The sequence below is a fragment of the Muricoccus roseus genome (assembly GCF_900141905.1).
GTDB lineage: Bacteria > Pseudomonadota > Alphaproteobacteria > Acetobacterales > Acetobacteraceae > Roseomonas > Roseomonas rosea.
In genome coordinates this window covers 112,659-166,961 of the sequence record NZ_FQZF01000008.1, presented here as the reverse complement: position 1 = coordinate 166,961, position 54,303 = coordinate 112,659, and the positions used below count along the sequence as shown (strand labels likewise).

Below are 54,303 nucleotides of genomic sequence, written 5' to 3'. Positions count from 1 at the left end.
CCCCGGAACTTCAACTACTTCTGGAATTTCGGCGCGCTGGCGATGGTCACCCTGGTGATCATGATCGCGACCGGCGTGGTGCTGTCCATGCAGTACGCCGCCAACACGCATCTCGCCTTCGACAGCGTCGAGCGCATCATGCGCGACGTGAACTACGGCTGGCTGCTTCGCTACGCGCATGCGAACGGCGCCAGCATGTTCTTCATTGTCGTCTACATCCACATGTGGCGATCGCTCTACTACGGCTCCTACAAGTCGCCGCGAGAGCTGCTGTGGATGCTCGGCGTCGTGCTGTTCATCCTGATGATGGCCACGGCGTTCATGGGCTACGTGCTGCCCTGGGGCCAGATGTCCTTCTGGGGCGCGACCGTCATCACCAACCTGTTCTCGGCCCTGCCCGTGGTCGGCGAGCACATCGTCACCTGGCTGTGGGGCGGCTTCTCGGTGGACAACCCCACCCTCAACCGCTTCTTCTCGCTGCACTTCCTCCTGCCCTTCGTCATCGTGGGCGTGACCTTCCTGCACGTCGTCGCGCTGCACATCACGGGCAGCAACAACCCGCTGGGCATCGAGCCGAAGACGAAGAAGGACACCATCCCCTTCCATCCGTACTACACGATCAAGGACAGCTTCGGGATCGTGGTGTACCTGGTGGTCTTCGCGATCCTCGTCTTCTTCATGCCGAACTATCTCGGCCACCCCGACAACTACATCCCGGCGAACCCGCTGGTGACGCCCGCGCATATCGTGCCGGAATGGTACTTCCTGCCCTTCTACGCGATCCTCCGCGCGGTGCCGAACAAGCTGGGCGGCGTGGTGCTGATGGGCGGCGCGCTGCTCATCCTCTTCGTCCTGCCCTGGCTGGACAGCTCGCCGGTGCGCTCCATGCGCTTCCGCCCGATCGCCAAGTGGCTGTTCCTGGTCTGGACGGTGAATTTCGGCGTGCTGATGTGGGTGGGCGGCAAGCCGGCCGAGCAGCCCTACATCCTCATCGCCCAGATCTGCACCGCCTACTACTTCGCCTACTTCCTGGTGATCCTGCCCTTCCTGGCGAAGTTCGAGCGTCCCCTGCCGCTGCCTGAAAGCATCGCCCGTGCGGTGCTGACCCGGAAGGGCGGTGGTCCCCTGCCTGCCGGCGCAACTGCCAAGCCGATGGAGAAGGCGTGATGCGCCGCCCCCTGCTGATGCTGGTTCCCACCCTGAAGGCGGCCGCCCTCGCGGCCGTCCTCGCCCCCGTCCTCGCCCTGGCGCCGGCGGCCCTCGGTTCGGGCGCGCGCGCGGCCGAAGGGCATGACGTGATCCATATCCCGGACACGCGCTTCTCCTTCGACGGCATCTTCGGCACCTTCGACCGGGCCTCCGCGCAGCGCGGCTTCCAGGTCTATAAGGAGGTCTGCTCGGCCTGCCATTCGATGCGGCAGCTCTCCTACCGCCACCTGACCGGCATCGGGCTGAACCCGGCCCAGATCGCGGCCCTGGCCTCGCAGTTCCAGGTGCAGGACGGGCCGAACGACAATGGCGAGATGTTCGAGCGGCCGGCGCGCCCCTCCGACCATTTCCGCCGGCCCTTCGCCAATGACGCCGCGGCCCGCGCCGCGAACAACGGCGCGCTGCCGCCCGACCTGTCGGTGATGGTGAAGGCGCGCGAGGGCGGGGCGGACTACCTGCACGCCCTCCTCGTCGGCTACGAGGAGCCGCCGCCCGGCATCACCGTGATGGAAGGGATGCACTACAACAAGTACTTCCCGGGCCATCAGATCGCCATGGCGCCCCCGCTGAACACCGAGGGCCAGGTGACCTATGCCGATGGCACCAAGGCGACCGTGGACCAGATGGCGACCGACGTCGCCACCTTCCTCGCCTGGGCCGCGGAGCCGGAGCTGGAGCAGCGCCGCGCCATGGGCGTGCGGATGATCATCTTCCTGACCATCCTTGGCGGCCTGGCCTATGCGGTGAAGCGGAAGGTCTGGGCGGATCTGCACTGACCGCCCGCTGAGGCCCTGAGACAGGGAAAGGCCCCGCTCCGGTGACGGAGCGGGGCCTTTCCTTTTTTGCGCGGGGGAATGGCCGGGCTCAGGCCCGGAGCTCAGGCCCGGAGCTCAGGCCGGGGCGGGCGCGCCCTCTTTCGCCAGGGCGGCGCGGATGCGCTCCGGCACCATCGCCGCCACCTCTTCCAGCCGCTCCCAGGCGACGGGGCGGGAGACGAGGAAGCCCTGGGCCCGCTCCACGCCGAAGCGGGCCAGCACCGCGAGCTGGGCGGCGTTCTCCACCCCCTCCGCCACGACCGGAACCGAAAGGGCATGGGCCATGCCCGCCACTGCCTCCATCAGCGCGGTCCCCTGAGTGTCGCGAGCGCAATCGGTGACGAGGGAGCGGTCGATCTTGATCGCGTCGAAGGGGTAGCCGCGCAGCCGCGCCAGCGTGCCGTGCCCGCCGCCGAAGTCGTCGAGCACCACGCGCACGCCGATCTCCGCCAGCCCGTGCATGTTCTTCAGCGCCGCCTCCGGGTCCCCGGCCAGCGAGCCCTCGGTCATCTCGATCACCAGCCGGTCGCCCCCGATGCCGTGCTGCTGCAGGATGGCCTGCACCTGCCCGTCGAAGCCCGGCACCCCGAAGGTGCTGGCCGAGGCATTGACCGAGATGGTGTGGGGCGGGCGGCCGATGGCGATGAGCCGGCAGGCCTCGCCCACGACCCAGCGGTCGAGCGCGCTGGAATAGCCCATGCCCTCGATCACCGGCAGCACATCGGCGGGGCGGAGGGAGAGGCCAGTGTCGGTGCGCCAGCGCAGCAGGGCCTCCACCGAGCGCACCTCGCCCGTCGGCAGGTCCGCAATCGGCTGGAAGACGAGGTGGAAGGGCACCGTGCCGCCCGGCGAGAACGCCTCCCGCAGCCAAGCCTCGAGCGCGGTCCGGCCCACCGATTCGCCGCCGGGCGAGGTATCCGCCACGCGCGTCACGCCCCGCCCGGCCCGCTTGGCGGCATAGAGAGCCGCGTCCGCCCGCTCCATCAGCGTTCGCACGTCGCTGGCGTGCCACGGGCTGGCGGCGAAGCCGATCGAGGCGCGCAGCGGCACGGCGGCGCCGTTCAGCAGGAAGGTGTCGGCGAAGGCGGCGTGGATTCGGGCGGCGAGGCTCAGCCCCGCCTCGGGCCGCTCCACCTCCCGCACCAGCACGACGAACTCGTCCCCGCCCAGCCGCACCACCGTGTCCTTGGCGCGCACGGTCTCGCGAAGGCGGCGCGCCACCTCCACCAGCGCCTTGTCGCCGCCCGCATGGCCATAGGTGTCGTTGATCGGCTTGAAGCCATCCAGGTCGATCATCAGCAGCCCGAGATGCTGCGGATCGATGCTGGCGAAGATCTCCTCCATGCCCTTGCGGTTGCACACGCCCGTCAGCGCATCCGTGCGGGCCGCACGATGCACCTCATGGATCGCCTGCCGGAGGGAAAGCGCGGCGGAAACGCCGCGGGCCAGGTCCTGCAGCCGGTCGATCAGGGCTGGGGTGAGCTGCCGCGGCACATGGTCCATCACGCAGAGCGTGCCCACGGCGTGCCCACGGCCGCCCCGCAGCGGCGCCCCGGCGTAGAAGCGCAGGTTGGGGTAGCTGTTGACGAACTCGCTGGAGCGGAACCGGGGATCCTCCGCCAGGTCCGGCACCACCATCACCTCATCCGGGTTCAGGATGGCATGGGCGCAGAAGGCGTTGTCGCGCGGGGTGGCGCCGGCATGGAGGCCCTTGATGGCCTTGAAGAACTGCTCGTGCTCGCCGACCAGGGAGACACCGGAGATCGGCACGCCCAGGAGGTCGCTCGCGACCCGCACGAACGCGCCGAGGAGATCCTCCGTCACCTTGTCGAAGGAGGCGATGTCGGCCACATCGAGGAGCCGATCAGCCTCTTCGGCGGGCCTCGGGACGGGCGCCATGCCGGGTCTTCCTTTTCGCGATAATGATTAACGCGAGAGTGCAACTGACGGTTGCCCGGCGCAACTATCGGTTGCTCCTGTCATTTCGCGCCCTGGTGCGCCTCCGCACGCTCCGCTAGAGCGTTCGCCGCCTGCAGACCCTGGCTGAGAGCGAAGCACGATGTCCGACCAGATCACCCCCGTCATCGGCCTCATCGGCGGCTCCGGCCTCTATGACATCGAGGGGCTGGAGGACCGGCGCTGGGAGAGGGTGGAAAGCCCCTGGGGCGAGCCCTCGGACGAGCTGCTGTTCGGCACGCTGGCCGGCGTGCGCTGCGTGTTCCTGCCGCGCCACGGCCGTGGCCATCGCGTGCCGCCGAGCGAGCTGAACTACCGCGCCAACATCGATGCGATGAAGCGTGCCGGCTGCACCGAGATCCTCTCCCTCTCCGCGGTGGGCAGCCTCAATGGCGACCTGCCGCCCGGCACCTTCGTGATCGTCGACCAGTTCATCGACCGCACCTTCGCGCGTAAGAAGAGCTTCTTCGAGACGGGCTGCGTGGCCCATGTCTCCATGGCGCACCCGCTCTGCCCCCGGCTGGGCGACGCGCTGGAGGCGGCGGCGCGCGACGTCGGGCTGAAGTACAAGCGCGGCGGCACCTACCTCGTCATGGAAGGCCCGCAATTCAGCACGAAGGCGGAAAGCGAGCTGTACCGCGCCTGGGGCTGCGACGTGATCGGCATGACGAACATGCCAGAGGCGAAGCTCGCGCGCGAGGCGGAGCTTTGCTACGCGACCGTCGCCATGGTCACCGACTACGACTGCTGGCATCCGGACCATGACCACGTGACGGTCGATGCGGTGGTGAAGGTGCTGCTGGAGAATGCCGGCCGCGCGAAGGACTTGGTGCGGGCCGTGGTGCCCATGCTGGGCCAGCCGCGCGGCGCCTGCCCCGCGGGCTGCGACCGCGCGCTGGACGCGGCCATCGTCACCCCGCCGGAAAAGCGCGACCCGGCGCTGGTGGCGAAGCTGGATGCAGTGGCCGGGCGCGTGCTTCGCGCGGCTTAAGGGGAGGGCTCCGCCCTCCACCCGCCAAGGGCCTGAGGCCCTTGGAACCCCGTCTGACTGCCGTGGATACCGTTGACCGGCGGGTCTCGGGTTGCTGGGCGCTTTTCCTGGCCTTGCAGTCGCCTCGGGTCCCGGACCCGAGGCGCACCGTCAGCCCCGTGATTCCAAACTTCCAAAAAAAGATGATGGTGAGGGGTCCGGGAAGAGGAAGAATTCTTTCTTCCTCTTCCCGGGGACAAACCAACAGCCCAGAATCGGTCCCCGGCGAACCCGTCAGGCGCTGGAGCTGGTGCCCCAGCCGCGCGCCCGCCGCTTGCGCCCGGCCACGGCGGCCACCAGGGCCGCGACGGCGAGAAGGACGATCATCGCCACCGGCGGTTCGGAGAAGCCGTTCGGCCAGATGTAGGGAATGACCGCCAGCAGGGCGAGGAAGATGACGATTCCGACGATGGTCCGGAGCATGGTCCGCTCTCCTCAGCCAAGATGTGCCGAGAGGAAGGCGAGCGCCCGCTCCTCGGCCAGCGCGGTCGCGGCCGGATCATAGCTCGACCGGTCCTCGCAGGCGAAGCCATGGCCCGCGCCGGGATAGACATGGACCTCCACGCCGGGTTGCGCCTGGCGCACCAGCTCCACATCCGCCAGGGGAATGCCCTTGTCCAGCTCGCCGAAATGCAGCTGGACCGGGCAATGCGGCGTCTCGGTCCGCGTGGCGGCGATGCCGCCGCCGTAATAGCCGACCGCCGCGCCGAAGCTGGTGGAGCGGGTGGCGCCCCACCAGGCGATGGTGCCGCCCCAGCAATAGCCGATGATGCCGTGCGCCGCGCCGGCCGGCAGCGCCTGTGCCGCCGCCTCGATGTCCAGCATCACCGCCTCGTTCGAGACCTTGCTGCGCAGCGCCATGCCGCGCTCCCGGTCGGCGGCCTCATAGCCCAGCTCGGCATCGCGCTCGGCACGGTCGAACAGCGCGGGCGTGACCACGGCCCAGCCGAGGCTGCCCAGATGGTCGGAGAGGCGGCGCATATGCGCGTTCACCCCGAAGATCTCCTGCACCACCACCAGGGCGCGCCGGGCATCCGCGGGGCCGCTGCGCCAGGCGGAGAGGCGATGGCCGTCCGCGGCGGTCAACTCGATCTGCATGGCTGGCTCCGCTGAATGCCGGGCTCTATCCTGGGGCGATGGCCGAGATCGTCAACCTGAACCGGGCCCGCAAGGCACGCGCGCGGGCGGAAGCCGAGGCGCGCGCGGCGGCGAACCGCGCGGCGCATGGCCGCACCAGGGCGGAAAAGGCGAAGGACGCCGCGGCCCGGGAAAAGCGCGACGCCCTGCTGGACGGCGCGCTGCTCGACAGCGCGCCGCCGGACGAGCCGAAAGGCTGAGGCCGCGCCTCAGCCGTCCTTCTTGGCCACCAGGCCGCGCACCTCGTCCATCGCCTCCGAGAAGCGCTTGTTCAGCACCGTCAGTGCCTCGGCATTGGACTTCTGGATGAGGTCCGCCAGCTCCTTCATGTTGGTCACGGCCTTCTCATAGGTGGCCTTCACCAGATCGGCCTGCTTGGCGGCGCGGTCCTGCGGGTCGGCGCTGGTGGAGGCGCCGCGCACCGCATCGGTCATCTCCGACATGGATTGCTGCAGGATCTCCATGTGGCGGCGGGCCACGGCCTGCGCGCCTTCCAGCGCCACGCGGTTCGCGGCGGAGAGCGCCTCCAGGTTGCGGCGCTGTGCGGCGGCCAGGGCCTCTACATCCAGCATGGGCATTCGCATCTCGGACAGGAGGCGCATCGGGTCCATCTCCGGCGGGAGGGTGGGGCGGTCGGACATGGGCGTTCCTCCGTTATGACTTCGTCGGCATCCTGGCGCTTCCCGGCGGGGCGCCGCAAGCGCGGTCCTGTTTCAGGACGGCAGCATGTCTCCGGGGCCGCCGGGCTTGCGTGGCTCGGAGGGCGTGGGCGGCTCCTGCGCCGTGCTCCCTCCGGCCGAGGCGACCATGATTCCCGTATCGGCGAGCGGCGGGTCCACCACGTCGGGCGGCACGGAATCGGCGCCCTCCACCGGGCCGGGCGGGGGCGGAGCCTCCGCTTCGGCCAGGCGCAGGGTGCGGGCCACCTTCTCGGCCCGGTCCAGCGCGCGGTCGAGCGCGGCCATGGTGGGGCCGAGATCCATGCTGTCATCCGATTCCCACGCGCGGGCGGCGGAGAGCCAGACGCCGGTCAGTCCCTGCACGCGCAGCGCGCCCGCGACGCCCGCGGTGGAGACGCCCGCGCCTTCCAGCGTCCAGGCCATGGAGGCCATCAGCAAGGGGGAGAGCAGCAGGGCCGAGAGCGGGTCCCGCTTCAGGTCGCTCTGCAGGCGCAGCACGCCCTCCCGATGCGGGGCGAGGGCGTCGAAGCGGCGCATCAGCAGGTCGAACACCCGGTCCCGCGCCGTGCCGAAGCCGGCCTGGCCCGGCACCGTGCCCTCCAGCACCGCCTGGTCCACCGCGCGGTGATAGGCGCGCAGCAGGTCCACCGGCGCGGCATAGCGGCCCCGCAGGTCGGAGAGCGTCTCGCCGCTCTCCTCCGCGACGCGGGCGAAGGTGGTGCCGTGCCAGCCATGGCGGGCGACCACGCGCCAGAAGGCGTCGAGAAGGGCCGGGGAGGGGGCGTCACGCGTGTCCATCGCGTTGCAAGATGGCCCATCCGGCGGGCGGATCAACTGCGCCGCACCCGGCGGCGCCCGGCCAGCCCCGCGGCGATGGCCAGGAGCTGGATGGCGCCGGCCGTCAGGAAGAGCGCCGGGCCGCCCCCGGCCTCCCGCAACAGCCCGAACAGGGCCGGGGCGAAAGCGTAGCTGGCCTGGCTGGTAGCCGTGACCAGGGCCACCACACGCCCCGTGTCGCCGGGCCGGAACTCCGCCTGGGCGATCAGCGGGGGCAGGGAGGTGGCATTGCCGATTCCCAGGCCGAACAGCGCGATCCCGATCAGCATCGGCACCGCCTCCCCGCCCACGAGGAACAGGACGAGCGAGCCCGCGACCTGCACTCCGTAGCTTCCCGCCGCGGCCAAGCGGCGATCGACGCCGGGGGCGAGCAGCCAGCCCATCAGCGTGCGGCCGAGCACCGCGCAGGCCGTCGCCATGCCCATCGCCAGCCCCGCCCCCTCGGCCCCCAGCACCGGGACGAGCAGGGAGAAGAGGTGCGCGATGAGCCCGATCTGCGCGACGAGGCCGAGCGACATCAGCGCGGCGAGCGTCCCGAAGCGGAATTCCCGCCAGGGGCGGAGGAGCGGGGCCGCGTCGCGCGCCTCCGGGCGGCCCGCGGGGGCCGGCGCGGCATCCTCCGCGCCGCCATCGGGGTTTTGGCCCATGCTGGCCGGACTGCGGCCGATCACCCGCCCCGCCAGCAACCAGAGAGCGACCGCCATGGCCCCGCCGACCAGCGCCGCGGCACCCGGCAGGCCCAGCAGGGCAATCAGCGCCACCCAGAGCGGGGAGAGGATGACGCCGCCCATGCTCGCGCCATTATAGGCGGCCGACAGGGCGGCGGGCCGCCGCCGGACGAACCAGGGGGCCACGAAGGCGTTGATGGCCGCCGCGCCCGTGGTTGCCCAGCCCGCGCCGCTGACCAGCGTGGCGAGGAAGAGTTGCCAGGGCTCGGCCGCCAGGGTCCAGCCCAGCACGCCCAGGCCCGAGGCCAGCCCGCCCGCCCGCGTGACCGCCACCAGCCCGAAGCGGGCATGCAGCGCCGGCAACCGCGCCACCACCAGCGCACCCAGAAGGAAATGGCAGGTCACCGCCGCCGAGATGGTCGCCACGGGCCAGCCCCGGGCCTCGTGCAGCGCCTGCAGCAGCACGGGCGGGCCATAGAAACCCACGCCCCAACTGAACACCGCCACGGTGAAAGCGGCCCAGACCACGCGCCACCCGAAGAACCCCGCCCTGTGTCCCATTCACCCCACCCCTTCGTCGTCCCGGCACGCAGTCTGCCGGCCGATCTCGCGCCGGTGCTGCGATGCGGCCCGAAGCTTCGGGGTTGCGTTTAGGCCGGAAGGCGAGGGGGCGCCTTCGGCTTGTTGCCCTGGCTTCGTTCTGGGCTGACGGTCTGTCCCGGGGAGAGGAAGAAGGAATTCTTTCTTTCCCCGGACCCGTCGAAGGCAGTGCCTTAGACCCATCACCTTTTTCTTCGAGTTTGGGATCACGGGGCTGATCGTGCGCCTCGGGGCCATGACCCGAGGCGACTGCAAAGGCAGGATCAGCACCCCCAACGAGAGCCCCCTCGATCCGGGGTATCCACGGCAGTCAGACGGGGTTCCAAGGGCCTCAGGCCCTTGGCGGGTGAGGGCGGAGCCCTCTGAAGGAAGCCAAAGCCTGTTGCGAGGCAAGGCGAGGGCCTTAGCGGCCCGTCCTGGCCTCCCGCGCTCGGGCGCGGAAGAGGAGCATCAGCCCGCCAAGGGTGAGAACGCCGCCGGCGAGATCCGCCCAGCCCAGCACCTCCCCCAGCGCCGCCCAGCCGATGACGGCGGCCACGGGGGGCGCGAGGAGCTGCAGGGCGGCGGCGGTGGAGGGGGGGAAGCGCCTGAGCATGATGAAGAGCAGCGCATAGCCGCCGATGCCCACCACTGTGACGCTGTAAAGGAGCCCCAGCCAGACCTGGCCGCTGCCGCTGGTGGGGGGTGCGCCTTCCAGCACCAGGGCCAAGGCGAGAAGCAGCGCGGCGCTGACGAGGCTCTGCCCCGCGCTGGCCGACCAGAGGTCCACGCGCCCGCGCGCCGGGGCGAAGATGAGCAGCCCCGCCGCCTGGGAAACCGCGCCGAGAAGGGCGAGGCAGACGCCCAGCGCCTCGGTCATCCCCTCCGCCATGCCGACATGCCCGGCGAGCCGCGCCCCCCCGAGCACCGCCACCCCGGCCCAGCCGAGCGCCAGGCCGGCCCAGGCCATCGCCGAGGGGCGGCGGCCCAGGAACAACGTCTCGCCCAGGGCGACCACCAGCGGCGTCGCGGCGGTGATGAGCGCGACCAGCCCCGAGGGGATGATGGACATGGCCCACCAGGAGAAGGCGAGATAGCCGCCGGTGCCGAGCAGCCCCATCAGCACCACCCGCCCGGCATCCCCCCGGGCGGGCCAGCGGGAGCGCGTGGCCCAGGCGATGGCCAGCAGCAGCGGCGCGGTGAGCAGGAAGCGCAGGGCCAGCGCCCAGAAGGGCGGCCATTCCAGCACCACGAGCCGCGCGGCGTTGAAGGCCGAGCCCCAGATGAGGATGAAGGCGATGGCGAGGAGAAGGTCGGCGGGCTTCATTCCCCGCCCTTCCGTCCTTCGATGCGGGAGAGGAGGGCGGCCTGCGCCGTCTCCATGCGCCGGAGCATCAGGCCGATCCGCCCCATGGCGAGGAGGCTGAGGGCGGAGACGGCGCCTGCCCCGGCATAGAGGATGCGCGCCCGCGACCATTCCGGCCCGAGCAGCGGCGTGCCCTGCAAGGCCAGGACGGCGCAGCCGAGCAGCGCGGCGATGCCCACGCCCTGGAGGATGCGGAACAGCATCGGCTCAGGCCAGGCCCGGCCCGTGACCGTAGGACTGCTCCGGGGTCGCCTGCACCTCGGCCACGCCGCCATTCGGCTGCAGCTCGTCCTTGCCGCGGCGGGCCAGGGCGGCTTCCAGCGTGTTCTCCAGCAGGCAGGCGATCGTCATCGGGCCGACGCCGCCGGGCACGGGGGTGATCCATCCCGCGCGCTCCCGCGCCGCGCCGAACTCCACGTCGCCGGTCAGCTTGCCGTCCGGCAGGCGGTTGATGCCGACATCCACCACCACGGCGCCCGGGGCGACCCAGTCGCCCTTCACCATGCCGGCGCGGCCCACCGCGGCCACCAGAATCTCCGCCCGGCGGCACTCCTCCGCGATGTCGCGGGAGCGGGAGTGCAGCATGGTCACGGTCGCATCGGCGGCCAGCAGCAGCGCGGCCATGGGCCGCCCGACGATGGCGCTGCGCCCCAGCACCACGGCGCGGGCGCCGGAGAGCTTCACCCCGGCCTCGGCCAGCAGGTGCATCACGCCCTTGGGCGTGCAGGGCACCAGCCCGGGCAGGCCCGCTGCGAGGCGCCCGGCATTCACTGGGTGGAAGCCGTCCACATCCTTGGCGGGGTCCACCGCCTCCAGCACCTTCTGCGGGTCGATATGCTTCGGCAGGGGGAGCTGGACGAGGATGCCGTCCACCGCCGGATCGGCGTTCAGCCGCCGGACTACCGCCAGCAGCTCCGACTCGGCCACGGTCTCCGGCAGGAGGATGGTCTCGCTGTCATAGCCCGCCTCCTTCGCCGCCCTGTCCTTGGAGCGGACATAGACGACGCTGGCCGGGTCATCCCCCACCCGCACGACGCGCAGGCCCGGGCGGAAGGAGAGGGTGGCGATGCGTTCGGCGAGCCCCGCGCGCAACCGGGCGCCGATCGCCTTTCCGTCGAGGAGCCGGGCCATCATCCCAGGCCGCCCCTCAAGCCGCGAGCCGCCAGAGGGCGGGAAAGACGGTGACGTTGAGGAAGATCCGCAGCGCCTGGAGCAGCAGGATCAGCACCAGCGGGGAGAGGTCCACCCCGCCCAGGTCGGGCAGGAAGCGCCGGATCGGCCGCAGCATCGGCTCCGTGATCTTCCAGAGGAAGTCGCCGATGGACCAGACCAGCCGGTTCCGCGTGTCCAGCACGTTGAAGGCGGTGAGCAGGCTGAACACCGCCGCGATGATCAGCACCCAGACATAGAGGCCGATCACCTGATCGATCAGCCAGAAGATCGCCGTCATCGCTGCCCCCGCACCTGTCTCTCGCCCTGATGGCGTCCCATGGCTTCCCCATGGGCGCGGGCTGTGTATGGCCCGCGCCCGGGGTCCGTCCAGCACGTCCCGCCCGGCCCGATTGCATCGAGGTGCTTGACGCGGGACGGAGGGCGGGGAATAAGCCGCCCGCGCGCCGGTCCCCAAACCTGCGCGGACGATGGTTAAGGGGCTGTAGCTCAGTTGGGAGAGCGCGTCGTTCGCAATGACGAGGCCAGGGGTTCGATTCCCCTCAGCTCCACCATCCCCTCTCCAGATCTCCAAGCATCCAGGACGCGCTGCGAAGCGCGGCAGTCCTGACGCGCGCCCCTCCGGTCGGATTCAGCCCGGTGGCCGCTCGAGCTCCGGAAAGCCCATGCGGCGGACGGCACGCCGCAGCCGGTCCACCCGGGCCCGCATCATCCCCTCCGCGATCGCATCGGCATAGGAACGGGACACCGCCTCGTAGGAGGGGTCCTCCACCTCCTGGGCCACGGCAAGCGGGCTGCGCTCGGCGCAGCCGGCGAGGAGGGCCGCGGCAAGCAGCGCCGGGGCGGCGAAATGGCGCATCGGGCGGGCCCTTCCATTCTGGCTGGCGCTGGCGGGGAACACAGCATTCCCGGCGCCGGCCGGGAAGTCACCTTCCCGCCGCCTGGCCCCTGGCGCTCAGCGCCACACGGTCGGGGCGGCCGCTTCCTCGGATCGGGGAGGCGTCTCGGGCCGCTGGGTCGTGGCCGTAGCCTGGCCGCCGCCGCGCCGCCCCTCGGCGCTCCGCCGCGTGGGGGGACGCCGGTAGGCCCGCGAGGAACGTTCCCGGCTGGCGCAGCCGGTGAGGGCGATCAACCCGAATGCAAGAAAAGACCGGCGCATCGCCACCTCCGTCGCGCGCCGCAACGCCCGGTTTTCCCCGGGGGTTGCGTGGGCGGCGGCCGGCCCGGACGTTTGTTGCTTCCGGCGTGGCCCTATCGACACGCCTTCCCGCCGCGGCGCGGTTCCACCCGGCATCGGGCGGCTTTGTCGCAGTGCCCGGCCGATTTGCAACGGTATGAAACCCGCATGCCCGGCTTGACGCTCCGATGGGCACAACCAACTGGAGCGCCCCGTCCATGGGTATCATCGTGACCATCATCATCGGCCTGCTGGCCGGTGCCGTCGCCAAGCTGCTCATGCCGGGCCGTGACCCCGGCGGCTTCATCATCACCACCGTCCTCGGCATCATCGGCGCCCTCGTCGCCACCTATCTCGGCCAGGCGGTTGGCTGGTACCGGGCCGGCGAAGGCGCGGGCTTCATCGGCGCCGTGGTCGGCGCGATCATCGTGCTGGTGATCTACCGCATGGTCGTCGGCCGCCGGACGGTCTGATTCAGGGCCGGGCGGCGTCCCCTGATACGCCGCCGTCCGGTTCTCACGTTCGGTTCTCCGAAACTTTTGCGCTGCACAATCGTCTACTCTCAATCGGCGGTGGTGGACCCGGAGGCGGGTTCGGCAAGCCCGTCCCCATGGGGGTCACGCCCCTTACGACGCGGCCACCGTCCTTCCTCTCCGCCCTTCCAAGCCCCTGCCGGTCCGCGATAAGCGGGGTCTGGTAGACATACTCGCGGCCGCACTGCCGCGATGCAGGGCGGAGCAGGACATTGTCATCGGCTGGTGAGACCAAACCCGCGAAGCCGCCGGTTCCCGACACCGCGGAACTGCTGGCCGAAATCCGTAGCCTGCGCGCGTTGCTCCGGGTCCAATCGCACAAGACCCTCCTGATGCACCGGGCACTGGCCGCCCACGGCATCCTCGGCCCGACCGAAATGGATTCACCGACGGCCGAAGCCGCGGCGGAAGTGCTGCACCGGACCGGATCCTCCGATGCCATCCTCGCCTTCGGCTCGAAGGGCCAGGGCATCTTCTCGCCCCGGCCGGAAATGGCCGGGACGCTTGAGACGCTGGACGTGGACTGCCTTTTCTACCGCGACTTCCTGCAGGCCTGGTGGTGCCGGGGCCTGCTGGGGCTAAGCCACGACATTCCCTCCACGGCCGAGTACCTGCGCCGCCGGGTGGCGGCGCTGGGCTATCGCCGCATTACTACCACCGGCATTTCCATGTGCGCCTATGCCGCCATTCTGTTTGGAGTGTTGATCGGCGCCGGACGCATCGTCGCCTTCGGCCCGCAGACTCGCGTTGGGCGTTCCAGCTTCGACCGCTTCGACGGCACGGACCCGCAGGCCGTGAAGTTCGACTTCCGCTCGAAATACGCGGACCTCGCGCAGATTCTGGACGAGGTGCCCTATGAAGGCCGGATCGAGATCCATTTCAGCCGGCACAGCGGGTTCGACGAGGCGCATGCGAAGCACCTCGCCCGCTTCCCTCAGGTTTCCCTTCATCCCGTCGACAGCGAGGAGCACAATGCCGCGGCCGTGCTGAAGGAGCAGGGGCGGCTGGCCGGTTTGTTCCGTTTCGACTGAGCCGCAACCTTCCGCCCCCGCCGCCGCTCCACGGACACAACCGGAGGAGGTTCCCCGCCATGTCCGCTACCACCCTGCCGACCCATGCCGACGGGCGCTTCCGCGTGATCCGTGCCCTGGCAAGCGGCTGGTGGCTGCTGCTGCTGCGCGGGATCGTCTCCATTCTCTTTGGCATTTTCGCCTTCATGGCGCCCGGGCTGGGGCTCGCTGTCATCCTGGGCGTGCTGGCGGCCTGGCTGGCGCTGGATGGCGCCTTTACCCTCTGGCAGGCGGTCACGGGCCGCCCTGCCATGCTTGGCGCCGCCCGGCCCGGCACGGGCTGGCTCTGGTTGGACGGCCTGCTCTCGCTCCTGGCGGCGGTGCTGCTGCTGGTGATGCCGGTCGCCTCCGCGCTCGCCCTGGTCCTGCTGGTCGCGGCCTGGTCCGTGGCCACGGGCATCTTCCGTATCGTCCTCGCCTGGCGCAGCGGCAGCTGGCTGCTGGGGCTCTGGGGTGTGATCGGCGTGCTGGTCGGCCTTTGGCTGGCCATCGCCCCTGGCGCGGGGCTGCTGGCGCTGATCTGGGTGGTGGCCATCCAGGCGGTGGCGGGGGGCATCCTGCTGATCAGCCTCGCGCTCCGCCTGCGCCGCGTGCATCACGACCCGACGCCGGGCTGAGCCGCTCCCCGGTTGCGCGAGCCCTGGCGTGGCGCTTCGATGCGCGCCGCGCCGGCCCATGATTCGCCGGGCCAAAGGGGGACCGGGTGCTTTTCGCCATCGTCAGCTATGACAAGCCGGACGCGCTGGAGCGCCGTCTCTCTGCCCGGCCGAGGCATCTCGTCTGGCTCGATGCCGCCGGTCCCTCCCTCCGCTATGTCGGCCCGCTGCTGGATGAGGAAGGCAAGCAGCGCGGCAGCATCGTCGTGACCGAGCAGCCCGATCTCGAGACGGCCAGGGCCTTCGCCAAGGCCGATCCCTTCTGGGAGGCGGATGTCTTCGCGACCCAGACGGTCCACGCCTTCCGCGAGATCTTCCGCGACGGCGCCCGCGTCGCATGACCGCCTACTGGCTGGTGAAGAGCGAGCCGGACGCCTTCTCCTGGGACCAGCAGGTGAAGAACGGCGTCGAGCCCTGGACGGGGGTTCGCAACGCCCAGGCCGCGAAGAACCTGCGCGAGATGAAGAAGGGCGACCTGTCCTTCTTCTATCACTCGAATGAGGGCCGGGAGGTGGTCGGCATTGTCGAGGTGGTGCGCGAGGCCTATCCCGACCCTACCGACGGGACGGGGCGCTGGTGCTGCGTGGACATGCGCGCGGTGAAGCCCGTGCCCCGGCCCGTGACGCTCGCCGCGATGAAGGCGGAGCCGCGGCTGGAAGGCCTGGCGCTCATCCGCCAGTCCCGCCTGTCCGTCGTGCCGGTCTCGCCCGAGCATTGGGCGGTCATCTCCTCCATGGCGGGGCTTTGACGCCGGCCCGCCGCCTCTGCCGGCTGGACGACATCCCGGACGGAGAGGCGCGCGGCTTTCCGCCCGCGCCCGGCGGCTATGGGCTGGTCGCCGTGCGGCGCGGCGAGGCGGCCCATGTCTATGTGAATTCCTGCCCGCATATCGGCATCCCGCTGGAAAGCCTGCCCGACCGCTTCCTGGATGGGGTGCGTCGCCATCTCGTCTGCACGGCCCATGGTGCCCGCTTCCGGGTGGAGGACGGGTTCTGCGTCTCGGGCCCGTGTGCCGGGGATGCGCTGGAGGGGGTGGAGGCCTGGATCGAGGATGGGGCGGTGATGGTGCCGGGGGATGCGGGGCTCTAGCACCGGTGTCGCGGGAGGATGGGGTGGCCGGACCGGTCCGTGCCTCCTCACCGGCTTGTCACTCGCGGCAACGCGCCGCCACCGGCCTGCCGCATTCCGGTCGCGACCACGCCCCCATCCCGGCGTTCTATCGCTGTGTGAAAGGGCCCTCCCGGCCCACCGCGAAGAGAGAGGACGCCACCATGCGGGGATCCCTCGCCAAACTTGGTTCCTGGGGCCGGAAGGCCCTCATCCTCGGCGCGCTGGTCGGGGCGCCTGTCCTGGCCCTCGCGCCGGCGGCCGAGGCCCAGCCGGCCGTCACCATCACGGTGGGGCAGCCGGCGCAGCTGGTGCCCGTGCAGTGGGGGCCGCCCCCGCGGCCGCGCCCCTATTACGGGCCCCGCCATTACCACCGGCCGCCCCCGCCGCACTGGCGCCGCCACTACGCCTATCGGGGCTATCCGCCGCCGCCGCCGCGCTACTACCGCCGGCACCACCGGCCGCACTACTACTACCGCTGATGCGCCGGACGGGGGCGGGATCGCCCCCGTCCTTCGTGCCGCCCGGCCGCCATCTCAGCCCTGCGACAGGGAGGGGAGCAAAATTGTGGCCCGGCCGGGCCGATGCGCCTCCCCGGCCTTGACGCCTCCGGGCCAGCGGCGACGATGCGGCCAGAGAAGGGCCCAGCCCCGGAGGACGCCGCCGATGACCGACCACACCGTGATTGCCGTGAAGCCCGAGATCGCCGCCGGCAGCCATGCCGATGCCGAGCGGCGCGAGGCCATGGTGGCCGAGGCCAAGCGTGACCCGGATGGCTTCTGGAAGGGCGAGATGAACCGCCTCGCCTGGATGCGGGCGCCGACCAGGATCAAGAACACGAGCTTCGAGGGCGACGTCTCCATCAAGTGGTTCGAGGACGGCGTCCTCAACCTCACCGAATCCTGCCTGGACCGGCATGTGGAGGGCGGGCGCGGCGACCAGGTGGCGATCATCTGGGAAGGCGACGACCCCAAGAGCGATTCCCACGTCACCTATCGCCAGCTGCTGGAGCGCGTCTGCCGCCTGGCGAACGCTCTGAAGCATCTCGGCGTGCGCCGCGGCGACCGGGTGACGATCTACCTGCCGATGATCGTCGAATCCGCGGTCGCCATGCTGGCCTGCGCGCGCATCGGCGCGGTGCATTCCGTCGTGTTCGGCGGCTTCTCGCCGGACAGCCTGGCCAGCCGCATCCAGGACTGCGAGAGCACCCTCCTCATCACCGCCGATGAGGGCCGCCGCGGCGGCCGCACCGTGCCGCTGAAGGCGAATGCGGACGAGGCGCTGAAGTCCTGCCCGACGGTCAGGAACGTCATCGTCACCAGGAACACGGGCGGCAAGGTCGCGATGCAGGATGGGCGCGACCATGACTGGACGGCGCTCTGCGACGCGCAATCCGCCGAATGCCCGGCCGAGCCGATGGGCGCGGAGGATCCGCTCTTCATCCTCTACACCTCCGGCTCTACAGGGAAGCCGAAGGGCGTGCTGCACACCACGGGCGGCTACGGCGTCTGGTCCGCCTTCACGCATGAGCTGGTCTTCGACTACCGCCCGGGCGAGGTCTACTGGTGCACCGCCGATGTGGGCTGGGTGACGGGCCACACCTATATCGTCTACGGCCCGCTCGCGAACGGCGCGACGACGCTGATGTTCGAGGGCGTGCCGAACTGGCCGGATTCCAGCCGCTTCTGGCAGGTGATCGACAAGCACAAGGTCAACATCTTCTACACCGCGCCCACCGCCATCCGCGCGCTGATGCGCGAGGGCGAGGCGCCCGTGCGGAAGGCCTCCCGCCAGTCGCTGCGCATCCTCGGCTCGGTCGGAGAGCCGATCAACCCGGAAGCCTGGCTCTGGTACTACCGCGTGGTGGGGGAGGAGCGGTGCCCGATCGTGGACACCTGGTGGCAGACCGAGACGGGCGGCATCCTCATCTCTCCGCTGCCCGGCGCGGTGGCCCAGAAGCCCGGCTCCGCGACGCTGCCGCTGCCCGGCGTGTTCCCGGCGCTGGTGGACAATGACGGCAACACGCTGGAGGGCGCGACCGAGGGCAACCTCGTCATCACCGACAGCTGGCCCGGCCAGATGCGCACGGTCTTCCGTGACCACGAGCGCTTCATCCAGACCTACTTCTCCACCTTCCCCGGCAAGTACTTCACCGGCGACGGCGCGCGGCGGGACGAGGATGGCTACTGGTGGATCACGGGCCGCGTGGACGACGTGCTGAACGTCTCCGGCCATCGCATGGGCACGGCGGAGATCGAGAGCGCGCTGGTGGCCCACCCGAAGGTGGCCGAGGCCGCCGTCGTCGGCATGCCGCATGAGATCAAGGGCCAGGGCATCTACGCCTATGTCACCCTGAAGCTCGATGAGGAGCCGAGCGAGGAGCTGCGCAAGGAGCTGGTCGCCTGGGTGCGCAAGGAGATCGGCCCGATCGCCAGCCCCGATGCCATCCAGTGGGCGCCGGGCCTGCCCAAGACCCGCTCGGGCAAGATCATGCGCCGCATCCTGCGCAAGATCGCGGCGAACGAGACCGACAGCCTCGGCGACACCTCGACCCTCGCGGATCCGACGGTGGTGCAGGACCTGATCGGCAACCGGGTGGGTTGAGGGAAGAGCAAGGCGGGCGGCCACGGCATCCGCCTTGCATTCCATCGTGACATGACCGACCGCGCTCCGCAGACCCTTCCCCGCGTCCCCGGCGACCTGTTGCTCGCCGCCGATCCCGAGCCCTTTCCCCTGCTGCCCGCCCGCACCGCGCTGATCGTGGTGGACATGCAGAATGCCTATGCCTCGGAGAAGGGCTATCTCGACAAGGCGGGCTTCGATTTATCGGGCACGCAATCCGTCATCGCCAAGGTCACGCAGGCGGTGGCGGCCGCCCGGATGCTCGGCATCACCATCGTCTGGTTCCAGAACGGCTGGGATGCCGAGGGGATCGAGGCGGGCGGAGCGGGATCGCCCAATTACTGGAAGTCCAACGCGCTGCGGCTGATGCGCGAGCAGCCCGAGTTGGGGGGCACCCTGCTGTCCAAGGGCAGCTGGGACTATGCGCTGGTGCCCCAGATGCAGCGCGCCCCGGGCGATATCCTCATCCAGAAGCCACGCTATGGCGGCTTCAGCGGCACGCAGATGGAGATGATGCTGCGGGCCCGCGGCATCCGCGACATCCTGTTCTGCGGCGTCGCCACCAATGTCTGCGTGGAGAGCACGCTGCGGGAGGCCTTCCACCGGGAGTTCTGGCCCGTGCTGATCGAGGATGCGTGCTGGCAGGGCGGCCCTCGCTTCGTGCATGAGGCCACCGTGTTCAACGTCCGCACCTTCTTCGGCTGGGTGGCCAAGACGGAGGCGCTGACCGCCCTGGCCGGGGCCATGCCCTCAGGCCGAGGCAGCGCTGCTTAACGGCCGATTCACGAACCCTCTCTAGCCTCTTCCGATCCGGAAGCCCCGGTCGGATGAGGAGCCGCGTGTGAAGCCTCCGGTGCAAGCGATCGCGCCGCCACTGGATTCACGGCCCGGCTTCCGCCCTTCCGGTTTCTTGGGCCGGCTCTCCGGCGTGAGGCTGGACCTCGCCCTCGTCGGCCTGATCCTGCTGATGATCTGGTCCTTCGTCGGGCTGCGCCTGGTGGAGGAACGGGCCGACCTCGAACAGGGGGCCGTGCAGGCGGGCGCGAACATCGCCGGGGCGGCCGAGCAGGGAATCGCCCGGACCATCGAGGCGATGGACCAGCGCCTGCGCTTCGTTCGGGATGCCTATCGCCGGGACCCGGAAGGGTTCTCGCTGGACTTCCTCTCCCATGACAGCGGCTACAACGACAGCGTGGTCATGCAGGTCGCGCTGATCGGGGCCGATGGGCGGCTGACCCAAACCAATCTGGGGCCCACGGACGGCACGCTGGATCTCTCGGACCGGCCGCATTTCCGCATCCATCTCACCCGGTCGGATGACCTTCTCTACATCAGCGCGCCGGTGCTGGGCCGCGTCTCCGGGCGCTGGTCCGTGCAGTTCACGCGCAAGCTCTACGGGCCGGACGGCCATTTCGCCGGCGTCGTGGTCTGCTCCCTCGATCCCTACTGGCTGACCCAATTCCACGAGTTGCTGGATATCAGCGGCAACATGCTCCTGCTGGGGGAGGATGGCATCGTGCGCGCGGCGGCCCCGAACGTGGCCATGCTCGGGCGCGACCTGTCCGGCACCCCGCTGGGCCGGGCCATCGCCGAGGATGCCGGCAGCCTCAGGATGGCGGCGGCCGAGCAGACGCCCGAGCAGATCGTCAGCTTCCGCCGAATGCGGAACTACCCGCTCACCGTGGCGGTGGGGATGGACCTGGCGCCGATCCTGGCCGCCTATCACCAGTCCTTCCTCGTCACCGTCTCGGTCGGGGCATGGCTGACGCTTCTCGTCCTTCTCGCGGGGGCGCTGCTGATCCGGCACAAGCGGCGGCTGATCGCCTCGCGCGAATTGCTGTGGCACGCGATCGAGAATCTCGACCAGGGGCTCGTCATGGTCGATCCGGCCGGCCGCATCTCGCTGCGGAACAGCCGCTACCTCGCCCTGCTGGACCTGCCGCCGGGGCTGGCGGAGCCGGGCGCGGACTATGCGGCCCTCGTGGAGTGGCAGGCGGCGCGCGGCGAGTTCGGCCCGGTCGCCGCGCGGATGAGCGTGCCGGAGCTGCTCACGGCCTTCACCCGCACGGAAGTGCCTGGCCTCCGCTTCAAGGAGCGTATCCGCCCGGACGGGACGGCGCTGGAGATCCGCATGCGCCTCCTCGCCGATGGCGGGATGGTGTCCACCTTCACCGACATCACGGAGCGGCGCCGGGCGGAGGCGGAGATCCATCACCTCGCGCATCATGATGGCCTGACGGACCTCGCGAACCGGGTGCTGCTGGAGGAGCGCCTGGGCCAGGCGCTCGCCCTGGCGGAGCGGGGCGGCGGCGCGGTCGCGGTGCACTGCGTCGATCTCGACCGGTTCAAGCTGGTGAACGACGTGCTGGGCCATAGTGCCGGGGACCGGCTGCTGCAGGAAACCGCCCGGCGCCTGCGCGCCGTGGCCCGGGCCTCCGACATCGTGGCGCGGGTCGATGGCGACGAGTTCGTGCTGGTGCAGACCGCCGTGTCGCAACCCGCGGATGCGGAAGCCCTGGCGGAGCGGATCATGACGGAGCTGGCGCTTCCCCATGACCTGGACGGTCATGCCGTGAGCCTGGAGGCGAGCATCGGCATCGCCATCCATCCGCATGACGGCACCACGGCGGAATCCTTGCTGAAGAACGCCGACACGGCGCTGCACCGCGCCAAGGCTTCGGGCCGGGGCTTCATCTGCTTCTTCGAGTCGGAAATGGGGGCCCGCCTGCGGGAGCGGAGCCAGCTCGAGCGGGACCTGCGCCTGGCCCTGGCCGAGGGCGGAATCGCCCTGCATTTCCAGCCACTGCATGCCTGCGCCACGCGGGAGGTGACGGCCTATGAGGCCCTCCTGCGCTGGCATCACCCTGTGCGCGGTCCGGTCTCCCCCGCCGAATTCATCCCCGTTGCGGAGGAAACCGGCCTCATCCTTCCCCTGGCCCGCTGGGTGCTGGAGGAGGCCTGTGCGGCCGCCGCGGCCTGGGAACGCCCCTGCACCGTGGCGGTGAACCTCTCCCCCGTGCAGTTCCGGCGGGGGAACCTGCCTGCCCTGGTGGCCGAGGTTCTCGCCTCTACGGGCCTGCCCGCGCACCGGCTGGAGCTGGAGGTGACGGAGGGCCTGCTGATCGAGGATGCGGAGGGGGCTCTGGAGATCATGCGGGCGCTGAAGGCCCAGGGCGTGCGGCTGGCCCTGGACGATTTCGGCACCGGCTATTCAAGCCTGAGCTACCTGCGCCGCTTTCCTTTCGACAAGCTGAAGATCGACAAGTCCTTCACCCAGGCCATCGGCGCGGATCCGGGGGCTCAGGTGATCGTGGAGGCGATCCTGGCCATGGGGCAGAGCCTGAAACTCCGCGTGACCGCGGAGGGGGTGGAGACGGAGGAGCAGCTCGATTTCCTGCGGCGCCAGGGTTGCGACGAGGTGCAGGGCTTCCTCCTCGGGCGGCCCGTGCCCGCCGGGCAGATCCCGGGGCGGGCGGTGGTGACCGCCGGCATGCCGGCCGGCTGAGGCCTTCGCCGGGCGCCGCATTCCCGCCCCGCGCCGGCAGGGCTGGTTTCTCCCTGCCCGGCACCGCACGATGAAGCGGCATGTCCGCCCCATCTGACGAAACGGCCCGCACCCGCCGGCTCATCACCCTCTATGGCCTGACGGCCTTCACCACCTCGCTGGCCTCGCGCAGCCTCGACCCCATCCTGCCGGAAATCGCTCGGGACTTCGCGGTGGCGACGGACCAAGTGGCGCTGCTCGCCTCCGCCTTCGCGCTGCCCTACGCGCTGGTGCAGCCCTTCCTGGGGCCGGTGGGCGATGCGCTGGGCAAGCGGCGCATCATCGCGCTCGCCACCCTCCTCACCGGCCTGGCCCTGGTGGCCTGCGCCCTCACGCCCGGGCTGGGCCTGCTTTTCGCCTTCCGCGCCCTGGCCGGGGCGGCGGCCGGGGGCATCTACCCCCTGGTCATCGCCACCTTCGGGGACCGGGTGCCGCAATCCGGGCGGCAGGTGGCGCTCAGCCGGCTGCTCGCCTTTTCCACCGCCGGGCAGATCGCGGGCGGGGTGGTCTCAGGGCTGGTGCATGGCTTCGTGGACTGGCGCGGCATTATCGCCGGCGGGGCGGTGGCGGTGCTGGCCATGGGCCTTGTCCTCTGGCGCGACCTGCGGCGGGAGCCGGACCCGCCGCCCGGCCGGCTCGATGCCGGCTCGGCCGCGCGCCGGTATCGCGAGATCATCCGCCTGCCCGCCGCCCGCCGTCTCTATGCCTCGGTGGCGACGGAGGGGCTCTTCGTCTTCGGCATGTTTCCCTATCTGGCGGCCCTGATCGCGGGCTGGGGCCTGGGCGGGGCGGCGCAGGCGGGCTTCGCCATCGGGGCTTTCGGGGCCTCAGGCATCGCCTATACCTTCCTGGCCGGGCCCATGCTGTCCCGGCTGGGCCTGCCCGCCATGCAGCGCCTGGCCGGGGTGGTGGTGGCGCTGGGCTTCCTGGCCATCGCCTCGGCGGCCTGGGGGCTGCCGCTGGGCGTGCTGCCCGTGGTGGTGGGGATGTTCGCCATCGGCCTTGGCTATTTCACCATGCACAACTCCCTCCAGATGCGGGTGACCGAGATCGCGCCCCGGGCGCGGGGCTCGGCGGTGGCCCTGCACGCCTTCTCCTTCTTCGTGGGCCAATCCCTCGGGCCGCTCCTCTTCGGCACGCTGCTGGCGGGGCTGGGCGCGGTGCCGGCGCTGCTGGTCAGCGGGGCGGCGATGCTGGGGTTGGGGCTGGGGCTCTCCCGGGTGATGCGGGCCCGCTGAGGCGGGGCGCGTAACCATCCGACACGATCCTTGATTTCGACGGCTCGGCCGCTTTGCGCTAAGGGGCGCGCCATGCCGCAAGACACCGCTGCCCTCCCTCCCATCGGCCTCTTCGATGTCCGCGCCCAGCAGGCGCTGATCCGGCCCGAGATCGACCGACGCATCGCCGCCGTGCTCGATTCCGGCCGCTTCGTGCAGGGGCCCGAGGTGGAGGAGCTGGAGAAGGCCCTCGCCGATTTCGCGGGCGTCGGCCATTGCGTCGGCGTTTCCTCGGGCACGGATGCGCTGCAGATCGCGATGATGGCCGAGGGGATCGGGCGCGGGGATGCCGTCTTCCTGCCCGCCTTCACCTACACCGCCACCGCCGAGGTGCCGCTGGTGCTGGGCGCCACGCCCGTTTTCGTGGATGTCGACCCGACGACCTTCAACATCGACATCGCCGACCTGCGCCGCCGCATCGCCCTGGTGAAGGCCGAGGGCCGGCTGCGCCCCCGCGCCGTGGTGGGCGTGGACCTGTTCGGCCTGCCCGCCGATTGGCCCGCCATCGAGGCGATCTGCGCGGAGGAGGACATGTTCGCCCTCGACGATGCGGCCCAGGCCTTCGGCGGCGCGCTGCGCGGCCGGCGGCTGGGCGGGTGGGGCGCCGCCGCCGCGCTGTCCTTCTACCCCACCAAGACGCTGGGCTGTTACGGCGATGGCGGCGCGCTGCTGACGAACGATGCCGAGAAGGCGGATCTCTACCGCTCGCTCCGCACCCATGGCGAAGGCAAGACCCGCTACGAGGTGATGCGCACCGGCATGAACGGCCGGCTGGACACGATCCAGGCCGCCATCCTGCTCTGCAAGCTGCCCTTGATGGAGAACGAACTGGCCGCCCGAGCCCACGTGGCCGCGGGCTATGACGCCGCCCTGGCCGGGAAGGTGCAGATCCCCGCGAAGCCCGAGGGCGCGGAGAGCGCCTACGGCCTCTACTCCATCCTGCTGGCGGATGAGGGGCAGCGGACGCGCGTGCAGGAGGCCTGCAAGGCCCGCGGCGTGCCGACGGCGGTCTATTACCCGCTGCCCCTGCACCACCAGCCCGCCTATCGCGAGGCCCATGCCGCCGCCATCGGCCAGGCGCCGCCCCTGCCGGTGAGCGAGAGCCTGTGCAAGCGCATCCTGGCCCTGCCCATGCACCCCTATCTCGATGACGCGCAGGTGGCGCGGGTGACGGAAGCGGTGATCGCCGGCCTCTGATGCGGGCGCGGGACCTCGGCCTGGCCTGGGGCGAGCTGCCGCCGGGCGCGCGCAATGCCATCACCGACGTGCCCGGCATCCGCGTCGGGCACCGCACGCGGGTCGAGGGCGCGGCGATCCGCACCGGCGTCACCGCCATCCTGCCCCATGGCGGCAACATCTTCCGCGAGAAGCTGCCGGCGGCCATCCATGTGGTGAACGGCTTCGGCAAGAGCGCCGGGCTGATGCAGGTGGAGGAGCTGGGCGAGATCGAGACGCCCATCCTCCTCACCAACACCTTCGGCGTGCCTGCCTGCGCCGAGGCGATCATCCGCCACGCCATCGCCGGGGAGCCGCGCATCGGCCGCGAGACCTCCACGGTCAATCCCGTGGTGATGGAGTGCAATGACGGCCATCTGAACGACATCCAGGCCCTCGCGGTGACGCGGGAGGATGCGGAGGCCGCCATCGCCGCCGCCGGCGAGGCGATGGAATCCGGCGCGGTCGGCGCCGGCACGGGCATGAGCTGCTACGGGCTGAAGGGTGGCATCGGCACCGCCTCCCGCCGGCTCTCCATCGATGGCGAGACCTTCCATCTCGGCGCCCTCGTCCTCGCCAATTTCGGGCGCCCGGGCGATCTCCGCCTGCCCGATGGGCGGCGCATCGATCCGCGCGCCGATCGGGGCCTTGGGGCGCCGCCGGAACGCGGATCGGTGATCGTGGTGCTGGCCACGGATGTGCCGGTGGAGGGGCGCCAGCTTCGCCGCGTGGCTGCCCGGGCCGGCGCGGGCATCGCCTGGACTGGCTCTTTCTGGGGGCATGGCAGCGGCGACATCGCCCTGGCCTTCGGAACCGCCCATCGCCTGCCGCATGAGCCCGAGGCCGCCTTCCTCCCCCCGCGTCGCGCCCTGTCGGAAAGCCGCATCGACCTCCTGTTCCGCGCCGCCGCCGAGGCGACGGCCGAGGCGGTGATGGACGCGCTGGCCGCGGCCGGGCCGATGGAGGGCTTCGCCGGCCACCGCCGCGGCGCCTTGCGGGACCTGCTCTCCGCCCCGTAACGCCCTATACTGCCCCGGCAAAGACAGGGCCCCGGATGCTCGAGCTTGAAAACCTCACCCGCCGGTTCGGCGACGGCCAGGGCCGCGCCGCGGTGGATGGCGTCACCCTGTCGATCCCTCAGGGGCAGATGGTCGGCATCATCGGCCGTTCCGGCGCGGGCAAGTCCACCCTGCTGCGCATGGTCAACCGCCTGACCGAGCCGACATCGGGCCGCATCCTCCATGACGGCACCGATGTCACGGCCCTGCGCGGCAAGGCACTGCGGGCCTGGCGCACGCGCTGCGCCATGATCTTCCAGCAGTTCAACCTGATCCAGCGCCTGGACGTGCTGACCAATGTGCTGGTCGGGCGTCTGAACCACCGCCCCGGCCCGCTCGCCACGCTGAACTCCCTGTTCCTCCGCTTCTCTCCGGAGGAGCGCGCCATGGCGTTGGACGCGCTGGACCGCTTCGACCTCGCGGAGCAGGCGCTGCAGCGCGCGGACACCCTCTCCGGCGGGCAGCAGCAGCGCGTGGCGATCGCGCGCGCGATGCTGCAGGAACCCCGCCTGCTGCTGGCGGACGAGCCCATCGCCTCGCTCGACCCGCGCAACGCGCGGGTGGTCATGGAAGCGCTGCGCGACGTGAACCGGCGGGACGGGCTGACGGTGCTGGTGAACCTGCATCACCTCGACACGGCGCGACGCTATTGCGGCCGCATCGTCGCCATGCAGGCCGGGCGCGTGGTGTTCGACGGCCCACCCGAGGCCCTGACGGCCGATCGGGTGGAATCCATCTATGGCGTGCCGGAGGAAGCGCTGGAGGCTGAGGCGCCCCAGGCCCCGGCCGCTGCCTAAGGGGAACGCCCATGCCCAGCCGCCGCACCCTCATCGCCGTCCTGGCCGCCGGCGCGGCCCCGCTGCCTGCCTTCGCGCAGCCGCAGCCGCGCCGCAGCGTCGATCCGGGCGTGACCTTCCCCGAGCCTGGCCGGCGGGGCTGGGCCGATGCCATCCCCGTGCTCCGCATCGGCATCTCCGGCGGGGAGAACGAGACGGACCGCCTGGCCCGCAACGAGCCCTACCGGCGATTGCTGGAGGAGACCTTCGGGCTCCCCGTCCGCCTCTATCCCGCCGCCGACTTCGCGGGTGTCGGCCAGGCCTTCGCCGCCGGGCGGATCGAAATGGCGCAGATGGGCGCCGCGAATTACGCCGGCACCTGGATCGACACGAAAGGCGGCATCGAGGCGCTGGTCGCGGCCGAGGGCGATGACGGCTCACTCGGCTATGTGGCCGTGATGGTGGTGCGCGCGGATTCCGGCATCGCCGATCTCCAGGGCATGCGCGGCAAGTCACTCGCCTGGGCCGATCCCGCCTCCACCTCCGGCTATTTCGCCCCCCGCGCGGCGCTGCGGGCGGCAGGAATCGAGCCCTCCACCTATTTCTCCCGCACGGGTTTCGCGGGCGGGCATGAGCAGGCCGTCGTCGCCGTGCTGCACCGGCAATATGACGCCGGCTGCACCTGGGCCTCGGGGCAGGGGGATCCGGCGGCGGGCTTCTCGCGCGGGGCGCTGCGCGTGATGGTGGACAAGGGCATGCTCGACATGCGCGACCTGCGCGTGATCTGGAGGAGCGACCCCATTCCCGCCGGCCCGATCGCCTGCCGTGCCGATCTGCCGGAGGGCTTCAAGGAGGACATGCGCCGCTTCTTCCTGGCGCTGCCCAACACGCATCGCGCGATCTATGAAGGCATCGAGCGGGGCGGGGGCACCGGCTTCCGCACCGTCACCCATGCCGACTACGCCCTGGTGGTGCGGCTGCGCGAAGAGGAGGCGGCCGAGCGCCGCCGGAGGCGTTGACCATGCTGACCCGCCGGAATGCCCTCGCGCTGCCCCTGGCCTTCGCGGCCGGCCCGGCCCTGGCGCAGCGCCGCAGCGCCGATCCGGGCCTCGCCTTTCCCGCGCCGGGGCGCCGTACCTGGGCGGCGCAGGTGCCGCAGATCCGCATCGGCCTGATCGGCGGCGAGAACGAGGCCGACCGCCTCGGCCGCTACGAGGGGTACCGCAAGCTGTTGGAGGAGAGTTTCGGCGTGCCCGTGCGCCTCTTCCCCGCCAGCGACTATGCCGGGGTGGTGCAGGCCTTCGCCGCGGGGCAGCTCGACCTCGCCGCCGTCAGCCCCGCGGTCTATGCCGCCGCCTGGGTGGAGACAAATGGCGGGGTGGAGCCGCTTCTGGTGGCGGAGCAGGAGGATGGCTCCATCTCCTATGTCGGCGTGATGGTGGCGCGGGCGGATTCCGGCATTGCGGACCTTCAGGCCATGCGCGGCAAGTCGCTCGCCTGGCCCGATCCGAACTCCGCCTCGGGCTACCTCATCCCGCGCTTCGCCCTGCGGCGGGCGGGGATCGACCCCAACAGCTATTTCTCCCGCACGGGCTTCGCCGGCGGGCATGAGCAGGCGGTGGTGGCGGTGCTGCAACGGCAATACGACGCCGCCTTCACCTGGGCCTCCGGCCAGGGCGACCCGGCCGCCGGCTATTCCCGCGGCAATCTCCACACCATGGTGGAGAAGGGGATGGTCGCCATGCGCGACCTCCGGATCGTCTGGCAGACGGAGCCGGTGATCTATGGCCCTCTGATGGCCCGCCGCGCGCTGCCCGACGCCTTCAAGGAGGAGATCCGCCTTTTCCACCTCACGCTTCCCCGCGCGCACCCGGACATCTACCGCGCCATCGAGCGCGGCGGCGGCACGGGCTATCGGGAGGTGAGCCACGATGCCTTCCAGCTGCTGATCGACATGCGGCGCGAGGAGGCGGCGGAGCGCCGGAGGCGGAACTGAGCCTCGCCCTGTCCCCCGCCGCGGCGCGCGGCGAGGCGACTTTCCAGGAGGCCCGCCGCGCCAGGCGCGCGCGGCTGCTGCTCGGCCTCGCCCTCTTCCTCGCGGCCCTGCTCGCCAGCGCCTGGATGAGCGAGTTCCACCCCGCCACCCTGGCCGCCGGCCTGCCGCGCGCGGGGGATTACTTCCTGCGCCTCTTGCCCGATCTCCGCTGGGCCACGCTGTTCGGCGGATGGGAGACGGAGGGCAGCATCGCCTTCTGGTTCTACCGGTTGGACAAATGGGCGCTGCTGCTGCTCGAGACGGCGAACATGGCCGCGTTGGCGACGCTGGGCGGAGGCCTGGTGGCGCTGCTGCTCTCCTTCCTCGCGGCGCGCAACACCGCGCCCGGCGCCTGGTCCTACCGCCTTGCCCGGCGTGGGCTGGAGGCGATGCGGACGGTGCCGGAGATCGTCTACGCGCTCATCCTCGTCTGGGCCTTCGGCGTGGGGCCGCTGGCCGGCATCCTCGCCATCGCCCTGCACACCACGGGCGCGCTGGGCAAGCTCTTCGCCGAGGCGATCGAGAACGCCGATATGGGACCGTGGGATGGGGTGCGTGCGGCGGGCGGAAGCTGGGCCCAGGCCTGCCGCTTCGCCATGCTGCCGCAGGTGGCGCCCAACATGATCAGCTATCTGCTGCTGCGCTTCGAGATCAATGTGCGTGGCGCGAGCGTCATCGGCTTCGTGGGCGCGGGGGGGATCGGGCAGGAGCTCTACCTCGTCATCTCGCAGAACTACTACGAGGAGATCTCGGCCATCATCCTGCTGATCGTGCTGGTGGTGGCGATGATCGATCTTCTCTCGGAGGCGCTGCGCCGCCGGGTCAGCGGGGAGGGCCGCGCATGAGCGTGACGCATGCCGCTCCGCGCGCGGGCGCGGCGGATGTCGCCCGGTGGAAGGCGCGGCTGCCGCGCGCCTTCGGCCCATCGCCCCGCCAGCGTGGCTGGCGCCTCGCGGGCGCTGCCGTGTTCCTGGCCTGGCTGGCCTGGGCGCTCTGGCTCTTCGACATCACGCCCCAGCGGCTGTGGAACGGGCTGTCGGGCCTGTTCACCATCATCCGGCTGATGATCCCGCCCTCCCCGGGCGAGTTGTGGGGGGACATCCTGAAGGGCATCGCCGAAAGCGTGGCCATGGCCTTTCTCGGCACGGTGCTGGCGGCGGTCGTCGCCATTCCGCTCGGCTTCCTTGGCGCGCGCAACATCGTCACCTCCACCCTGCTACGCTTCTCGCTGCGCCGCGTCTTCGACGGGCTGCGCGGGGTGGACCAGCTCATCTGGGCGCTGGCCTTCGTGCGCGCCGTCGGGCTCGGGCCGCTGGCCGGGGTGCTCGCGCTCTTCGTCTCCGACCTCGCCACCCTCTCCAAGCTCTATGCGGAGGCCATCGAGAATGCGGAGCGCCGGCAGGCCGAGGGCGTGGTGGCGGCGGGCGGGTCGCGCCTGATGGCCGTGCGCTTCGGCATCCTGCCGCAGGTGCTGCCGGTGATGCTGGCCCAGGCCCTCTATTTTTTCGAGAGCAACACGCGCTCCGCTTCCATCCTCGGCGTGGTCGGCGCGGGCGGGATCGGGCTGCAGATCGCCGAGCGCATCAAGGTGCGCCACTGGGATGAAGTGGCCTTCATCATCATCCTGATGGTGATCACCGTTGCCCTGATCGATTGGATCGGGGGGAAGTTGCGGCGGCGCCTGATCGGCGGTCGGGAGATGCGCTGAATGCAGAGAGGACCCGAAGCCTCGTTCGAAATCGGGCCGGCCCGCGGCGCGGCGGATCTGGCGGCCGTGGCGCAGCTCTTCCGCGACTATGCCGCCTCGCTCGGCATCGATCTCGGCTTCCAGGGTTTCGAGGCGGAGCTGGCCGGGCTGCCTGGCCGCTACGCGCCGCCCGGCGGTGCCTTGCTGCTCGCGCGGGGAGAGGCGGGCGATCCGCTGGGTTGCGTGGCGCTCCGCCAGATCGGCGGGGAGGGGGCCTGCGAGATGAAGCGCCTCTATGTCGCGCCCACCGCGCGCGGCCTCGGCCTGGGGCGGGCGCTGGTGGAGGCCATCCTGGCGGAAGCCGCGCGCCTGGGCCATGCCGAGATGCGGCTGGACAGCCTGCCCTCCATGACCGGCGCGATCGCGCTGTACCGGAGCATGGGCTTCACGCCGATCGCGCCCTATTACGCGACGCCCATCGCCGGCACGATGTTCCTGGCGCGCCGCATCGCCGAGGATCCGGCGGGCTGAGCGTTTCCGACGGCGGAAACACGAAATCCGGATCTCGTTGACTCCCCGCCTCCGCCCCGACTATCACGCGCGCCCTGCACGGCGCCCTTCGCCCTGCAAGACGGAGATATCCATGTCGGAGACCGCGGTCTTCCTCTGACCGGCCCGCTTCGGGTGAGGCCGGTCCCCGCACCCGCCACCCGTGCGTCACTCTCCCGCATGCCGGCCTGTCACAAGGCCGCAGGATCATCACGACATGCCGTCCTCTCCCTTCGCCGGCCATAAGGCCGCGATCGCCTTCATTCTCGTCTCCGCGGTGCTCGACATCATCGCGATGGGGATCGTCATCCCCGTCCTGCCGAAGCTCATCGAGGAGTTCGCCGGCTCCAACGCCCGCGCGGGCGTGATCAACGGCATTTTCGTCGCGCTCTGGGCGGGGATGCAGTTCATCGCCTCGCCCATCATCGGCTCGCTCTCCGACCGGTTCGGGCGGCGCCCCGTCCTGCTGCTCTCGGCCATCGGGCTCGGGGCCGACTATGCGCTGATGGCGGTGGCGCCGAACCTGTGGTGGCTCGCCCTCGGGCGTATCCTCGCCGGCATCACCTCGGCCAGCTTCACCACGGTCTACGCGTATATGGCCGACATCACCGCACCGGAGCATCGCGCCAAGGCCTATGGGCTGATCGGCGCCGCCTTTTCCGGCGGCTTCGTCGCGGGGCCGCTGCTGGGCGGGCTGATGGGCGAGATCTCGCCCCGCGCGCCCTTCTGGCTCGCCGGCGCGCTGAGCGTGCTCGCCTTCCTCTATGGCTGGCTGGTGCTGCCGGAATCCCTGCCGAAGGACCGGCGCATGGCCTTCTCCTGGAAGCGCGCCAATCCTTTCGGGGCCTTCCGCCTGCTGGGGCGGGACCGGGAGCTGGCGACGCTGGCGGGCGTGAACTTCCTGCTGCACTTCGCGCACCACGTCTTCTCGGCCGTCTTCGTGCTCTATGCCGGGCAGCGCTACGGATGGTCGGCCTGGGAGGTGGGTGTGCAGCTCTCCTTCGTGGGCGCGCTGGATGCCGGGGTGCAGGGATGGCTCGTCAGCCGCGTGACCCGGCGCCTGGGCGACCGGCGCACCATGGTCATCGGCCTGCTCGGCGGCGCGGCGGGCATTGCGGCGATGGGCCTTGCTCCCACAGGCTGGTTCTTCGTCGCGGCGATGTTCCCCAACGCGCTCTGGGGCCTGGCGATGCCGACGCTGCAGGCGCTGATGACGCGCCGCGTGTCGGAGCGCGAGCAGGGGCAGCTTCAGGGCGCGACAATGAGCGTGTCCAGCATCGCCGGCGTCGCCTCGCCGGTCTTCTTCGGCGCGGTCTATGCGCTCTCGGTCGGGGAGGGGGCGGTGATCCCCTTCATCGGCACCGCCTTCCTCATCGCCGCGGTGGTGCTGGCGGCGGGCGCCGTCCTGGGCGCGGCACCGCTTGGCCGCCCGTCGGTGCTGCCGCCCGGCGAATAGGAACTGGGCGAATAGGAACTGGGCGAATAGGAACTGGGCGAATAGGAAAAGGCCGGAGCGCGACGCTCCCCCTGGGCGTCACGCTCCGGCCATTTGGCCAGATCCCTTGCCGAAGCCCTTGGGGCCCGGCTGGATCAGGCCGCGTCCTCGCGCCGGTCGCGCGCCTTCACATAGGCGATCGAGGCGTGCTCGAGGCAGTAGGGCTTCCCGGCGAAGGCCTCGGCCGAGCAGAAGCGGAATTCCGGCGTGCCGGGCTCGCCGATCGGCCAGCAGCAGCTGCGCGCGGAGCTGCGCTGGAACGGGCGCACCACCGCCGGCGGCGGCGCGGCGCGCATCGCCGGGGCGGGAGCCGCCGCGCGCGGCGCGGGTGCCACGACGGGCGGCGCCGCGGGGCGCACCATGGGCGTGGTCACCGCCGGAGCGGCGACGGCCGCGGCTGCGGCGGGACGCGGTGCGGCGGCTGCCGCCGCGGCGGCCTGTTCGCGCTGGATGGGGCTCGGGCGCGCGGGCAGGTGCAGGCGATGCGCCTTGCCCACCACGGCGTTCTTCGAGATGCCCATGCGCCGGCCGATCTCGGCGGTGGAGTGTCCCTCCGCCCAGAGCGCCCTCAACTGTTCGATCGCTTCCGCTGACCAGTCCATCGCGCCACCCCCGTCAACGTCGATACAAGATACGGTAGGTCAGACGGTTGCTCCCCCACAAGATGCGGCGCACGAAAACTTGTGGACGGATATGTGGGCGAGTCTGTGGACAGGATTCGCGCTACGCGTCGGATCAGCCGCTTGATGCCCCGACTTCACACGGCGTCAGAAGAGAAGTCCCTTTCTCAACATCCCGTGCACGCCCTTCTCCCCGTTCACCGTCTGCGTGACGCGGAAGTCCACCGCGAGGGAGCAGAACTGATAGGCGTCGGCGGGCGAGAGATTCGTGCGGGAGGCGATGAAGGCGATCATCTCGCGCAACGCCTGCTTCATGGCGAGGTCCAGGTCCTCGTTCATGCCCATGGTGATGAAATGCGTGGGCGTTTCGGCGCGCGGAAAGCGGAGGACCGGGTCGTGCCTGCCGCCGCCCTTTTCCACATGCAGGCCGAAGGTGCCGGTGAGGCAGGTTTCCAGCGCGTTGATGCAGACCTCGCCGTCGCCCTGCACGCCATGCCCGTCCCCGGCCGAGAAGCGCGCGCCCGCCACATGCACGGGCAGCCAGAGCGTGGTGCCCTCCACCAGCTCCTTGTTGTCGAGGTTGCCGCCATGGGCGCGCGGCTCCTTGGTGGAGATGCGGCCCCATTCCTCCGGCGGCGCCACGCCCATCACGCCGAAGAAGGGCGCGAGATCCAGCCGGATGCCGCCGCCCATCGGCAGCACGCAGGTCTTCGCCGCCCGATCCACGGGGATGTGCAGCATGCGGCGGAAGGGGAAGTCCTCCGGCAGCGTGCCCATCAGCGGGCGGAAGCCGCAGAAGCCCCAATCTGCGCCGAGCTCGATCCGCTCGATCTCCACGCGCAGCGCGTCGCCCGGCTCGGCGCCGCGCACCTCCACCGGGCCGGTGATGATATGGCCCGACGCGCCCGCCGTATTGGCGGCGGCTATGTCGCGCAGCGCCTGCGGCACCGTCATTCCGCTCTCCTCGCCCGGCACCGCGTCGCCCAGGCCGGAGACGCATTGCAGGGTCACGCGCTCGCCCGACTCGATGCTCGCCACGGGCGGGAAGCTGGCGTCGAACACGCCGATGCGCGTCGTCTGCGGGCTGGCGGCCACGAAATGCGGTGCGGTCATGAAGCGGTCTCCGGGGCAGCGCGCAATGTGGCGCGGCCGGGCCGCGCTGGCGAGACGCCGCGCGCCGATCATGACACCTTGGCAATATGCCTTTCCTGGCGTCTCCTGCCGTCAACCAATGATGAGGAAACGTCCCATGGCTGAGCGACACGGCTTCGGCCGGCGCGCCGCGCTGTCCCTGCTGGCCGCGCCTGCCCTGCCACGCGGCGCGGCCGCCCAATCCTGGCCCTCCGGGCCGATCCGCGTGGTCGTGCCCGTGCCGCCGGGGGGCTCCATCGACGCGGTGGCGCGGCTCGGCGCGCCCGCGCTCTCCGCCGAGCTGGGGGTTCCCATACTGGTGGAGAACCGCGGGGGCGGGGCGGGCAGCATCGGCACGGGCGCCGTGGCCAAGGCGGCGCCGGACGGCAACACCTGGCTCATCACCTTCGACTGGCACCCGATGATGAACGCGCTGGTCCCGAACCTCAGCTTCGAGGCGCGCACGGATTTCACCCCGGCCTTTCTCGTCGGCAGCGCGCCCTATGTGCTGGTGGCGCGGCCCGACTCACCCTTCCGCAACCTGGCCGAGGTGATCGCGGCGGCACGGGCCCGGCCCGATACGGTCACCTTCGCGTCCACCGGCAGCGGCACGCTCGGCCATCTGGTGATGGTGCTGCTGGCCGCCCGCGCCGGGGTGCGGATGGTGCATGTGGCCTATCGTGGCGGCGGCCCGGCGATGACCGACATTCTCGGCGGGCGCGTGGACCTCATGATCGGCAGCGCCGCCCTCATGGCCCCCGCCATCGCCGATGGCCGGCTGCGCGCCATCACCCAGACCGGGGCCGAGCGCATCCCTGCCCTGCCATCCCTGCCCACGGCGGCGGAGGATGGCTATCCCGACGTGGTCGCCAGCGCGTGGTGGGGCTATTTCGGCCCCGCCGGCGTGCCCGCGCCCATCGTCTCGCGCTTCGCCGCCGCGCTGCGCGCCGCCTATTCCACCGACCGTGCCCGCGCGACCATGACCGAGACGCAGCAGGCGCGGCTGATCCTCGGCGATGCCGCCGCCCTCACCCAGCTCGTCGAGCGCGAGGCCGATCTCTGGTCCCGCGTGATCCGCGAACATGACATCAAGGCCGACTGAGAAGATGGACAGCTTTCCCCGACTGGCGCCCGAACTCGTGGCCGCCTTTCGCAGCCTTCCCACCTCCGCCATATCCGATGCCCTGGACCGCCAGGGGATCGAGGGCGCGGTGGAGGGGCTGCGCCCGATGCTGGCCGGGCACCGCATGGCCGGCCAGGCCATCACCCTCGCCTATCTCCCGGTCGGCACCCGTCGCGGCACGATGGGGGATTTCCTTCACCTCGCCGGGCCGGGGGATGTGCTCGCCCTCGATATGCGCGGGCGCACGGACTGCACGGCCTGGGGCGCCATCCTCACCGAGGCGGCGCATCGCGCGGGGTTGTCCGGCACGGTGATCGATGGCGCCAACCGCGACATTGGCGAGAGCCGCGCAGTGGGCTACCCCATCTGGTCGCGCGCGCATTTCATGCGCACCGGCAAGGACCGCTGGCAGCTGGAGGCGGCGAATGTGCCGATCGCCCTGGGCGGCATCCGGGTGGAAGCGGGCGACCTGATCTGCGCCGATGATGCGGGCGTCGTCGTCGTCCCGCGCGAGGCCGCGATGCGCACGCTGGAGATCGTGCGCGAGATCGGCGCGAAGGAGACGCTGATCCAGGATGCCGTCCGCTCCGGGACGGAACTCGCCGAGGCCCGGGCGACCCATGGCTATTTCGGGCTGCAGGGGCGGGAGGGGCGCTGAGCGCCTCCTCGGCTAACCCGCGCCCCGGGCCCGCAGCCGCAGCAGGCTGACGACCGCACCGAGCGCGGCCATGCCGAAGCCGACCGTCAGGGCGAGCTTCGGCGCCATGATGGGCATGCCCGGCATCCAGCCCAGCACGAGCCCGACGAGCGCCGCGCCCGTGGTCTGCCCCAGCAGGCGCGCCGTGCTGAGCATGCCGCTCGCCCCGCCGGCACGGTCCGGCGGGGCGGCGCCGACCATGGTGCGGTTGTTCGGCGTCTGGAACAGGCCGAAGCCGAAGCCGCCCAGGGCCATGCGCCAGGCGATGTCCAGCACATCCGGGGTGGGCGGCAGGATGGCGAGCAGCCCCAGCCCCGCCGACATCATCACCAGCCCCACGCCCCCCAGCACGGCGGCGGGGATGCGCTCCATCAGCCGGCCCGAAAGGGGCGCCGCCGTCGCGGTGGCGAGGAACCAGGGCGTGGTGAGCAGCCCGGCCTGGAAGACCGAGAAGCCGTAGCCGCTCTGCAGCAGGAAGGGCAGGGAGGAGAAGGCGAGGCTCTGCGCCATGAAGGAGCAGAGCGAGGTGCAGACGGAGAGGGCGAAGATGGGGATCCGCAGCAGGTCCACCGGCAGCAGCGGCCGCGCCACCCCGGCCTGCCGGCGCACCAGCCAGGCCCCCGCCGCCAGCCCCGCCGCGATCTGCGGCAGCGCCGTCCAGGCCGCGCCCCCATGGGCGAGCGAGTCGAGGCCGAGGATGAGCATCCCGAAGGTGGTGGCCGAGAGCAGGGCGCTCACCACGTCGAAGCGGTGCCGGCCCCGCGGGCTCTCGGGCAGGCTCTTCCAGCCCATGGCAAAGGCCGCCACGCCGATCGGTACGTTCACCGCGAAGATCCAGGGCCAGTCCGCGACGCCGAGGATCAGCCCCGCCACGGTCGGCCCAGCCGCCGCGGCCGAGGAGACGACCATGGCATTCAGCCCCAGCCCGCGCGCCAGGCGGTTGCGCGGCTGGATGAAGCGGATCACGGCCGAGTTCACGCTCATCAGCCCCGCGGCGCCGAAGCCCTGGATGGCGCGGCCCAGTACGAGCCCGTCGAAGCTCGTCGCCATGGCGCAGCCGAGGGAGGCGATGGTGAAGAGCACGAGGCCGGAGAGATAGACGCGCCGGTAGCCGATGATCTCGCCCAGCGCGGCCAGCGGCAGCAGGGAGACGGTGACGGCGAGCTGATAGGCGTTGGTGGCCCAGATGGAGTTGGCCGGGGTGGTGTTCAGTGCCCGCGCGATGGTGGGCAGCGCCGCGCTGCCGATGGTGCTGTCGATCACCGCCATCATGATGCCCATGGCCACCGCCGCGGTGGCCCAGTGGCGGCGGGGGAGGGGGAGGCCATCCGCTTGCGGATCGGGTGGGTTGGACGAGGCGGACAGGGACGCGTGACTCCGGGAGGGCCGTTCTCGGGCGCCGGTCTTCCTGCGCCTGTTGTATCCGCTTGGCTACACCCTCCGTCGCCCCGGCGCGGGCTCGTGAAGCCTCAGCCGGGCGCCACCACGGCCCGCGTCCCGCCGCTCATCCGCAGCAGCGCCGCGGGGGTGGAGGCGAAGACATGGCGGGGGCTGCCGGCGGCGGCCCAGACGGTCTCATGCGCGAAGAGCGCCTCATCCACCAGCACCACGGGCGGGGTGGCATGGGCCAGGGGCGCGACGCCGCCGATGGCGAAGCCGGTCACCTGCCGCACCCAGGCGCCCTCCGCCCGGCCGATGGAAAGGCCGGTGAGCGCGGCCAGCCTGGCCGGGTCCACGGGGTGGGCGCCGCTGGCCACCACCAGGACCGGCCTCTCCGCCCCGTCGGGCCCGGTGCCCTTGAAGATCACGGATTTGGCGATCTGCGCCACGGAGCAGCCCACCGCCGCGGCCGCATCGGCCGCGCTGCGCGTGCCCTCCGGGAATTCGAGCACCTCGTCCGGATGCCCGGCTGCGCGCAGGGCCGCGCGCACGCGGGCCACCGAGCCGCCTTCCGCTTCGGCTTTTCCTTCGCCCCCTGCCATGACCATATCCCCCGCGTGACCGAGACCCTGAACCTGGCCCCGCCCGCCCGCCCGGCGGGCGCGCGGGCGGCGGAGCCGCTGGCCCTCTACATCCACTGGCCCTTCTGCGCCGCCAAGTGCCCCTATTGCGACTTCAACTCCCATGTCCGCCCGGGGGTGGACGCCGCGCGCCATGGCCGTGCCCTGCTGGCCGAGCTGGAGCATGAGGCGGCCCGCGCCATGGCTGGGGGGGCGGGCCGGCGGCGGCTGGCCTCCATCTTCTTCGGCGGCGGCACCCCCTCCCTCATGCCGCCCGAGGCCGTGGCCGCCCTCATCGCCCGCGCCCGGGCCCTGTTCGACGCCGAGCCGGAGCTGGAGATCACCCTGGAGGCCAACCCAACCAGCGTGGAGGCGGGGAAGCTGCGGGCATTCCGCGCGGCGGGGGTGAACCGCCTCTCCCTCGGCGTGCAGGCGCTGGATGCCGCTTCGCTGGGCTTCCTCGGCCGGAACCATTCGGCGGGCGAGGCGGTGGCGGCGCTGGAGCATGCCCGCGCCACCTTCCCCCGCCTGTCCTTCGACCTGATCTATGCCCGCCCCGGCCAGTCCGAGGCCGCCTGGCGGGAGGAGCTGCGCCGCGCCCTGTCGCTCGCCGCGGACCACCTCTCCCTCTACCAGCTGACGGTCGAGCCCGGCACGCGCTTCGCGACCGAGCACGCCCGCGGCGCCTTCCGCCTGCCCGAGGGCGAGGAGGCCGCCGCCCTCTATGCCGCGACGGCCGAGGAGGCGGCGCGCTTCGGCCTGCTGCCCTACGAGGTGAGCAACTACGCCAAGCCCGGCGCGGAGAGCCGCCACAACCTCGCCTACTGGCGCTATGCCGATTATCTCGGGATCGGCGCCGGGGCGCATCAACGCCTGACGGTGGATGGCCCGGGGGGGGAAGGGGTGCTGGCGGCGCGCCGCCACCGCGCACCCGAGATCTGGCTGGAACGCGTGGAGCGCGACGGCCATGCCCGGGTGGAGGAGGAGGCACTCACCCCCGTGGAGCGCGGGCGCGAGGCGATGCTGATGGGCTTGCGCCTCTCCGAAGGCATCGACCCCGCCCGCATCGCCCGGCGCAGCGGGCTGGACTTCGACGCGGTGGTCGATCGCGCGATGCTCGATGCGCTGATGGAGGAGGGCTATCTGCGCTGGCTGCCGGACGGGCGGCTGCAGGCGACCATGGAGGGCCGGCTTCGGCTGGATGCGATCCTGCCGGTGTTGCTGCGGTAGGACGGGCGCGCCTTCCGTCACAACTTTCCAGTGGGGGCCTCTGCCGAACGCTCTTTTAACCGGCATGTCGCAGTCTTGATGACCGACGCCTCGCCACGCCGCGCGTGACGGAGCGGGTGGCACTCAGGAGCGAGTCATGAAACGGTGGATCGAAGGACAGGGCATCGGCACGAAGGTCGCCATCGCGGGCCTGTTGATGATCGCGATCTCGGCGGGGATCATCGTCTACGCGCTGAACGCCATGAGCGACCTGACGGCGTTGAACAAGGACTTCACGCGGATCCGCACGCCACGCCTTACGAACGCCCTAGCCGTCAGCGCCTTCGTGAACCGCGCGGCCACGGAGGAGAAGAATGCCCTTCTTGAAACCACGCCGGAGGGGATCCAGCGCCGGATGCAGCTGTTCCGCGAGAGCATGTCGGAGAGCAGCAAGCGGATGGAGCAGGTCGTCAGCATCGCCACGCCGGGCCGCCGGCCGAGGATCGAGGAGGCGCAGCGCGAACTGGCGGCCTATGACGCCGCTGTCGCGCGGGTGATGTCCCTGGCCCAGGCTGGCCAGAGGGAGGAGGCGATCAGGGTCTCCATCACGGATGCGCGCCAGGCCCGTCTCAAGGTCATGGAGGGGATGGACTTCGTCGTCGAGGTCAATCAGCGGGATATTCGAACCCTGACGGAGGCCGCCGAGGAGAATGCCGCCCGTGCACAGACGCTGCTGATCGCCACCGCCGTCGGCGGGCTAGGCCTGGTCGCGCTCCTGCTGCTCTGGATCGTCCGCGCGCAGGTCAGCCGCCCGCTGCAGGGCATGACGGGCGCTATGGGGCGCCTGGCCGACGGCGACCTGGAGGTGGAAGTCATCGGCAAGGAGCGCGGCGACGAGATCGGCGCGCTCGCCCGCGCGCTGGACGTGTTCAAGAGCAACGCCATCGAGGCACGGCGGCTGGCGGAGGCCCAGGCTGAGGAGCAGGCGGCCAAGGCGCGGCGCGCCGAACGGCTGGGCGACCTGGTCCGGGGCTTCGAGGGCACCGTCCAGTCGCTGACCGGCCATCTCGCCTCCGCCTCCACGGAGCTGGAGGCGACGGCGCAATCCATGTCCCAGCTCGCCAGGCAGACCGATGCGCAGGCCGGCACCGTCTCCAACGCCGCCACCTCCACCAGCAGCGGCGTGCAGACCGTGGCCACCGCGACGGAGGAGCTCTCGGCCTCCATCGGCGAGATCAGCCGCCAGGTCGCCCAGGCGACCGAGGTGACGAACCGCGCCGTGCAGAACGCCCGCACCACCGACACCACGGTGCGTGGCCTGGCCTCCTCCGCCGCCAAGATCGGGGAGGTGGTGAACCTCATCACCAGCATCGCCGGCCAGACCAATCTGCTGGCGCTGAACGCGACGATCGAGGCTGCCCGCGCCGGCGATGCCGGCAAGGGCTTCGCCGTGGTCGCCAGCGAGGTGAAGAGCCTGGCCCAGGCAACCAGCAAGGCGACGGAGGAGATCAGCGCGCAGATCAGCGGCATCCAGTCCTCCACGGCCGAGACGGTGCAGGCGATCCAGGCGATCACCGCCATCATCGAGGATGTGAGCGCCATCACCGTCAGCATCGCCGCCGCGGTGGAGGAGCAGAGCGCAGCCACCGGCGAGATTGCCCGCGCGGTGCAATCCACCGCCCAGGCGACGGAGGAGGTGACGCGCAACATCAGCGATGTCCGCCGCAATGCGGGGGAGACCGGCGCGGCCTCCGCCCAGGTGCTGGCGGCGGCGGCGGAACTGTCCCAAAGTTCGGAGAAGCTATCGGCCGAAGTTGGCCAGTTTCTCTCCGAGGTGCGGGCCGCCTGAGGCGGCAAGGGGGCCGGCCCGGAAGGGCCGGCCCGCCGGGCGGATCAGCGCCCGGGCTTATGGACGCGCAGCGGCCCGAAGCTCTGCGCCACCGGCATCACCTGCAGTGTGTTGACGTTCACCCGGGCCGGCCGCGAGGCAACCCAGTGCACGGCATCCGCAATGTCCTCCGGCGTCAGGGCCTCGGCGCCGTCATAGACCGAGGCGGCTTTCGCATCGTCGCCGTGGAAGCGCACCTTGCTGAACTCCGTGCCGCCCACCAGGCCGGGCTCGATATCGGTCACCCGCACCGGCGTGCCGTAGAGGTCGGCGCGCAGGTTGAGGCTGAAATGGCGGACGAAGGCCTTGGTGGCGCCATAGACATTGCCGCCGGGATAGGGCCACTCGCCCGCGGTGGAGCCGATATTCACCACATGGCCGCGCCCGCGCGCGATCATCCCTGGCAGCACCGCGCGGGTCAGGTAGATCAACCCCTTCACATTGGTGTCCACCATCGCGTCCCAGTCATCGAGGCTCGCCTCCTGCGCGGGCGAGAGGCCGAGGGCGAGGCCGGCATTGTTCACCAGCACATCCACCCCGGCCCATTCCGCCGGCAGTCCCTCCACCGCGCGGGCCACGGCTTCGCGGTCGCGCACGTCCAGCACCACAGGCAGCACCTTGTCGGTGCCCAGTTCGGCCCGCAGTGCCTCGAGCCGCTCCGCGCGGCGCCCGGCTGCGATGATGCGCGCGCCGTCCTGCGCGAAGCGGCGCGCGATGGCCGCGCCGAAGCCCGCCGTCGCGCCGGTGACGAGGACGATCATGCCGAAACCCCTTCGTTCAGGATGGACCAGAGCCGCTGCGGGGTCGCGGGCATGTCCACATGCCGCACGCCGCGCTCGGCCAGCGCATCCACCACCGCGTTCATCACCGCCGGCAGCGCGCCCGCGCAGCCCGCCTCGCCACAGCCCTTGGCGCCGATCGCATTGGTGCGGGCTGGCACGGGGTGGCTGTTGAAGCCGAGGAAGGGCGCGTGCTCCGCGCGCGGCAGGCCGTAATCCATGTAGGAGCCGCTGAGGAGCTGCCCGTCCTCGCTATAGGCCGTCTGCTCCGTCAGCGCCTGGCCAATGCCCTGCACGATGCCGCCATGGGCCTGCCCGGCCACCAGCATCGGGTTCACCAGCACGCCGAAATCGTTCACCGTGACGTAGCGGACCACCTGCGCCTCGGCCGTCTCCTCGTCGATCTCCACCTCGGCGATGTGGCAGCCATTGGGGAAAGCGGAATCCTCGTACTGGTCGGTGGTGGAGACATCGAGGGAGCGGAGATCCTCGGGCAGGCCCGGCATGGCGCGCGCCTGCGCCGCCAGCTCCAGGATGCCGATGCCGCGATCCGTGCCCGCGATGACGAAGCGGCCATCCGAGAATTCGATATCCTCCGCGGCCGCCTCCAGCGCCTGGCCCGCGATCCTGCGCCCCTTCTCGATCACCATCGCGCTCGCCGTGGAGAGGGCGGTGCCGCTCGCCATCAGGGAGCGCGAGCCGCCCGTGCCGCCGCCCGCGATCAGCAGGTCGCTGTCGCCCTGCTGCAGGCGGATCCGCTCGAAGGGAATGCCGAGCCGGTCCACCAGAACCTGCGCGAAAGGCGAGGCATGGCCCTGCCCGTAGTCCAGCGTGCCCGTGAGGATGGTCACGCCGCCATCCTCGTCGAAGCGGATGCCGCCCATCTCCTTCGAGGGCGGCGCCGTCACCTCGAGGTAGTGGCCGATGCCGATGCCGCGCAGCTTGCCCTGCTTGCGGGCCTCGGCACGCCGGGCCGGGAAGCCGTCCCAATCCGCCGCCGCCAGCGCCTCCTCCAGGATCGCGGGGAAGTCGCCGCTGTCGTAATGCATGCCGGACGGCGCATCATAGGGGATCTGGTCCGGCCGGATGTGGTTGCGCCGGCGCAGCTCCACGCGGTCGATCCCCATCTCCCGCGCGGCCGTGTCCACCAGCCGCTCCATGTAGTAGTTGCCCTCGGGCCGCCCCGCGCCACGATACGCGCCCACGGGCGTCGTGTTGGTGAAGACGCAGCGCGTGGAGACCTCCAGCAGCGGCGTGCGGTACACGCCGATCACGTTCTTCACCGTGTTGCCGGTGGAGGGCAGCGTCGTGGCGTTGCTCATATAGGCGCCGAGATTGCCGAAGCCCGTGAGGCGCAGCGCGAGGAAATGCCCCTCCGCGTCCAGGGCCAGCTCCGCCTCGAAGTCATGGTCCCGCCCGTGGCTGTCCGAAAGGAAGCTCTCCGAGCGGGTATCCGTCCATTTCACCGGCCGGCCCAGCCGCTTCGCGGCCAGCAGCAGCGCCGGGTATTCGGGATAGACGCTGGACTTCATGCCGAAGGAGCCGCCGACATTGCCGGTCAGCACGCGCAGGTCCTTCGGCTCCACCCCCATCACCTTGGCGATGTTGCCGCGCATGCCGAACACGCCCTGGCTGCCCATGCGCAGCACGTAGCGGCCCTCCTCAAAGGTCGCGAGGGCGGAGCGCGGCTCCATCGGCGAGACGACGACGCGGCTGTTGCGGATGGCGAGCTTCGTGACATGCGCCGCGCCGGCGAAGGCCGCCGCGACCGCCTCCGCGTCGCCATAGTGGAAGTCCACCACCTCGTTGCCGGGGATGTCGTCGTAGAGGAGCGGCGCCCCGGGGGCGACGGCGTCCCGTGCCTCGGTCACGGCAGGCAGGGGGTCGATGTCGAGCGCGACCATCTCCGCCGCGTCGCGCGCCTGCTTGGCGGTCTCGGCCACCACCATGGCCACGGGGTCGCCGACGAAGCGCACCTTGTCCGTGGTCAGGACGGGCTGGATCGGGGTGCGGGCCGGGCTGCCGTCGCGGTTCTTCTGCCCCACCGTCACCGGCATGGGGCCGATCCCGGCCGCGGTCAGCTCATGCCCGGTGAGGATGACCAGCACGCCCGGCATGGCGGCCGCCTCGGCCGTCTCGATCCCGCGGATGATCCCATGCGCGTAGGGGCTGCGGACCATCACCGCATGGGCCTGGCCGGGCAGGGAGAGGTCGTCGCTGTATCGCCCTTCGCCCCGCAGCAGCACCGGGTCCTCCTTGCGGGAGACCGGCTGGCCAATGCCGAATTTCAGCCGCGAGGGATCGGTCGGAGCGTTCATGCGGGCACCTGTTCAGCCTGTCAGCCTGGTTGTCCAGCCTGACGCGCAAGTTGGGCGGAGATGCTGCGCCGCGGAAGCCCCCCGCTTGGCGCCCCGCCGTGCCGGTGCTTCGATTGGCCCTGGAATCGCGCCCATGGGCCATGCGACGGGGATCACGATGAAGCGCGCAGCGACCAGGGCCCTCGCGGCCGGCCTCACCCTGGCGGCCATCGCCCTCGGCGCGGCCGGGCAGGCCTCGTCGGCGACGCTCGACACGGTCCGGGCCCGTGGCCGCATCCTCTGCGGCGTGGGGGAGAGCTTTCCCGGCTTCTTCGCCGCCGACAGCAATGGCCGCTGGCAGGGGCTGGACGTGGACTTCTGCCGCGCCCTGGCCGCCGCCGTCCTGGGCGATGCGGAAAAGGTGACCTTCGCCCCCGCCACCCCCGTCGCCCGCTTCCCCCAGCTCCAGTCGGGGGAGGTGGACCTGCTCTCCCGCTCCGTCACCTGGACGCTCTCGCGCGATGCGGCGCTGGGCCTGCATTTCGTGGGCGTCACCTTCCATGACGGCCAGGGCTTCATGGTGAGGAAGGCCCTCGGCGTCGCCCATGTCTCCGAGCTGCGGGATGCGACGATCTGCACCCAGTCCGGCACCACCACGGAGCGCAACCTGGCGGACTGGTTCCGCGCCCGCGGCATCGGCTTCAGCCCCGTGGTGTTCGAGACGGCGCCCCAGGCCGTGGCTGCCTATGAGTCCGGCCGCTGCGACGCCTACACCACCGACCGCTCCACCCTGCAGGCCCGGTTGGGCGCCATGCAGGACCCCGCGGCGCATGTGATCCTCCCCGAGACCATCACCAGCGCCCTGAACGGCCCGGTGGTGCGGCAGGGCGACGGCCAATGGGCCAATATCGTGCGCTGGACTCTGAACGCGCTCATCGGGGCCGAGGCGCGCGGCATCACCTCGGCGAATGCCGAGCAGCTCCGTGCCACTTCCACCCATCCCGAGACGCGCCGGATGCTCGGCGCGGAAGGCGGGCTGGGGCGTATGCTCGGCCTGTCCGATTCCTGGGCCTATGAGGCCATTCGCCAGGTGGGGAACTACGCCGAGATCTACGAGCGCAACCTCGGCCCCGGCGCCCGCGTGCAGATCCCGCGCGCGGGCGGGCCGAACCGCCTTGCGGTGGATGGCGGGCTGCTCGTCGCGCCCGCCTTCGAGTAGCGCGGCTCAGCCGTTCCGCGGCAGCGGGTTGCGGCCGCGGAACTCCCGGCTCGTCAGCAGGATCTCCCGCACCTGCCGCACGGAATGGCGTCCGGCGAGGGACTCCACGGCCTCGTCCTCGGGCACCCGGTCCAGCAGGTAGCGGTAGAGGGCGACCACGTCCTCCCGCGTCGCCGGCCGGTCGCGTTCCAGCCGGGTGCGGAACTGGTCCTCCAGCAGCTTGGCCAGCCGCACCTCGCGGTACTTCTCGTGGCGCTTGCGCGGGTCGGCGATGATGCCGTTGACCTGGGTGTCCACGCCGGCGGCCAGGTGGTGCTGCGGCCCCTCCACCCAGTTCATCCGGTCATAGCCCATCTCCCGGAACTTATCGTCGCGGAAGGAGGCGCCCTGGGCCCCGATGTAGCGGGCGAAGCAGACATCGGTCATCACGCGGGCGATGCCCAGCGCGTTGCAGCCCAGCGTCTTCGCCGCATCCTGGGAGGAGAAGCCACCCGCCACCTCCAGGCCCTCCATCCAGCGGAAGATCGCGAGATGGTCGCGGTAGGCGTAGTCCGATCCCTCCAGGATCCGGTCATAGGGCGCCAGCCACTCCTTCAGCCGCCGCCAGGGTTCGCGCCGCAGGCCGAAGGCCCAATGATGCTGCAGCATGGTCAGCCAGGCCTCCGGGCCCGGCGGCTGCGCCTGGTGGTCCCCATAGGCGGCGAAGTAGCCCACGCGCGGGTCGCGGTCGGAAAGGGCGCGCAGCTCTCCCATGATGCGCAGGTATTCGGGGCCGAGCTCCAGGTCGTCCTCGAAGAAATAGGCGCAGTCGGCATCCAGTGCCTCGAAGGCCAGCACCTCGCCGCGGCGAATATTGGCCGCGATGCCGATATTGCTACGCGCCGCGGCCACCTGCCCGCGCGGGAAGTGCTTTCGGAAGGCGGCTATGGAGGCTTCCACCTCCGCATCCTCGGCATAGCGCAGCCCGCTGCGGGCGGAGACGGCGCCATCCTGCAACAGGAAGACCCGCCGCGGATCGAGGCTGACGCCGCGCTGGTTCAGCAGGGAGGCGCAGACGCGCTCGAGGTAGTCGGGCCGGTTGAAGGCGAAGAGGATGACGGGAATGTCCAGCACGGCGGGCGCCGGCTCGGTGTGCAGCGCCGGGGATGCCAACTCGTCGCTCAATGCGGCCTCTCTCGAAATCCGCCGCCCTGGCTAGGGCGTGGCGGGGGGGAAGGCAACAGAGGGCGGTCCCTTCACCCCTCCTCGCGCCCCATTTCCAGCGCCCGCGCATAAACCTGCCGGCGCGGCAGGCCGGTGGAGGCGGCGACCATGGCGGCGGCATCGCGCAGGGACTGACCGGCGGCCAGGGCGTCCCGCAGGCGGCGGTCCACTTCCTCGGCCCCGCTGGGCGCATCGGCCTCGGCGGGCCCCACCACCACCACGATCTCCCCGCGCGCGGCATGGCTGGCGTAATGCGCGGCCAGCGCCGGCAGCGAATCGCGCCGCACCTCTTCGAAGCGCTTCGTCAGTTCCCGCGCCACGGCGGCGGGGCGCCCTCCGAAGCCCTCGGCCAGGGCCGCAAGGCATTCGGCGAGCCTGTGCGGCGCCTCGAAGAAGACCAGCGTGGCCGAAAGCCCGGCCCCCTCCGCCGCCCGCAGCCGCGCGATGGCCTCGCGCCGCGCCCCCTCCTTCGGAGGCAGGAAGCCCATGAAGAGGAAGGGCAGGGGCGGCAGGCCGGAGAGGGTGAGGGCCATCACCGCCGCATTCGGCCCGGGCACGGCGGAAACGAACAGTCCCGCCTCCATCGCTGCCCGGGCCAAGCGGAACCCGGGGTCGCTGACCAGCGGCGTGCCAGCGTCGGAAACCAGGGCGAGCCTTGCCCCGCCGCGCAGCCGCTCCAGCAGGCGCGGCACCTCGCCGGCCTCGTTGTGGTCGTGCAGGGCGTGCAGCGGGGCGGCGATTCCGTGGCGCGCCAGCAGCGGCGCCGTCACCCGCGTGTCTTCGCAAAGGATGAGGTCCGCGCCCCGCAAGGTCACGACCGCGCGGGGTGAGAGGTCCCCCAGGTTGCCGATGGGGGTGGCGACCAGCCATAAACCCGGGGCCATTCCGGCGGATGATCCGCCGCTACCAGAAGGGGCCTCGCGTGGATCCTCGTCCTGTCCGGGCCCCGGCCCCAACCGCTCCTCGCCCTGCACGGCACGCCTCCCGCTTCGGCGCCGCCCTGGCGCTGGCGGCGCTTGTGGGCCTCGCGGCCTGCGCGCCGCAAGCCCCGCAGGGGGGCTATGGCCGCCCTGCCGCGCCCCTTTTCGGCGGCGCCGGAGGCCTGGGGGCGCCGCAGCCGCCCGCCGGCCCCACCAACACCAAGGTGGCCATTCTCCTGCCGATGAGCGGCCCGCAGGGCGCACTCGGCCCGGCCATGCTGAACGCCGCCACCCTCGCCCTGTTCGATTCCGGCGCGCGCGGGGTGGAGCTGGTGCCGCGCGACACGACCGGCTCGCCCGGCGGTGCCTCGGAGGCGGTGCGCTCCGCGCTGTCGGACGGCGCCCGGGTGGTGGTCGGCCCGCTCACCGGGCCGGAGACCGCCGCCGCGGCGGGCCAGGCCCGCGCCGCCGGCGTGCCGGTGCTCGCCTTCACCAATGACGTGGACCAGGGCGGCAGCGGCGTCTGGGTGACCGGCGTCACCCCCTCGCAGCAGGTGCGGCGCCTGGTTGCCGCGGCGCAATCGGCCGGCATCCGCCGCATCGGGCTCGCCGGGCCGGACGGCGCCTTCACCAGCCGCCTCGCCTCCGCGCTGCGGAATGCCTCCCGCGAGGCCGGGCTCTCCGCGCCCGCGATCGTTACCTATCCCTCCGGCGCCTCCCGGCCCCAGGCGGCCGGGCAGATCGCCGCCCAGGCCGGTTCCGAGCCGATCGGCCTCCTCATCCTCGCCGAGGGCGGCCCGCAGGCGCGGGAGATGGCCTCGGCGCTGGCCGGCGCCGGCCTGGCCAGCCCGCCCCTGCGCGTGGCCGGGACGGTGCTCTGGGCCGGGGACGCCTCGCTGGCGAACGAACCCGCCCTGGCCGGCGCCTGGGTGCCCGGCCCCGACCCCGCGGCCCGGAACGGCTTCGAGACGCGCTACGCGGCTGCCTTCGGGGAGCGTCCGCCGCGCCTCGCCGCCACCGCCTATGACGCCACCTCGGCCGCGGTGCGCAGCGTGCGCGGCGGCGACCCGATGGCCCCGGCCGCCCTGCCGCTGGGCGAGCCGCTGCAAGGCGCGGACGGCGCCTTCCGCCTGCTGCCCAACGGGCAGGTGCAGCGCGCCCTGGCCGTCTATGCCCTGACTCCGGGCGCCGAGCCGCAGGTGGTGGAGCCAGCCCTGCTGCCGGGCGCCGCCGGTTCCTGACCCGGCGGCCAAGTTGAGCCCCACCTGGCCGGCCCTGCTGCGCGTCGCGGGGCTGATCGGCGGCGTTCCCGCCGCCGCCCTGCTGCTGCTTCTCGCCGCCGGCGCCGACCCGGCGGCGGTGGGCGTGGGCCTGCTCGCCACGGCTCTTGCCGCGCTGATCCTCGCCCGTGCCTGGCTGGGCACCCTGGCGGGGCTGGAGGCCGATCTCCGCGCCGCTGCGGAGGGGCGGGTCGTCCCGCCGCATGAGCCCCTGCTGCCGGCGGCGGCCCGGGTGGCCGAATCGGCAGCCCGCCTGACCCGCAGCCTGGCAGCGCGCGAGGCGGAGCTGAGCCGGTTGCGGCGCGCGGATGCCGCCATCGTCGAGGCGCTGCCCGACCCCCTCCTCGTCCTGGCGGAGGATGGCCGGGTGCTGCGCGCCAATGCCGCCGCCCGCCGCTTCTTCGGCACCAGCCCGGGCGAGGGGCCGGAGGGGCGCACGGCCGATACCGCCGCCTTCCTGCGCCACCCCCGGATCGCCGGCGCGGTGGACCGCGCCCTGGCGCAGGGCACGCCGCAATCGGCCGAGGCGGTGCTGCCCGTGCCGGTGGCGCGCGACCTTTCCACCCAGGTCATCCCGCTCGACCCTCCGCTGGCCGATGGCGGCCGCCTGCTGGTGGTGCTGGCCGACCGCACCCAGGCCCGCGCGGCGGAACGGATGCGGGCCGACTTCGTGGCCAATGCCAGCCATGAGCTGCGCACCCCGCTGGCCTCCATCATCGGCTTCGTGGAGACGCTGCGCGGCCCGGCCGCCGGGGATGTGGAGGCGAGCACCCGCTTCCTCGCCATCATCGCCGACCAGGCGGACCGGATGCGAAGGCTGATCGAGGACCTGCTCGGCCTCTCCCGGATCGAGATGACGGAGCACCAGGCACCGCAGGGCGAGGCGCGGCTGGACGCGCTGGCGCGGGACGAGGCCGCCGCCATGGCGCCCATCCTGGCCACCCGGAACGTGACCCTGCAGATGGACCTGGCCCCCGCGACGGCGGTGCCCGCTGACCCCGGCCAGCTCGCCCAGGTGCTGCGGAACCTGCTGGAGAATGCGGTGCGCCACGGGCGGGAGGGCGGCACGGTGCAGCTCTCGGTCCGCACCCTGGCAGCGCCGGAGGGCGGGCTCGCCCCCGGCGTGCTGCTGCGCGTGGCCGATGATGGGCCGGGCATCGCCCGCGAGCACATCCCGCGCCTGACCGAGCGCTTCTACCGGGTGGATGCGGGCCGGGCGCGGAATGCCGGCGGCACGGGGCTGGGCCTGGCCATCGTGAAGCACATTGTCGGCCACCATCGCGGGCAGCTGCTGATCGACAGCACGGTCGGGCAGGGCACCGTCATGCGCGTCTGGCTGCCCGGGCGGTAGCACGGGCCCGGCACGCCGGCCGCAACCCGGGGCCGAGCGCCCCCGTTCTCACGCCGATCGACAGGAGCCCCCCACCATGGTCCGACCCATCCTCATCCCCGCCCTCCGCGCCAGCGGCGCCCTGCCCATGGCTCCGGCCAAGCCGGCCACATCGCGCTGAGCCGGGGCCCTCAGCCGGGGCGCTGAACTGGGCTGCAGAGACGAAGAAGGCCGGGGAGAGGTTCTCCCCGGCCTTCTTTCTTGATCCTGCGGATCGGTCTCAGGCGGCCGCGCGGCCGGCCTGCGGGTCGAGTCGGTAGCCACCGCCCTCCGTCAGCAACAGGGAGGCGGTCGCCGGATCCGGCTCAATCTTCTGGCGCAGCCGATAGATATGCGTCTCCAGCGTGTGCGTGGTGACGGCGGCGTTGTAGCCCCACACCTCGTTCAGCAGGATCTGCCGCCCCACCGGCCGGCCGCCGGCGCGGTAGAGGAACTTCAGGATCGCGCATTCCTTCTCGGTCAGCCGGATCCGGCGGTTGCGCGCCGGGTCCTGGAGCATCTTGGCCGAGGGCCGGAAGGTGTAGGGCCCGATCACGAAGACCGCGTCCTCGGAATTGTCGAAGCCGCGAAGCTGTGCGCGAAGCCGCGCAAGCAGTTCCATGATGCGGAACGGCTTGGCGATGTAGTCGTTCGCGCCGGAGTCGAGGCCGCGCACCACGTCCTGCTCGGCATCCGCGCCGGTCAGCATGATGATCGGCACCTTGACGCCCTGCCGCCGCAACTCGGCGCAGAGGTCACGGCCATCGCCATCCGGCAGGCCGATATCGAGCAGCACGGCGTCGAAACGCGCGCTGTCCTCCATCAGGATCTTGCCCGCCTCGGCCATCGTGCCAGCCTCGCGCGGGGCAAACTCCCCCTCTACGGCGAGCTGCTCCGACAGGGTGGCGCGCAGCGCCGGGTCGTCGTCCACGATCAGGATCGGACGGGGGTCCGACATGCACCCTCCCGTTTGAAGGCCTGTCACGGGATCGCCCGCCGAAGCGGGAATCCCGGAGCTGTGAGTTTGCGGATATGGGGCAAATCAGGCCGTAGCGGCAAGGCTTCGGCTCTCCTTTTCGTGCGGAACCCCTGATCGGAGCCGCAACTGCCCCCTTTCCGCCACGGCAGGCATCCCATATTGGCCGCGCATCCAATCGCCGCTCTGGTCCGTAGAGGGGTAGGCTCGGGTGCCGGACCGGCCACAGACCCGGGCCGAACGCCGCGACGGGGGGAAGAGTGGACGGTATGGCCGAAGCTTCGATCAGCACCCAGCCGGCGGGCCCCACAGGGCTTGCCCGACTCGGCCGGGCGGTGGATCCGCGCATCGCCGGGATGCGGGCGGTGCACCGGGCTGTTTCCGAGCTGCGCCGGGGGACGCCGGTGCTGCTGGAGGGCGGCGGCGAGTCGCTGATCCTGGCCGCTGCCGAAACGGTCGGCGCCCGCGGCCTGGCCGAGCTGGCCGAGGCCGCTTTGGCCGCCCCGGTGCTGCTGCTTTCCGCCCCGCGCGCCGCCGCCGTGCTCTCCCGCCCGGTTTCCGCCCCGCCAGCGCCGGAGGAGGTGCCGGTGGCGCTGCGCCTCTCCCCCGCCCTGCTCGCCCCGGAGCAGCTTCGCCGCCTGGCCGACCCCGTGGCGGAGCAGTTGCTGCCCGAGGCACCGCAGATCGTGCCCGCGCCGGGCTTCGCCCAGGCCCTGCCGCCTGCCGCCATCACCCTGGCCAAGATCGGGCGGCTGCTGCCGGCTCTCGTCGCCGCCCCGGCTTCTGCCGCCACCACCGCCCGGCTGGGCCTGCTCCCGGTCACGGTCGCGGATGTGCTGGCCTACCCCGTATCCGCCGCGGCCAGCCTCGTGCGCGTGGCCGAGGCCCGCGTGCCGCTGGAGGACGCGCCGGAGGCCCGGATCGCCGCCTTCCGCGCCGCCGATGGCGGGATCGAGCACCTCGCCATCCTGGTCGGCCAGCCGGAGACGGCCGAGGCGCCGCTCTGCCGCATCCATTCCGAATGCTTTACCGGCGACCTGCTGGGCAGCCTGCGCTGCGACTGCGGCCCCCAGCTGCGCGGCGCCATCGCCCGCATGGCGGCCGAGCCGGGCGGCGGCGTCCTGCTCTACCTGGCCCAGGAAGGGCGGGGGATCGGCCTCGTGAACAAGCTGCGCGCCTATACGCTGCAGGATTCCGGGCTCGACACGCTCGATGCTAACCGCGCTCTCGGCTACGGCGCCGACGAGCGCGACTTCCGGGTCGCGGCCACGATGCTGGAGGCGCTTGGAATCCACGGGGTGCGGCTGCTGACCAACAACCCAGACAAGCTGGCCGGCCTGGCCGCCTGCGGAATCCGTGTCGAAGGCCGTGTCTCGCACCTCTTCGCCGCCAATGGAGTGAACGACGCCTATCTGGAGACGAAGAAGTCGCGATTCGGCCATCTCATGGGTTAAGCGGCACGCCGCTTGCGCCAGGCCAGCCGTACAGACGGCTGGAGTGGCACCCGTGAACCCCATCGTCCCGAACACCGCCTCCCCCGAGGGCTGGGGCATGTTCGCCGGCCGCGTCTACGGCGGCACGCGCCCCGCGCCCGATGGCGGCCCGCCGCTCTCCAGCGACGAGGCGGTGCCGATGCCGGTCGAGACCACCTTCGACGAGCTTCTGGAATCGCTGAACCCGCTGCAGCACATGCCGGGGGTCGGCACGATCTACCGGGAGGCGACCGGCCGTGCCGCCCCCATCGCCGCCCGCATCCTGGTCAGCACCGCCATCAGCGGCCCCGTCGGCTTCCTCGGCAGCGTCGCCTCGGCCATGCTGGAGGTGACGGGCTTCGTCGGCACGCTCCAGGCCATTGCCAACGGCCGGGACCAGCCCACCGCCTTCCTCGCCTGGGGACAAACAGCAGACCCCGCCACCATCGCCCGCGCCCGCACCGCCTATCAGGAACAGATGCAGGCGAATTGCGCCTGAAGGGGATTGTCTTGCCTCGAGACGAGGGCTCTGCCCTCGACCCGCCAAGGGCCTGAGGCCCTTGGAACCCCGTCTGACTGCCGTGGATACCCCGGATCGAAGGGGTCTCTGGTTGCAGGGTGTCCATTCTGCGTTTGCACTCGCCTGAGGTCATCGGCCTCAGGCGCACCGCCAGACCCGTGATTCCAAACTCGAAGAAAAAGATGATGGGTCGAAGGCACTGCCTTCGACGGGACCGGGGAGAGGAAGAATTCCTTCTTCCTCTCCCCGGGACAGACCATCAGCCCAGGAACCAGCCCCGCCTTCATCGCAGGGCTTGCCCGCGGCACCTTCCCGGGCTCAGGAAGGCGGCCATGACCATTGCCCGCCTCGAAGGCCAGCATCTCGTCCTGCTGTGCGACCGCTTCCGCTGCGCGATCGGCCGTGGCGGCATTCGCGGGGAGAAGCAGGAGGGTGATGGCGCCACCCCACGCGCGCTGATGCCGTTGCGCCGCGTGCTCTATCGCGCGGATCGGGGCCGGGCGCCGGTTTGCGCCGTGCCGGTGGAGCCGATCGGCCCTTCGGACGGCTGGTGCGACGATCCGGCTGACCCCGCCTATAACCGCCCGGTCACGCTTCCCTATGCCGGCCGGCACGAGGTGATGTGGCGGGAGGACGGCCTCTACGACATCGTCGGGGTGCTGGGCTGGAACGACGGCCCGGTGGTGCGGGGCCGCGGCAGCGCCATTTTCCTGCATGTGGCGCGGCCCGATTACGCGCCGACCGAGGGCTGCATCGCCCTGTCTCCGCCGGACCTGCGGGCCGCCCTGGCGGCGGGGTTGAGCGCGATCGAGGTGCTCTGAGGCGCAGCCTGAGCGTTTTGCTGGATGGCATCACGATTCAGTGATGCGTTCGGGCCTGCCTGCCCCTATCCTCATCCGCGATGCGCCGCCTGCCCCTCCTGCTCCTTCTCCTCCCCGCCGCCTGCGGGATGCCGGACATGGCCGAGCTGGGCCGTTCGGCCGAGAACGCGCTCCGGGCCAGCGTCTTTCTGCCGCCCATCCAGGACGGCCTGCCGCCGCGCCGCTACGACCCGCCCGCAGGCGTGCTGGAGGAGGTGGAGGTCGGCGTCACGAGTGGCCCGACCCTGCTCGTCACCTATGGCACCCAGCGGAAGGTGATGACGATGATCCAGGGCAATGGCGAGCAGCGCATGTGGCGCTCCGATGATGGCACGGTGCTGGCGACCGATGGCGCGCGGGTGGTGGCGACAGCCGGCACGGCCACCAACCTGGCCGCCACGCGCTTCGACAGCCCGGACCCGCTGGACGACGTGACCGCCCTGGCCGAGCGGCCGGCGATGGCCCGCCGGGTGGTGGACCTCTCCCCGTCGA

General features: G+C 71.5%; 54 protein-coding genes, 1 tRNA gene and 1 pseudogene (2 of these 56 running past the window's edge). 36 read left to right on the top strand and 20 right to left on the bottom strand.

Features of this window, described 5'->3' with window-relative positions; translation table 11 throughout:
- Together BUB97_RS08710 and BUB97_RS08705 are read left to right on the top strand one after the other, a co-directional pair.
- Positions 1-1,167: the 3' portion of a cytochrome b gene (locus BUB97_RS08710; protein WP_073133770.1), read on the top strand. It extends 99 nt beyond the left edge of the window; only the last 1,167 of its 1,266 coding nucleotides appear in the window; its start codon lies beyond the left edge, outside the window; the stop codon is at positions 1,165-1,167.
- The gene (locus BUB97_RS08705) at positions 1,167-1,985 is read left to right on the top strand and encodes a cytochrome c1 (RefSeq protein ID WP_245818240.1); all 819 of its coding nucleotides are present in this window, start codon (positions 1,167-1,169) and stop codon (positions 1,983-1,985) included. The genes BUB97_RS08710 and BUB97_RS08705 overlap by 1 nt, the downstream gene beginning before the upstream one ends.
- A gap of 114 nt (positions 1,986-2,099) precedes the next feature.
- Here the strand turns inward: BUB97_RS08705 and BUB97_RS08700 are convergent, their stop codons facing one another.
- Positions 2,100-3,923: a putative bifunctional diguanylate cyclase/phosphodiesterase gene (locus tag BUB97_RS08700; protein WP_073133680.1), complete on the bottom strand. Its 1,824-nt coding sequence runs from the start codon at positions 3,921-3,923 to the stop codon at positions 2,100-2,102.
- 160 nt (positions 3,924-4,083) lie between these two features.
- Here BUB97_RS08700 and BUB97_RS08695 point away from each other — a divergent pair, with 160 nt between their 5' ends.
- A complete protein-coding gene (locus tag BUB97_RS08695) occupies positions 4,084-4,971 on the top strand; it encodes an S-methyl-5'-thioadenosine phosphorylase (protein WP_073133678.1) in 888 nt (295 codons plus the stop codon).
- A gap of 273 nt (positions 4,972-5,244) precedes the next feature.
- Here BUB97_RS08695 and BUB97_RS08690 read toward each other — a convergent pair whose 3' ends face one another.
- Together BUB97_RS08690 and BUB97_RS08685 are read right to left on the bottom strand one after the other, a co-directional pair.
- The gene (locus BUB97_RS08690; protein ID WP_073133676.1) at positions 5,245-5,433 is read right to left on the bottom strand and encodes a hypothetical protein; all 189 of its coding nucleotides are present in this window, start codon (positions 5,431-5,433) and stop codon (positions 5,245-5,247) included.
- Between the two features lie 12 nt (positions 5,434-5,445).
- On the bottom strand, positions 5,446-6,108 hold the full coding sequence (locus tag BUB97_RS08685) for a dienelactone hydrolase family protein (RefSeq protein WP_073133674.1): 663 nt from the start codon (positions 6,106-6,108) through the stop codon (positions 5,446-5,448).
- A 38-nt stretch (positions 6,109-6,146) separates the two neighbouring features.
- Between BUB97_RS08685 and BUB97_RS08680 the strand changes: the two genes are divergently transcribed.
- A complete protein-coding gene (locus BUB97_RS08680) occupies positions 6,147-6,347 on the top strand; it encodes a DUF4169 family protein (RefSeq protein WP_073133672.1) in 201 nt (66 codons plus the stop codon).
- Between the two features lie 9 nt (positions 6,348-6,356).
- Here BUB97_RS08680 and BUB97_RS08675 read toward each other — a convergent pair whose 3' ends face one another.
- The 7 genes and pseudogenes from BUB97_RS08675 to BUB97_RS08645 form a co-directional block, all read right to left on the bottom strand.
- Positions 6,357-6,788, bottom strand: a complete 432-nt coding sequence (locus BUB97_RS08675; protein ID WP_073133670.1) for a phasin family protein — start codon at positions 6,786-6,788, stop codon at positions 6,357-6,359.
- Between the two features lie 72 nt (positions 6,789-6,860).
- Positions 6,861-7,625 (bottom strand): TetR family transcriptional regulator, encoded by a 765-nt coding sequence (locus BUB97_RS08670; RefSeq protein WP_073133668.1) that lies wholly within the window; start codon positions 7,623-7,625, stop codon positions 6,861-6,863.
- 32 nt (positions 7,626-7,657) lie between these two features.
- Positions 7,658-8,893: an MFS transporter gene (locus BUB97_RS08665; protein ID WP_073133666.1), complete on the bottom strand. Its 1,236-nt coding sequence runs from the start codon at positions 8,891-8,893 to the stop codon at positions 7,658-7,660.
- A 442-nt stretch (positions 8,894-9,335) separates the two neighbouring features.
- The gene (locus tag BUB97_RS08660) at positions 9,336-10,238 is read right to left on the bottom strand and encodes a DMT family transporter (RefSeq protein ID WP_073133664.1); all 903 of its coding nucleotides are present in this window, start codon (positions 10,236-10,238) and stop codon (positions 9,336-9,338) included.
- Positions 10,235-10,480, bottom strand: a complete 246-nt coding sequence (locus BUB97_RS26155; RefSeq protein WP_073133662.1) for a hypothetical protein — start codon at positions 10,478-10,480, stop codon at positions 10,235-10,237. The genes BUB97_RS08660 and BUB97_RS26155 overlap by 4 nt, the downstream gene beginning before the upstream one ends.
- Before the next feature lie 94 nt (positions 10,481-10,574).
- A pseudogene (folD, locus tag BUB97_RS08650) lies at positions 10,575-11,411 on the bottom strand (bifunctional methylenetetrahydrofolate dehydrogenase/methenyltetrahydrofolate cyclohydrolase FolD); the annotation flags it as partial.
- A 13-nt stretch (positions 11,412-11,424) separates the two neighbouring features.
- Positions 11,425-11,727 carry a YggT family protein gene (locus BUB97_RS08645; RefSeq protein ID WP_073133660.1) on the bottom strand — a complete coding sequence of 101 codons (303 nt, stop codon included), beginning with the start codon at positions 11,725-11,727 and terminating at the stop codon, positions 11,425-11,427.
- A gap of 198 nt (positions 11,728-11,925) precedes the next feature.
- Here BUB97_RS08645 and BUB97_RS08640 point away from each other — a divergent pair.
- Positions 11,926-12,001 (top strand) — tRNA-Ala (locus BUB97_RS08640).
- 77 nt (positions 12,002-12,078) lie between these two features.
- Here BUB97_RS08640 and BUB97_RS08635 read toward each other — a convergent pair.
- Positions 12,079-12,306, bottom strand: coding sequence for a hypothetical protein (locus BUB97_RS08635; protein ID WP_073133657.1), 228 nt, complete (start codon positions 12,304-12,306; stop codon positions 12,079-12,081).
- 536 nt (positions 12,307-12,842) lie between these two features.
- Here BUB97_RS08635 and BUB97_RS08630 point away from each other — a divergent pair.
- The 20 genes from BUB97_RS08630 to BUB97_RS08535 all read left to right on the top strand — a co-directional run bounded on the left by BUB97_RS08630 (position 12,843) and on the right by BUB97_RS08535 (position 32,209).
- Positions 12,843-13,097, top strand: coding sequence for a GlsB/YeaQ/YmgE family stress response membrane protein (locus BUB97_RS08630; RefSeq protein ID WP_073133655.1), 255 nt, complete (start codon positions 12,843-12,845; stop codon positions 13,095-13,097).
- 272 nt (positions 13,098-13,369) lie between these two features.
- Positions 13,370-14,188, top strand: coding sequence for a hypothetical protein (locus BUB97_RS08625; protein WP_139281314.1), 819 nt, complete (start codon positions 13,370-13,372; stop codon positions 14,186-14,188).
- Positions 14,189-14,247: 59 nt separating this feature from the next.
- The gene (locus BUB97_RS08620) at positions 14,248-14,844 is read left to right on the top strand and encodes an HdeD family acid-resistance protein (protein WP_073133649.1); all 597 of its coding nucleotides are present in this window, start codon (positions 14,248-14,250) and stop codon (positions 14,842-14,844) included.
- Positions 14,845-14,930: 86 nt separating this feature from the next.
- Complete coding sequence (locus tag BUB97_RS08615; protein ID WP_073133647.1) at positions 14,931-15,224, top strand: YciI family protein; 294 nt, start codon at positions 14,931-14,933, stop codon at positions 15,222-15,224.
- Positions 15,221-15,631 (top strand): EVE domain-containing protein, encoded by a 411-nt coding sequence (locus BUB97_RS08610; RefSeq protein ID WP_073133645.1) that lies wholly within the window; start codon positions 15,221-15,223, stop codon positions 15,629-15,631. Before BUB97_RS08615 ends, BUB97_RS08610 begins: the two co-directional genes overlap by 4 nt.
- Positions 15,628-15,972, top strand: a complete 345-nt coding sequence (locus tag BUB97_RS08605) for a Rieske (2Fe-2S) protein (protein WP_073133643.1) — start codon at positions 15,628-15,630, stop codon at positions 15,970-15,972. Before BUB97_RS08610 ends, BUB97_RS08605 begins: the two co-directional genes overlap by 4 nt.
- A 182-nt stretch (positions 15,973-16,154) precedes the next feature.
- Positions 16,155-16,472, top strand: coding sequence for a hypothetical protein (locus BUB97_RS08600; protein ID WP_073133641.1), 318 nt, complete (start codon positions 16,155-16,157; stop codon positions 16,470-16,472).
- A gap of 184 nt (positions 16,473-16,656) precedes the next feature.
- Positions 16,657-18,594 carry an acetate--CoA ligase gene (acs, locus tag BUB97_RS08595; protein ID WP_073133639.1) on the top strand — a complete coding sequence of 646 codons (1,938 nt, stop codon included), beginning with the start codon at positions 16,657-16,659 and terminating at the stop codon, positions 18,592-18,594.
- Between the two features lie 51 nt (positions 18,595-18,645).
- Positions 18,646-19,386, top strand: coding sequence for an isochorismatase family protein (locus BUB97_RS08590; protein ID WP_073133636.1), 741 nt, complete (start codon positions 18,646-18,648; stop codon positions 19,384-19,386).
- Positions 19,387-19,540: 154 nt separating this feature from the next.
- Complete coding sequence (locus tag BUB97_RS08585; RefSeq protein ID WP_139281313.1) at positions 19,541-22,117, top strand: bifunctional diguanylate cyclase/phosphodiesterase; 2,577 nt, start codon at positions 19,541-19,543, stop codon at positions 22,115-22,117.
- An 80-nt stretch (positions 22,118-22,197) separates the two neighbouring features.
- Positions 22,198-23,394, top strand: a complete 1,197-nt coding sequence (locus BUB97_RS08580; RefSeq protein WP_073133634.1) for an MFS transporter — start codon at positions 22,198-22,200, stop codon at positions 23,392-23,394.
- A 72-nt stretch (positions 23,395-23,466) separates the two neighbouring features.
- Complete coding sequence (locus tag BUB97_RS08575; RefSeq protein ID WP_073133632.1) at positions 23,467-24,630, top strand: DegT/DnrJ/EryC1/StrS family aminotransferase; 1,164 nt, start codon at positions 23,467-23,469, stop codon at positions 24,628-24,630.
- Positions 24,630-25,667, top strand: a complete 1,038-nt coding sequence (locus BUB97_RS08570) for a DmpA family aminopeptidase (RefSeq protein ID WP_073133630.1) — start codon at positions 24,630-24,632, stop codon at positions 25,665-25,667. The genes BUB97_RS08575 and BUB97_RS08570 overlap by 1 nt, the downstream gene beginning before the upstream one ends.
- Positions 25,668-25,702: 35 nt before the next feature.
- Entirely contained in the window at positions 25,703-26,503 is an 801-nt protein-coding gene (gene phnC / locus BUB97_RS08565) for a phosphonate ABC transporter ATP-binding protein (protein WP_073133628.1), read from the top strand.
- Between the two features lie 11 nt (positions 26,504-26,514).
- Positions 26,515-27,501, top strand: a complete 987-nt coding sequence (phnD, locus tag BUB97_RS08560) for a phosphate/phosphite/phosphonate ABC transporter substrate-binding protein (RefSeq protein ID WP_073133625.1) — start codon at positions 26,515-26,517, stop codon at positions 27,499-27,501.
- 2 nt (positions 27,502-27,503) lie between these two features.
- On the top strand, positions 27,504-28,478 hold the full coding sequence (gene phnD, locus BUB97_RS08555; protein WP_073133622.1) for a phosphate/phosphite/phosphonate ABC transporter substrate-binding protein: 975 nt from the start codon (positions 27,504-27,506) through the stop codon (positions 28,476-28,478).
- Positions 28,475-29,362, top strand: a complete 888-nt coding sequence (phnE, locus tag BUB97_RS08550; protein WP_073133620.1) for a phosphonate ABC transporter, permease protein PhnE — start codon at positions 28,475-28,477, stop codon at positions 29,360-29,362. Before phnD (BUB97_RS08555) ends, phnE (BUB97_RS08550) begins: the two co-directional genes overlap by 4 nt.
- Entirely contained in the window at positions 29,359-30,225 is an 867-nt protein-coding gene (gene phnE / locus BUB97_RS08545; protein ID WP_073133618.1) for a phosphonate ABC transporter, permease protein PhnE, read from the top strand. The genes phnE (BUB97_RS08550) and phnE (BUB97_RS08545) overlap by 4 nt, the downstream gene beginning before the upstream one ends.
- On the top strand, positions 30,226-30,735 hold the full coding sequence (locus BUB97_RS08540; protein ID WP_073133616.1) for a GNAT family N-acetyltransferase: 510 nt from the start codon (positions 30,226-30,228) through the stop codon (positions 30,733-30,735).
- Positions 30,736-30,970: 235 nt separating this feature from the next.
- On the top strand, positions 30,971-32,209 hold the full coding sequence (locus tag BUB97_RS08535; protein WP_073133614.1) for a TCR/Tet family MFS transporter: 1,239 nt from the start codon (positions 30,971-30,973) through the stop codon (positions 32,207-32,209).
- 134 nt (positions 32,210-32,343) lie between these two features.
- Here the strand turns inward: BUB97_RS08535 and BUB97_RS08530 are convergent, their stop codons facing one another.
- Entirely contained in the window at positions 32,344-32,850 is a 507-nt protein-coding gene (locus tag BUB97_RS08530; protein WP_073133612.1) for a GcrA family cell cycle regulator, read from the bottom strand.
- Between the two features lie 165 nt (positions 32,851-33,015).
- Entirely contained in the window at positions 33,016-33,981 is a 966-nt protein-coding gene (locus BUB97_RS08525) for an acetamidase/formamidase family protein (RefSeq protein WP_073133763.1), read from the bottom strand.
- 136 nt (positions 33,982-34,117) lie between these two features.
- Here BUB97_RS08525 and BUB97_RS08520 point away from each other — a divergent pair, with 136 nt between their 5' ends.
- Together BUB97_RS08520 and BUB97_RS08515 are read left to right on the top strand one after the other, a co-directional pair.
- Positions 34,118-35,101, top strand: coding sequence for a tripartite tricarboxylate transporter substrate-binding protein (locus tag BUB97_RS08520; protein WP_073133610.1), 984 nt, complete (start codon positions 34,118-34,120; stop codon positions 35,099-35,101).
- A 4-nt stretch (positions 35,102-35,105) separates the two neighbouring features.
- Complete coding sequence (locus tag BUB97_RS08515; RefSeq protein WP_073133608.1) at positions 35,106-35,780, top strand: RraA family protein; 675 nt, start codon at positions 35,106-35,108, stop codon at positions 35,778-35,780.
- A 12-nt stretch (positions 35,781-35,792) separates the two neighbouring features.
- Here BUB97_RS08515 and BUB97_RS08510 read toward each other — a convergent pair whose 3' ends face one another.
- Both BUB97_RS08510 and BUB97_RS08505 read right to left on the bottom strand, forming a co-directional pair.
- Positions 35,793-37,100 carry an MFS transporter gene (locus BUB97_RS08510; RefSeq protein WP_086062017.1) on the bottom strand — a complete coding sequence of 436 codons (1,308 nt, stop codon included), beginning with the start codon at positions 37,098-37,100 and terminating at the stop codon, positions 35,793-35,795.
- Between the two features lie 188 nt (positions 37,101-37,288).
- The gene (locus BUB97_RS08505) at positions 37,289-37,801 is read right to left on the bottom strand and encodes a YbaK/EbsC family protein (protein ID WP_073133604.1); all 513 of its coding nucleotides are present in this window, start codon (positions 37,799-37,801) and stop codon (positions 37,289-37,291) included.
- 15 nt (positions 37,802-37,816) lie between these two features.
- Here BUB97_RS08505 and hemW point away from each other — a divergent pair, with 15 nt between their 5' ends.
- A complete protein-coding gene (gene hemW / locus BUB97_RS08500) occupies positions 37,817-39,049 on the top strand; it encodes a radical SAM family heme chaperone HemW (protein ID WP_245818239.1) in 1,233 nt (410 codons plus the stop codon).
- Positions 39,050-39,185: 136 nt separating this feature from the next.
- Positions 39,186-40,877 carry a methyl-accepting chemotaxis protein gene (locus tag BUB97_RS08495; RefSeq protein ID WP_073133602.1) on the top strand — a complete coding sequence of 564 codons (1,692 nt, stop codon included), beginning with the start codon at positions 39,186-39,188 and terminating at the stop codon, positions 40,875-40,877.
- A gap of 44 nt (positions 40,878-40,921) precedes the next feature.
- Here the strand turns inward: BUB97_RS08495 and ydfG are convergent, their stop codons facing one another.
- Positions 40,922-41,677 (bottom strand): bifunctional NADP-dependent 3-hydroxy acid dehydrogenase/3-hydroxypropionate dehydrogenase YdfG, encoded by a 756-nt coding sequence (gene ydfG / locus BUB97_RS08490; protein WP_073133600.1) that lies wholly within the window; start codon positions 41,675-41,677, stop codon positions 40,922-40,924.
- Positions 41,674-44,013: a xanthine dehydrogenase family protein molybdopterin-binding subunit gene (locus BUB97_RS08485; RefSeq protein ID WP_086062015.1), complete on the bottom strand. Its 2,340-nt coding sequence runs from the start codon at positions 44,011-44,013 to the stop codon at positions 41,674-41,676. The genes ydfG and BUB97_RS08485 overlap by 4 nt, the downstream gene beginning before the upstream one ends.
- A 133-nt stretch (positions 44,014-44,146) precedes the next feature.
- Between BUB97_RS08485 and BUB97_RS08480 the strand changes: the two genes are divergently transcribed.
- Positions 44,147-45,211, top strand: a complete 1,065-nt coding sequence (locus tag BUB97_RS08480) for an amino acid ABC transporter substrate-binding protein (RefSeq protein WP_245818238.1) — start codon at positions 44,147-44,149, stop codon at positions 45,209-45,211.
- Between the two features lie 6 nt (positions 45,212-45,217).
- Here the strand turns inward: BUB97_RS08480 and BUB97_RS08475 are convergent, their stop codons facing one another.
- Positions 45,218-46,375, bottom strand: a complete 1,158-nt coding sequence (locus BUB97_RS08475) for a glycosyltransferase family protein (RefSeq protein ID WP_245818237.1) — start codon at positions 46,373-46,375, stop codon at positions 45,218-45,220.
- Positions 46,376-46,446: 71 nt separating this feature from the next.
- Complete coding sequence (gene rsmI, locus BUB97_RS08470; RefSeq protein ID WP_073133598.1) at positions 46,447-47,298, bottom strand: 16S rRNA (cytidine(1402)-2'-O)-methyltransferase; 852 nt, start codon at positions 47,296-47,298, stop codon at positions 46,447-46,449.
- Positions 47,299-47,336: 38 nt separating this feature from the next.
- Between rsmI and BUB97_RS08465 the strand changes: the two genes are divergently transcribed.
- Complete coding sequence (locus tag BUB97_RS08465; RefSeq protein ID WP_175562590.1) at positions 47,337-48,575, top strand: penicillin-binding protein activator; 1,239 nt, start codon at positions 47,337-47,339, stop codon at positions 48,573-48,575.
- A 13-nt stretch (positions 48,576-48,588) separates the two neighbouring features.
- The gene (locus tag BUB97_RS08460; protein ID WP_073133596.1) at positions 48,589-49,965 is read left to right on the top strand and encodes an ATP-binding protein; all 1,377 of its coding nucleotides are present in this window, start codon (positions 48,589-48,591) and stop codon (positions 49,963-49,965) included.
- A 259-nt stretch (positions 49,966-50,224) separates the two neighbouring features.
- On the opposite strand, the gene BUB97_RS08455 is transcribed toward BUB97_RS08460, so the two are convergent.
- Entirely contained in the window at positions 50,225-50,941 is a 717-nt protein-coding gene (locus BUB97_RS08455; RefSeq protein WP_073133594.1) for a response regulator transcription factor, read from the bottom strand.
- Positions 50,942-51,228: 287 nt separating this feature from the next.
- Here BUB97_RS08455 and BUB97_RS08450 point away from each other — a divergent pair, with 287 nt between their 5' ends.
- The 4 genes from BUB97_RS08450 to BUB97_RS08435 form a co-directional block, all read left to right on the top strand.
- Positions 51,229-52,413, top strand: coding sequence for a GTP cyclohydrolase II (locus tag BUB97_RS08450; RefSeq protein ID WP_456306325.1), 1,185 nt, complete (start codon positions 51,229-51,231; stop codon positions 52,411-52,413).
- A gap of 52 nt (positions 52,414-52,465) precedes the next feature.
- Positions 52,466-52,930, top strand: coding sequence for a hypothetical protein (locus BUB97_RS08445; RefSeq protein WP_073133592.1), 465 nt, complete (start codon positions 52,466-52,468; stop codon positions 52,928-52,930).
- 353 nt (positions 52,931-53,283) lie between these two features.
- Positions 53,284-53,772, top strand: coding sequence for a L,D-transpeptidase family protein (locus BUB97_RS08440; protein ID WP_073133590.1), 489 nt, complete (start codon positions 53,284-53,286; stop codon positions 53,770-53,772).
- Between the two features lie 80 nt (positions 53,773-53,852).
- On the top strand, positions 53,853-54,303 hold the 5' portion of the coding sequence (locus BUB97_RS08435; RefSeq protein WP_073133588.1) for a YjbF family lipoprotein. Its footprint extends 227 nt past the window's final position; 451 of the gene's 678 nt are visible here — the first part of the coding sequence; the start codon lies at positions 53,853-53,855; its stop codon lies beyond the right edge, outside the window.

What these genes read in the sequence shown, in the direction of transcription:
- BUB97_RS08575 (WP_073133632.1), top strand. Translation starts at nt 23,467, where the DNA reads ATGCCGCAAGACACCGCTGCCCTCCCTCCCATCGGCCTCTTCGATGTC.
- BUB97_RS08570 (WP_073133630.1), top strand. Translation starts at nt 24,630, where the DNA reads ATGCGGGCGCGGGACCTCGGCCTGGCCTGGGGCGAGCTGCCGCCGGGC.
- BUB97_RS08700 (WP_073133680.1), bottom strand. Translation starts at nt 3,923, where the DNA reads ATGGCGCCCGTCCCGAGGCCCGCCGAAGAGGCTGATCGGCTCCTCGAT.
- BUB97_RS08695 (WP_073133678.1), top strand. Translation starts at nt 4,084, where the DNA reads ATGTCCGACCAGATCACCCCCGTCATCGGCCTCATCGGCGGCTCCGGC.
- BUB97_RS08515 (WP_073133608.1), top strand. Translation starts at nt 35,106, where the DNA reads ATGGACAGCTTTCCCCGACTGGCGCCCGAACTCGTGGCCGCCTTTCGC.
- BUB97_RS08675 (WP_073133670.1), bottom strand. Translation starts at nt 6,788, where the DNA reads ATGTCCGACCGCCCCACCCTCCCGCCGGAGATGGACCCGATGCGCCTC.
- BUB97_RS08480 (WP_245818238.1), top strand. Translation starts at nt 44,147, where the DNA reads ATGGGCCATGCGACGGGGATCACGATGAAGCGCGCAGCGACCAGGGCC.
- BUB97_RS08530 (WP_073133612.1), bottom strand. Translation starts at nt 32,850, where the DNA reads ATGGACTGGTCAGCGGAAGCGATCGAACAGTTGAGGGCGCTCTGGGCG.
- phnD (WP_073133622.1), top strand. Translation starts at nt 27,504, where the DNA reads ATGCTGACCCGCCGGAATGCCCTCGCGCTGCCCCTGGCCTTCGCGGCC.
- BUB97_RS08580 (WP_073133634.1), top strand. Translation starts at nt 22,198, where the DNA reads ATGTCCGCCCCATCTGACGAAACGGCCCGCACCCGCCGGCTCATCACC.
- BUB97_RS08635 (WP_073133657.1), bottom strand. Translation starts at nt 12,306, where the DNA reads ATGCGCCATTTCGCCGCCCCGGCGCTGCTTGCCGCGGCCCTCCTCGCC.
- BUB97_RS08495 (WP_073133602.1), top strand. Translation starts at nt 39,186, where the DNA reads ATGAAACGGTGGATCGAAGGACAGGGCATCGGCACGAAGGTCGCCATC.
- BUB97_RS08600 (WP_073133641.1), top strand. Translation starts at nt 16,155, where the DNA reads ATGCGGGGATCCCTCGCCAAACTTGGTTCCTGGGGCCGGAAGGCCCTC.
- BUB97_RS08630 (WP_073133655.1), top strand. Translation starts at nt 12,843, where the DNA reads ATGGGTATCATCGTGACCATCATCATCGGCCTGCTGGCCGGTGCCGTC.
- BUB97_RS26155 (WP_073133662.1), bottom strand. Translation starts at nt 10,480, where the DNA reads ATGCTGTTCCGCATCCTCCAGGGCGTGGGCATCGCCGCGCTGCTCGGC.
- BUB97_RS08505 (WP_073133604.1), bottom strand. Translation starts at nt 37,801, where the DNA reads ATGGCAGGGGGCGAAGGAAAAGCCGAAGCGGAAGGCGGCTCGGTGGCC.
- BUB97_RS08705 (WP_245818240.1), top strand. Translation starts at nt 1,167, where the DNA reads ATGCGCCGCCCCCTGCTGATGCTGGTTCCCACCCTGAAGGCGGCCGCC.
- BUB97_RS08660 (WP_073133664.1), bottom strand. Translation starts at nt 10,238, where the DNA reads ATGAAGCCCGCCGACCTTCTCCTCGCCATCGCCTTCATCCTCATCTGG.
- BUB97_RS08455 (WP_073133594.1), bottom strand. Translation starts at nt 50,941, where the DNA reads ATGTCGGACCCCCGTCCGATCCTGATCGTGGACGACGACCCGGCGCTG.
- BUB97_RS08440 (WP_073133590.1), top strand. Translation starts at nt 53,284, where the DNA reads ATGACCATTGCCCGCCTCGAAGGCCAGCATCTCGTCCTGCTGTGCGAC.
- BUB97_RS08450 (WP_456306325.1), top strand. Translation starts at nt 51,229, where the DNA reads ATGGCCGAAGCTTCGATCAGCACCCAGCCGGCGGGCCCCACAGGGCTT.
- BUB97_RS08610 (WP_073133645.1), top strand. Translation starts at nt 15,221, where the DNA reads ATGACCGCCTACTGGCTGGTGAAGAGCGAGCCGGACGCCTTCTCCTGG.
- phnC (WP_073133628.1), top strand. Translation starts at nt 25,703, where the DNA reads ATGCTCGAGCTTGAAAACCTCACCCGCCGGTTCGGCGACGGCCAGGGC.
- BUB97_RS08540 (WP_073133616.1), top strand. Translation starts at nt 30,226, where the DNA reads ATGCAGAGAGGACCCGAAGCCTCGTTCGAAATCGGGCCGGCCCGCGGC.
- BUB97_RS08485 (WP_086062015.1), bottom strand. Translation starts at nt 44,013, where the DNA reads ATGAACGCTCCGACCGATCCCTCGCGGCTGAAATTCGGCATTGGCCAG.
- BUB97_RS08670 (WP_073133668.1), bottom strand. Translation starts at nt 7,625, where the DNA reads ATGGACACGCGTGACGCCCCCTCCCCGGCCCTTCTCGACGCCTTCTGG.
- BUB97_RS08685 (WP_073133674.1), bottom strand. Translation starts at nt 6,108, where the DNA reads ATGCAGATCGAGTTGACCGCCGCGGACGGCCATCGCCTCTCCGCCTGG.
- rsmI (WP_073133598.1), bottom strand. Translation starts at nt 47,298, where the DNA reads ATGGCCCCGGGTTTATGGCTGGTCGCCACCCCCATCGGCAACCTGGGG.
- BUB97_RS08620 (WP_073133649.1), top strand. Translation starts at nt 14,248, where the DNA reads ATGTCCGCTACCACCCTGCCGACCCATGCCGACGGGCGCTTCCGCGTG.
- phnE (WP_073133618.1), top strand. Translation starts at nt 29,359, where the DNA reads ATGAGCGTGACGCATGCCGCTCCGCGCGCGGGCGCGGCGGATGTCGCC.
- BUB97_RS08680 (WP_073133672.1), top strand. Translation starts at nt 6,147, where the DNA reads ATGGCCGAGATCGTCAACCTGAACCGGGCCCGCAAGGCACGCGCGCGG.
- phnD (WP_073133625.1), top strand. Translation starts at nt 26,515, where the DNA reads ATGCCCAGCCGCCGCACCCTCATCGCCGTCCTGGCCGCCGGCGCGGCC.
- BUB97_RS08645 (WP_073133660.1), bottom strand. Translation starts at nt 11,727, where the DNA reads ATGACGGCGATCTTCTGGCTGATCGATCAGGTGATCGGCCTCTATGTC.
- BUB97_RS08525 (WP_073133763.1), bottom strand. Translation starts at nt 33,981, where the DNA reads ATGACCGCACCGCATTTCGTGGCCGCCAGCCCGCAGACGACGCGCATC.
- BUB97_RS08510 (WP_086062017.1), bottom strand. Translation starts at nt 37,100, where the DNA reads ATGGGCATCATGATGGCGGTGATCGACAGCACCATCGGCAGCGCGGCG.
- BUB97_RS08535 (WP_073133614.1), top strand. Translation starts at nt 30,971, where the DNA reads ATGCCGTCCTCTCCCTTCGCCGGCCATAAGGCCGCGATCGCCTTCATT.
- acs (WP_073133639.1), top strand. Translation starts at nt 16,657, where the DNA reads ATGACCGACCACACCGTGATTGCCGTGAAGCCCGAGATCGCCGCCGGC.
- ydfG (WP_073133600.1), bottom strand. Translation starts at nt 41,677, where the DNA reads ATGATCGTCCTCGTCACCGGCGCGACGGCGGGCTTCGGCGCGGCCATC.
- BUB97_RS08590 (WP_073133636.1), top strand. Translation starts at nt 18,646, where the DNA reads ATGACCGACCGCGCTCCGCAGACCCTTCCCCGCGTCCCCGGCGACCTG.
- BUB97_RS08665 (WP_073133666.1), bottom strand. Translation starts at nt 8,893, where the DNA reads ATGGGACACAGGGCGGGGTTCTTCGGGTGGCGCGTGGTCTGGGCCGCT.
- BUB97_RS08520 (WP_073133610.1), top strand. Translation starts at nt 34,118, where the DNA reads ATGGCTGAGCGACACGGCTTCGGCCGGCGCGCCGCGCTGTCCCTGCTG.
- BUB97_RS08690 (WP_073133676.1), bottom strand. Translation starts at nt 5,433, where the DNA reads ATGCTCCGGACCATCGTCGGAATCGTCATCTTCCTCGCCCTGCTGGCG.